The following is a 57,116-nucleotide window of genomic DNA, read 5'->3' as shown; positions in this document are numbered from 1 at the left end:
TCATCCAGTCTCGTATCAGCGAAGCCGGAGAGATAGAATTTCCGGAGAGTACGATTTCCAGAGAAATGATGTCCAAGGTAAATCGTATCATCATTCAAGCAGCCGGAACCAGCTACTATGCGGGAATGCTTGGAAAACATTATCTCGAAAATTTCGCAAAGATCCAAACGGATACGGAAACCTCTTCCGAGTTCCGTTACCGAAACCCTGTGGTGGAAGGTGATACGCTGATCGTAGGGATTTCTCAATCCGGAGAAACTGCGGATACTCTTGCTTCTTTACTGGAAGCTAAGGCAAAATTTATCAAAGTTCTTTCCTTGGTAAATAATGTGAACTCCACCATCGCAAGGGAATCCGATTCATTTATCAGAACGGATGCAGGACCGGAGATCGGCGTTGCGAGTACAAAGGCGTTTACTGCACAGGTAATCAACCTTCTTCTTTTTTCCTTATATGTAGCTCGTTTGAAATGGATCGTTTCCGACGAAGAACTCAGGACTTTAATTGAAGAGATCCGACTTCTCCCAGGCAAAATGGAAAGGATTTTAGCTCAGGCCCATATCTTGGAAACTTGGGCGGCGGATTTTACTAAAACCAAAGATTTTGTATTTTTAGGAAGGACCTATAATCATCCGGTTGCGTTAGAAGGTGCCTTGAAATTAAAAGAGGTCTCTTACATTCACGCTTCCGGTTACGCCGGCGGGGAATTCAAACACGGGCCGATCGCACTCATTACAAACGAAGTGCCGGTCGTATGTATCGCGACCAAATCCGAAATTTATAGCAAAATGCTTTCCAATATCCAGGAAATCAAGGCAAGAAACGGGATCATTATCTCCATCGTAACGGAAGGGGACAGGGAAGCAAAAGAGCTTTCCGACTACTGTTTTGAAGTTCCGGACTGTCCGGAAATTTTGAGTCCGATCCTGAATGTTCTTCCTCTCCAACTTCTGGCCTATTATTCTGCCGTTGCTAGGGGTTGTCCTCCGGACCAACCGAGAAACCTAGCGAAGTCCGTCACAGTGGAGTAGTGAACGCGTGGGCAGAATTCAGAGAATTTGGATCGATGAGAGGGAAACACCTCCCGGTTTGGGGGCTTTAACCAGAATTCGATCTTTCTCGGAGATTCGAGACGGGGTTTTAACTCCACTCCAACGTTTAAAAGAGCAGTATCCGGATTCTAAGATACTATATTCTAACTCGAACTCCGCTTTCGAGAAAACTTTCTTTGAAAGAAACCCAAAAATTTCGGAATACGATGGAAAGGACGTAGATTTGATCATTCGTCCTGAGGATTTTCTTCCTTGGAAATCCTTGGAGTCTGTCGGTAAAAACATAGACCAAGACTTGGAAAATCATAAGGACTTACGTAAATGGGCCCGAAAACTTAAGGTAAAGTCCGGGGATTTCCAAGTAGTAGGAAAATCCAAACACGTTCATATCCATCCTTCCGCTAAAATTTATCCAGGTGTGGTCATCGACGTAACCTCAGGACCTGTAATCATAGACAAGGATGCAAAAGTAACTTCTTTCAGTTTTTTAGAAGGTCCGTTGTACATAGGCCAAGGTACTCATGTGGACAACGCTCGTATCACCGGAAACACTTCCATAGGGAATGTGTGCAGGATAGGTGGCGAAGTCGGGGACAGTATTATATTAGATTTTACGAATAAACATCACGAAGGTTTCTTAGGACATTCCGTGGTGGGAAGCTGGGTCAACCTAGGCGCATTATCCACCACCTCCGATCTAAAAAATAACTACGGTGTAGTTAAGATTAGGGAAGAAAATACGGAGATCACAACAGGTTCCATCAAGTTCGGTTCCATCATCGGAGATTTTTCTAAAATAGGGATCGGAGTGATGTTGAATACCGGAACAGTGGTAGACTTCGGATGTAATGTGGTTTCTTCCAGGGTGAGTGGATATCTTCCTCCTTTTATTTGGGCGGACGGTCAGCCTTATATCTTGGATCTATTCTTACGTGATTCACGCAAGATCATGGCAAGAAGGAACAGAGAACTTTCTCATTCCGAATCGGAACTTATTAGAATTTTATACGAAACCAAGGTCCGGAAATAAAAAAGGACCGGAGGCTCCATGGAAGTTTTGGAATCGCGTATTAGTACGTCTTCCCCCGAATATAAAGAGAATTATAAGGACCTTTCAGAGAAGGTCGCGGATATACGTAAACTTCTCCAAAAAGCCGGACTAGGCGGAGGAGAAAAATCCATCCAGAAACATAAGAGTCGCGGGAAGCTTACCGCAAGAGAAAGGGTACAAGGACTAATAGATCCGAACACTCCTTTCTTAGAATTCTCCGCGTTGGCAGGGGAAAAGGTTTATGCGGATGATGTTCCTTCCGCAGGGATTGTAACCGGGATCGGAAAAATTTCCGGAACTCCATGTGTGATTGTTGCAAACGATGCTACCGTAAAAGGTGGGACTTATTATCCTCTCACTGTCAAAAAACATATCCGTGCTCAAGAGATCGCTTTAGAGAATCGTCTTCCTTGTATTTACCTTGTAGATTCCGGTGGGGCATTTCTTCCGATGCAAGACGAAGTGTTTCCTGATAAATGGCATTTCGGTCGGATCTTCTATAACCAAGCAAATCTTTCTAGACTGGGGATCCCTCAAATCTCCATCGTAATGGGAAGTTGTACCGCGGGTGGAGCATATATCCCTGCGATGTCCGACGAATCCGTGATCGTAAAAGGAAACGGAACCATCTTTTTGGGCGGGCCTCCTCTTGTAAAAGCTGCCACAGGAGAGATCGTCACTCCGGAAGAATTGGGCGGAGCTGACGTTCATTGTAGGATTTCAGGCGTGACTGATCATTATGCGGAGAATGATCCGCATGCACTCGAGATCGCAAGACATATAGTTTCCAGTTTAGGCGCTAGAGCGAAGAAGTTAGAAGAACATATCCATTACGAAGAACCTCTTTATCCTGCCGAGGAAATTTACGGGATCATCCAAAAGGACATTCGCAAACCGTACGATGTGCGAGAAGTGATCGCGAGAGTAGTCGACGGCTCTAGGTTCCAAGAATTCAAAAAATATTATGGAACCACCATAGTCACAGGATTCGCGAATATTTACGGAAAAACAGTCGGCATCATCGCAAATAACGGAGTTCTATTCTCCGAAAGTTCCTTGAAGGCCGCTCATTTCATCCAGCTTTGCAACCAAAGAGAGATCCCTTTACTCTTCCTGCAAAATATCACAGGTTTTATGGTAGGGAAGAAGTATGAGAACTCAGGAATAGCAAAAGACGGTGCAAAAATGGTAAATGCGGTCTCTACTTCCGTAGTTCCTAAATACACAGTAGTGATCGGGGGCTCTTACGGAGCTGGAAATTACGGAATGTGCGGCCGTGCATTCGGACCTAGATTCCTATGGATGTGGCCGAACGCTAGGATCTCAGTGATGGGAGGAGAACAGGCGGCGAATGTTCTACTTACAGTGAAGCAGGAACAATTGGAGAAGGAAGGAAAATCCCTCTCTGACGCTGAACAGGCCGAATTTAAGAGACCCATATTAGAAGATTATGATAATCGTTCTTCTTGTATCTATTCTACCGCAAGGCTTTGGGATGATGGGGTTCTGGATCCAGCGCGTACAAGAGAAGTTTTAGGTTTGGCCTTGTATTCCGATCTTTCTCCTAAGGGTATTGAACCTTCCTACGCAATCTTTCGGATGTGATTTTTCCTCCGAAGGAATGATACCTAAGTATAGTTTTCTCTGCTTAAATTTTATTTTCCCGACAGATCCTGAAAATCTGCCCAATAAGTACGCAAACTGCTAGGCTGTACCAGGAGACTTTCTCCCTAAACTAGGGAGAAATCTGCCTTTAATAAGAATTTAGGTGCATTTTTCTAGCGAAAACCTCATTTAAAGGCTCTTAGCTCCCTCTTCTTTTTTTTTAACCTTTTTTCATAAGAATTTTTAACGCAGGTACCCTTCTTGCATTAATTGGATAAAACATATTTCGAGATGAGATTTGAGAAAATGAAAATTGCCCAAAAACTTATCGCGCTCTTGATCTTAATCGCTCCAGTACTGATCTGGGGTCAAGACGCTACACCTACACCGGAAGCCGCGCCCGCTCCCCCTTTGGATAAAGGGGATACCGCATGGATGATCGTGGCTTCCACTTTCGTGTTCTTTATGATCCCGGGACTTGCATTGTTCTATGGCGGTATCGTACGATCAAAGAACGTTCTCTCTACAATGATGCACAGCTTTGTCGCAATCCTTGTGCTAACTATTCAATGGACAGTATTCGGATATAGCTTCGCATTCTCAGGCGATAATCCGTTTTACGGCAATTTTGATCTCTTTTTGTTGAACGGAATTACCGACGAAACTTTGGAGGGGACAATTCCAAAATATATCCACTTCCTGTTCCAAGGTATGTTTGCGCTGATCACTCCGGCATTGATTTCCGGTGCGATCGCAGAAAGAGTGAAACTTTCCGGATATATCGTATTCATTCTGGCGTGGTCTACCTTGGTTTACGACCCTGTTGCACACTGGGTATGGTCCGCTGACGGTTGGCTTTTCAAAAAGACTGCTCTTGACTTTGCCGGTGGAACAGTGGTTCACTTGATTTCCGGTATCGCAGGTTTGGCAGCAGCCATCGTATTAGGAAAACGTAAAGGAGAAGGCGCTGCCTTGATCGCTCCGAACAATTTGACTTACACTTTGATCGGTGCGGGATTCCTTTGGTTCGGATGGTTCGGATTTAACGCGGGCTCCGGTCTGGCGGCAAACGGACAGGCAGCAAGAGCTTTCGTTGTAACTTTAGTCGCTCCTGCAACTGCAGGTGCTATTTGGTTACTGATCGAGTATCTTCATACTAAAAAAGCTACCGCTTTGGGAGCAGCTTCGGGGATCGTTGCTGGTCTGGTTGTGATCACTCCTGCAGCAGGCTTTGTGGACGCTACCGGCGCATTGATCATGGGAGCGCTTGTTTCCCCGATTTGTTACGGAGCAATCCTATTAAAAGGAAAACTCGGCTATGATGATTCCCTGGACGCTTTCGGAATTCACGGCGTAGGTGGAGCTATCGGTGCGATCCTTACAGGTGTATTCGCACTTGCGCAATATATACCTGAAGGAGTTACTCGTGGAGACCAGATCATCGTTCAGGTTATCAGTGTAGTAGCAACCGGTGCTTACTCTATCGTAGTATCCTTGATCTTAGTGTTTATCATAGAGAAAACAATCGGATTCAGGATTTCCGAGGAGAAAGAGATAGCTGGACTCGATTCAGAGATTCACGGAGAAAAAGGTTATATTATATAACCTTTGAATTTATACATTAAGTAAAGGAGAGCATATGAAATTAATCGTAGCAATTATCCAGCCCCATAAACTGGAAGAGGTTAAAGCGGAGCTTACTAAGAATGAAATTTATAGACTTACCGTAAGCGACGTGCAAGGCTACGGGCAGCAAAAAGGTAAAACCGAAGTATTTCGTGGACATGAATACCAAGTAAACCTGCTAAGAAAAGTAAGATTGGAGATCGCGGTAAATGACGAGTTCGTTAAACCTACCGTTGATGCAATCTTGAAAGCTGCCAAAACCGGTGACGGAAAGATCGGAGACGGAAAGATCCTAATTCTTCCGCTCGAAGATGTGATCCGTATTCGCACCGGAGAAAGAGGAAGCTCAGCGATTTAATTCTTCCCCAATACGAGTCGAAACTAGCTTCGGGGTCGGTGATTTGATTTACCGGCCCCATTTTTATTAGAAGGCGACGAATCGCCTGTTTTTTGTTAGACGATCCGGTTTTAACAGGGTATACCTAAACTGTGGATCTTACGGTTAGGTGTCTAAAATACTTTGCTATTGTGTTTTACCTAACGGTTTTGTTAGGATGTTTTTCTAATTACCAATCCGCATACGTAAATAACGGAACCGGTCTTGGGATCCGTTCCGCGCCTAAACTTTCTTCCAAAAAGATGGGAATTATTCCTTATAAAGGAGAAGTGAAAATCTTAGATAAAGATCAGAGATTGGTACACATCGACGGGTTCGAAAATTATTGGTACAAGATCAAAAGTGAAGAAGGAGAAGGTTGGGTTTTCGGAGGATATTTGAGTTTTAAACATCCGGACCTTTTGCCTCCAGGTTCTAATTCTTATACAGGATTGGTCTATCGTCATCCCATTCAGTCGCTGAAACTAATTCGTAGCGATGTAATAAACGAAGATTTGTTCTTAAATTTATACGAAGCGGACTTAAAACATATATTCGCATTTTTAGAAAGAAAGAAGCAGTTATCTGAAGATCTAATCGAATGGAGGATTCTGCATGCGATCACTTTGGATATCCCGGAAAAAGACGAAGAAATATTGAATCGAGTTACTGCCCAATGTCGTACTCCAGGGTTAGATGGAAAAGAGATCATTCTTGCGATCTTAAAGATCCAAATCCGAAAGACCGGAGTAATCATCGGAAATCATTATGAGCTGGTCTTGGACAAGTTGAAAATCCGCATAGCCTGGACTTTAAGCGAAGACGAGTCCTTTTTACAACCAGTTCTGAAAACGAAAGGAATACAATGTACAATCTTCGATCCGGGCAATCGACTAAAGGGGATCTCGGAGTGAGCTTCGAATTTGTCAGTGCATTGGATCCTTCGAATGACTAGACTTTTCGACGCAAAAAAATGGAGGCTGAAATACCGACTAGGAATCCGATTGCGGAGCCTACGGAAAGCCATATCCATTTCATCCAGGGCTTTGTTTCCCACGATCTATGATCTTCCGATGCTGCCCTTTGAGCTTGCAAATCTGAGATATTTTTTTTCATCTCTTCCTTTAATTCTGCGGAAAGCTCTTGGAGTTCCGGATCAAACACAAAAACCGTTTTCTGATTGGTAGCGGTCTTTCCTGAAAAGTTGGTGCTTGAGTTTCGGTTCTGAGAATTTGGCATAGAATCTTTTAGCGGTTTTCCATGCAGTTCCCAATATCTATTACGGACTAAACTATGATTCGGCCAAACCTCGTAGGCTTTTTTAAAAAATTCGAATGCAGAAAGTTTCCTTCCTTCTTGGTAGTACGATTCCGCCTTACGTATCCATATTTCAGCCTGGTATAATGCCAAAGTAGGGTCGGAAGGTTTGGATTGAAGTAAAGGATCTAACATCTCCTGCGCTTGGGTAAAGTTCCCCGATTCGAGAACTTTTTTGATCTCAGGATAGTCTTCCGGCATTCCTTCTCCAAGTGCCCAAGAAATGGGAATAAATAAAATTATAAAAAATGTATATACTATTTTCATAATATTACCTGCTGATGATCACTGCAGAATGGGCATATCTTGCCCTCGGCATTGAGGCTAACCCGGAAGTTTCCCAAGGACCCCCTACTGCTCCGGATAGATTGACTTCGATAGCATAAACGTTCGTGCTTGGAACGTTTAAACTAACCGCTCCTCCCATGACGTAAGCCTTTCTATTTTCGTAAGAATATTCGGCGGATGGAAAATATCTTGCGATCGGGATGGAAGGTCCTGCGGTAAAGGAAGCGGCTGTCGGTTCGGTACTTAAATAATCGAATTGAAAACTCGGACTAATAATACCTGCAGGTTGGGTAATACTTCCCGTAGTGGAACCTCCTGCTGCAATCACTCCGCTTCGATCTGCCGGATAAGGATCTCCCGCTTGAGGACGAATGCAGGCAATCCCTGCACCATGTCTAGAGTCACCGGTTAAACTAGGTTCATTAAAAGAAGTAACCGCATTTGCAGAAGGAACATAAACATCGGAAGAAGGATCCGGATTTCCGCTATTGAAGAAGCGACCTCCGGTGAAAAATAATGTTCCCCCGATCGTACATCCCGACATATCGATCTTTTTGTATATATTTGTGGAAGAGGTATAGTTTACCCAAGTCCCTGCACTCCCTTCCGGAATATCTGGAAATAATTTGTAGACTTGATTTGTTAAAGTCCCCGTAGTCATATCCATTGTAGTGGTACCTGCAAGAACATAAATATTATTCTCTACCGAAGTTGCTACGGCTCCCTGGATATTTGTAGGTAAATCGGCGTAAGATCTCCAAGTGTTTGAAATCGGATCGTATGCTTCCACTTTATTACTAATGACGAAAGCACCGGAGACGTCGATAATACCTCCGATTACGAAGATAATTCCTTTATGGTTCACAACCGAAGCATAAGCTCTAGGAGTAGGCATACGAGAGACCGCTGGATACCATTTGTTTTCTACAGGATCGTATAAATCGATTTCGGCTACGGGCTTTCTATCTGCGCCTATCCCACCAACTATCCAAATTCCCCTGGTCTTAATCGGATCATCGCTGATCCATGTTTTGAATGGGACGGAAAAAATTTTTTCTTCGGACATTTCTCCACAGTAAGGATAAGCCATGTAATCGGTATTAGGTTCCAGATGGTCCATTTGGACTGAGTGGATTTTTTCGTTCATCATGGATGCCTTAAAGGAATCGGGAGTGTGTTTACCGTAAGCAAGCCAAGCTTTAGTAGAGGATGAGCAACTCCAATTTAATGTGGTTTGTTTCGCTCCTAAAGAAATGTGGAACCACTCAACTTTATTCGTGGTATTATTTGTTCCTTCCAAGAACGGAGAGTTTTCACATCGGATAAAGAAGACAGCCCAAAAACCTAAGACCGCAACATATACATTTTTCAATTTCATAATCTTTTACCTATAGAAATTTCTAGACCGGCCATGCAAAAGGATGCAGCCGTTTCAAAAAAACAAGTCCCTCTTATCCCTGTCCTAAGTTGGAAATCTCCCCAACGGAATCCTTGGTAGCCGAGCTCTACGGATGCGGAAGGATCTATCCCAGCCCTGGAAGTGTCGTCATGTTTGTATTGAACAGATGCTACACCTAATCCGAGCTTGGCGTAGAAATCTAAATTTTGATTTCCACCTATAAGCCAGTTTCGACCAAAATTCGTCCAGGCGTGCAGGACGCTGAAATTTCCCGATTCACTTTTAGAAGCGAGACCTTCTATCCTAAATCCCCATTGGTAAGTGTCTTTCATTCGCATGAAAGCAGGCTCTACAAAAAACCCGAAAGCACCCGTAGCTGGAAAAGTCGGACCAAGAGGTTGAAAATTTGGCATATATGCGGCGGTCAAACCGAAGACGGTTTCCGGCTGCGGTTGGTTGGCAGGTAGGTATTCGGAAGGAAGGTCCGGTTCTTTGATCCCGGAACTTTCCACATTAGAGACCCTGGACTTATCGATCTCCAAAAAACCTACTTCCGTACGGATTACATAAACGGAATCGTTCTCTTTGGCAAGAATTCCTTGGATCCTGCTTCCGTCCTTTAATTGGTACGTGGAGTAGCTATAGGATGATTGTTCTCCTTTTTTAGAATAATCTAATTTACGAATGTCCTTTTTAGGAATTGCATAGACTCTATTCTTCCATTGCACTCTTACGTATTTTTCGTCCTCTGAAATCACCTCCAGAATGAATGCGTCTCCATTATTCAATAGGAGCTCTGTAGCTTGGATTCCCGACGACGTTAGAATGGTTACTAAAAGCCAGGTAATTTTCAATTTTAATTTCAATTAGTATTCCTCATTATGAGACTTGAATTATGAAGATCGTTTAATCTATTTATGATATGATTTTTTCCTTCTTTTTCGGACATCTGGTTTCTAAAATTTGTATTTTATGTTTTAATAAATTTCTCATTTCGGATTTTGGACCTCAATGAGAACTTCGGGAGTTTCGCGCCTTCCTATACGCTGAGGAAATGGGAACCCACCTTGGAGCTGCCCGATAGTAAACCCACTCTCTACTAATGTATCTTTCTGGGCTCGTATGATAATTTTTGTTTTCTGGTCTTTCTTTACGATGATCTTTGCACAACGATGTTCAGTGTGTTTGGGGGTAATACAATCGGATGCATTAAAATTAGTTAAATAGATTTGATCTTCTTTTTTTGTTAAGTCATAGTCATAGCCAAATAATACCTTAAACTTAAAGAGAAGATCGTCTCGTTCACCCTTAATATAACCTCCTAGAGCCGATGCAAAATATTCGCCAGGCGCTACTTTAAATTCATAAGGTTCATTTACCAAAAGTACGCCCCTATGGTATTGGAAGTCTAACGGATGATCCTTGTATTTTTTAATAGAATCGCCTTCGTAAATATGCATAAAAAGCATAATATTGGTGGCTTCTACTTTTAGATTCTCTTCATTCTGTAGTAAGATTTCAACAGTACCTCTATCTGGGTTTGAATCAATAGGACGTTCTCTTTCTTTCCAAAGTGAAATCTTTGATGAACAATCTAAAAAGGAGAGAAAAGAGAACACACAAAGACTTGTATAGGCTAAGTGTTTAGAGACCACTTTCATTTTAGTAAACACCTTGATTCTTTCTTCATTTCGGATTTTGCACTTCTATGAGGACTTCAGGGGATTCTTGTATATAGACAGCACGAGGGTAGGGGATTGGGAGTTGGGTCGTATTCATAACTCCCATACCTAATTCAGTTTTAATCGGAACTTCTTTTTGGACTCGGATGATTATTTTTGTTATCGTATCTTTCTTGATTATGATTTTGCTACATTGATGCAGAAATTTCTTATCAATAGAGCAATTAGAGGTAGAATAATTTGATTCAATTGCTATCTTCTGCTCTTTTTTCAAATCAAGATAATAACCAAAAAGCGCACTGAACGGAAACGTTAAATCGTGGTCTTCTGCTGGAACGTCTAAAGCTTCAAGTCGAGCATAGTATTCACCAGTTGGGAGTTTTATTTCGTAAGGCAAACCTGTATAAAGGTTGCCTTCATGAGTTTGAATATTTTTTACTTTGTTTGCTGCGACTTCAACAATTTCCTTATCGAATAGGGCAAAATACCAAATGTAAATAGACTTTACTTTATTCCTTTCTTTATTTTCTAACGAAATTTCAAGTCTTCCGTGTTCCGAAGAGGAGTCCATTTTAGGGAGGCGATTGTATACAAGTGAAATTCTAGAAGAACAATCTGTAGTCCCGAGAAAGACTACCATAAATATATTAGCTAAAATTAAACTTTGTTTCGAATGAAATTTCATGTTAACTTCCAACTGTTTTACAAACCATAAAAGAATGAATTCAAAACTTCATTGAAACCGGTTCCGGCGTAAATTCCTGATCCAATTGCCCCCCAAGCATCCCCGCTTACTTTAAAAAAGCCGCTCGCCATAAATTCAGGTTCTGAGTTTCTACGATTCATGGATTCTTTTAAATTGTACCCACTAAAGTCCCAGTTGCTCCATGTAAAATTTACAAATCCTCCGAGAAGAGTTGTTGCCGCCCAATTTAATGCAGACTTGGTGGCAAATTCTCCGAACGTTCTTCCTAAAAACCTTCCAGCATTCATTCCACCGGAAATTGTTGCATCCATTCCGTAGCCGAATTTTCCTAACGATTGTTCAAAATATTCAAAATTGCTCGATTTGAATTCAGTGGAATTTGATAAACCTTTTGGCATAAACTCCAATCCGAGCTTCCCTGCTGCGAATGGTGTAATTGCAGATCCAATTCCTCCCCCAAGCTGTGCTCCTCGAATGGCTGTAGATTCATTCCAACGTCCTCCAGTTCCAGTATATCCCCCTACAATATATCCTGCAGAGGACCCAATAGCGTACCCAGCCGCAGACGCCCCTAGGTTGGCTGCAAAAGAAACGATTCCTGAAGTCCAACCTGAAGATAATCCAATCGAGGCGAGTCCATTTCCAAGCAATGAACCCCCTGTGACGACTCCTTCAGCTGTAACGACAGCAGGAGTTGCTGCTCCCCATGTCGCTACGATTAAAGCCACAGCCACAACCGCTGCAACTACCGTCTTAAAGATCTGCGTGTCTCTCATTCTGCGGATCATTCTTTTTTCTTCTACTTTTTGATAGAAACCTGCAAGGATCTTCAGAACAGGATCATTGGATTGTTGCACGTAGTATTGGAATGCAAGTTGAGCACCTTTTGTGCTTCCGAAAATGGCAGCACATAGATCATTGAATGCGGCTACTATTGCGTTATGCCCGCCTGGATCTCGGTAGGAGATTGGGTTCCCGTTCACATACATGTAACGGTTGAGTCCCATCGTTTCCGGATTCAGTTGACTATCCGCTTGTAAGAATCTTCCTGTTTCCGGATCGTAATATCTTGCGCCTGAGAAATAGAGACCCGTCTCTCGGTCCTCTAGTTGCCCCGCATATTTTCTAGCGGATATATCCGGTCCAGCCGAGTTCGCTCTATCAATTTCACCGTACGGTTTGTATTTAATATTACTTGTTCCAGGCATTTCCCCACCGCTCGCAGCAAGCCCTGCTCCGTCAGTGAGCAGCGTTAAACTTCCCAATTGGTCCGCATGATAGAAATACATGCCTGGTACAGGAACGTTTGTAAATCCTCCGGGTGCAGTCGGATTTGGCGAATTTACACTTGGTACATCAGCCGCAATTGCAGCGGCTCCCGCAACCCAAGGAGCTGTCCCTGATCCTCCGGTAGGTATAATTCCGCAACCGCTTTGGATGAGTATCGCAGTAACAAGGATTGGAGCGAATGGTAATGCCCAAGAGTTTTCCTCTCGTATGGATACTTTTTGGAAAATAGTAAATAAGGTCCAACCTAGGAGGATGATTCCTAGACTTCCCATACATACCTTTGTCCACATTTCAGGGGAGAATAAAACTGCAATGGTTTCCATCGTTCCAATCTTAAGTACAGCTCCTCCATTTTTCAAAAATGGGAGAATGGCGTATAACATGCCGGTGTCAGGTTCGCTTGCGGCTACAAGTACCGCATCCGTGCGAGTTAGCTGTGAAACAGTTTCTCCTTTCGCTCCATGTATATAAAGAGTATGTTTATCCGGTTGGCTTGGGACTCTCTGTAATTCATAGATCCCGAATACCGTATATATATCCACATTGTCGTTTTCGCTTCTTTTTTTAACACGAGCTCCCGTGAAGTCAGTATACATCTTATAATTCTGACCTCCATAGGTTTGTACCTCTTTTAAGGTTCCATACGCATCGTAGATAAGAGTATCCCCGTTTCTTGACACCATGTTTCCGTCCGTGTCGTAGGAGTACGTCATAGTTCCAAGTGAAGGGGAAGTGACCGAAGTGACTGCGTTTACATGGTTCGCATCGGAGTAAGATAATGTTTTATCCGCTTTTGCGGTCATGTTTCCGGAAGGATCGTAAGTATAATTTTCCGTTCCAAAACTTCCGGTAGCGGAAATAAGTCTGTGATTAGTATCGTATGTGAAATCTTGGGTTTCGGATGGGAAGGCCAAGTTTTCAATTTTTGTAATATTTCCGATATCGTCGTAGTTTACTTTAACGGATTGGCGAACTGTGCCGTTTTTTAGAGTAGTTTTATATCCCGAAGTTCTGAGATGGACAGGATCTACCGAAATTTCGGTGATTACTCCGTTTCCGGTCGTTCTTGTTACTACTAAATTTCCATCGGAACTGAACCCAGGTCCCACATAGGAAACTACCGGGTGATTTAAACTGCTCCAGTCCGGAACATCCATTGCCACTTGGGATAAATATCCACCGAGCTCATACTTATTCCGAACAATGGAACCATCCGGGTAACGAGTGGAAACAGGCCTGTGAAGATTATCATATTCTCTTTCTAATACGAAAGTAAGAGAGTCCACCGTCTTCGTGGTTCGTACGATATCACCCGATTCGGAATATTCGAATGCAGTACTTCCGGTAGGGTCGACTACATTGGAAAGTCTCCCGATTCCGTTTGTTCCTAAATCGTAAGTATAGCTGATATTTGTTCCGACTCCCCCGGTAACGGTTAAAAGTCGATTCAATGCATCGTAAGTACGATCTATATTTTTTCCAGAAGCTGTTCTAACTCTAGTAACATTTCCAACAGTATCATATTCATAATTCGTAGTGCCCGAATTTTGGTCCGTAAACGTTCTTCGTCTTCCGGAAGGATAGAAGGTAAGCGTGGATAGATTACCGGCCGGGTCCGTGATACGATTTTGTCTTCCTGCAGAATCGTAACCGTAACTTGTCAAAAGCCCGTTCGAATTCTTAGAAAGTATCCTCTTACTCGAATCAGTTACCACTGTAGCGGTGGAAACCTGCACTCCTGCGGCGGAGAACATAGTATTCGTAGTCGTTAGATTTCCATTACTCCCGTCAGGTACTGCGGTGATTTCGGAATAAGTACCGTCCGGATTCGTGATTTTGATCAAATTTCCGTTCGCGTCATACGTATATTCCGAGTAGATGGGACTAGTGAGACCTTGCAGATAGGGAGAAGATTTTCTTTTTACTGCACCATAAGCATCGTATTCCGTTAAACTTGCGAGAATTTTTCCTTGAGATAGAGTCGTCTCTTCGCGTATTACTCTTCCCATAGAATCGAAATATTGTTTGGTCTGTACTTCTCCGTTCACACTGTCTTTTACGACTCGGGTCAAAGTAGGGTTCAGTCCTCCGGTTCCTTCATATAAATATCTTTCTGTCCAATCTTCCGTCTCACCCGGTTGGATGATCTGAACCATCCTTCCAAAATCGTCGTATTCTCGGACTACTGATTGTCCATTCGGAGTTTTTTCCTCCAGAAGAAGTCCCTTCGGAATATCATAGACGTATTCGGTGACATGAAGAAGTGGATTTGTCGCTTTGATCAAATAACTATTGGAAGCAGTATCATACTCGTAAAAAGTACTTCGATTGAATCCGTCTCTGGTCTCTATTACATTTCCGTAAGTATCATAGAAATATGCGGCGTAGTTTGCTTCAGTAGTTCCCGGAAAGGTTTGGATTGAGCTTATATTCTTATTATCCACGTATGTGAGGGCCCGATCTTCCACTTTTACTCCGTTTACTCTTCTAGTGAAAACGATCTCCATTCCGAGATTCCAAAGAAGGTTATCGTTTAAGTATTGGATATCTTCTGTAAGAGTATAACCAGGCAATGTGGTAGTTCTTTGTCTTACGTTTCCATATGGATCGTATATAATGGATCCGGTAATAGTAAAATGAGGGCTTCCGTTTACGTACACGGTTGATACGGAATCCGTACATCTTCCGAAATTAGTAGAGAAGAAAGAAAGATTTGAAGTACAAGTATAAGTGGTATCTCTTACTGTTTGTCCTCTGGAAGATTCCACTGTTCTGGAAACAAGTCCATCCGTGTAAAAATCGACTCCTTGGAAATAAAAGTCTTCTTTTCCGTTGATAATTAGATTTCCAAGCTTATTTACTTGTTTTACGCTCGAATATCCAAGGTCACGTCTAACGTTTCTGGTTCCGTTGTAAAATCTGTGTTGGTTATAGGTAAACTCTGTACTGGATTGACTCGCATTAGGGAATGTCTGCAGCACTTTTGTTGTTACATATTTAGGTACGGGGAAGGCAATGGATGGGAAAACCGAACTAGCGATCTTCGTTTCCGGAAGTTTTGCTTCCCAATCGTATGTGATATCCACTCTAGTTCCCTTGGACGTGGAAATCGAAGCTAGGGTCCCCGCAGGAAGGGAGACGGGTGTATTTGTGAATGTAATATTTCCGGTTCCTGCGAACGGAACATTACTTCTGATATGTGTGAGGTTCGCCGGATATTCCAAGAGCGCTAAGGCAGATTCTATCGAGATCAAATCAGCTCTTGTGTCTCCGTTTAAATCCGCTGCTTGGTTTAGGAACGAAGAAGGAATTGGGGAAATATCTCCGTATTGTGCAAAGGAAAGTCCTCCCGTCCCATTCGGTTTAGAATAAGCTACACGAATATTAGAACCGTCGCACCAGATTGTGTCGTTTCTTCCGTCACCGTTATAATCAGCGAAGAAAATTCCCATTCTCCAAGAGTCGTAAGTAGACTGGCTAAGTGCCGGCCAATTCGCAGCGTTCGGATCCATAGAAGCATACGATTGTAATTTTCCCCAGTCTAGATCGTAAGCTACCGGCTCGGAAGGTCCTGTGGAATATTTGATCATTAGGGTAATATCCGTAATAGCGTCTCCATCTACGAATACTCGCACCCAAAGTGTATCATTCGCACCATCCTTATCTATATCTCTAAGGATCGACTCGGCATCATATTGACCCACTCCTTGCATCGGTATGGGATTCCCCTCCGCATCAGTGGGCGGATCCGGATTTTCAAGAGAAAGGAAAAGATCGATATCATAGGAAGAAGCATTATCATGAAATAATAATTCTAATCGACCTCCTGAAAGATACAGAACGTCTCCCGGACCCACATCCCTGCGTAAGTCCAATTCGTAAGGATCTGCAACTACTGCCGATTTAAATTTATTTGTATCTTCTTTGTATCTTAGATCATAGAGCGGAAAGACCTGCGGATTTCCGAATTCTTTACTATCAAAATAATAAGTTTTTAATGTTCCCTTTGTGGAGGTATTAATATCTCCCAGAGGAAGAACAACGGCTAAATCCTGGAGGCCGTCGGAATTCAGATCGGAGAAGTAGAAATTATCGAACTTACCTTCCGTTCCTAAGGTAAGGCTACCGTTATACAATACGGTTTGGTTTTCTCCGAATAATGTATATACCATCCTTCGTGCAGTATCGTTATCTATCCGATCATAGGTGATAAAATCAGGGATCCCGTTTCCGTCCAAATCTACAAACATCTGGTTAGTGACTCCGTAATCCGTAATCCCCGTAATTGCTCTTCCTCCGTCAAAACCGGTTCCAGTAGAATAATAAACATAAGTTTTTGAATCGGCAGGATTGTATTGGATAAAATCGGTACGACCATCCCCGTTCAGATCCGCAAGATGATTGTAGGTTCTTCTGTCCGGAGATAGATATTTAATAATCGCTCCTCCTCCTGCAGGTTTTGGATTGGTGGAGGTTACGTTTGTTTCTTGTACGCTAAATCCTGTACCTGTGGACAAATATACTTTTAGTTTAGATCCATAGTCTTCGATAAATACGATATCCGCCATTCCATTGCCGTCTACATCTGCTGGGAAGGCCTGGGTTCCATCCGTAAATCGGAATGGATTGGTTTTTAAAGTCAAATTTTCTGCGGTTTCTAAACTAGTAACGCCAGCATTATCTTTTTTTCCGAACTGGACCCAAATTTTCGCAGTGCGGTATTCTAACATTGTATTGTCTATTGCAATTCCACCTATCCCAATATAAGGCCTCTCGAAATCATATTCAACAATTCGAATGTAATCTAAAATTTTATCCCCATTCACATCTCCGAAAAATCCTATATTAGAGGAAATTCCATCTGCACAATCGTTTCCAAGCTGTATATGCCCTAACGCACACATGATTGCGGCGACAGGATTAGCTCCAAACATTGTCATTGCGCAGGTGGTAAAATGTGAAAGGCAGGCACCTAAATCGGAATATTTTAATTTTGCATTGATTGGGATAGCGCTTGATCTTTGTACAACGGCAGGGGTTTGGGAGAGATCCAGAGTTCCCATATTATACGTCAATGTAAGTGGGGCGAATTTATCTCTTTCTATACTAGTTAAAATCCTACGATTGCTCGCATCCGTTCCATAACTAAACTCCCAAGAATCCGTTTCCGAACTTTGGAATCTTGTTATTATCTCATCTAAAAGCCTTGTTTGGGTTACACTAGATCCTCCAATCCAGGATCGTACCCAATCTGCACGAGCTATCCATACAAATTCGATTTCGGAAGCGCCTCCATTATACCTTATATATTGAGGATAAAGTACTCCGTCCGTTTGGGATTGGGGATGATATAAGATTTCGATCGTATTTCCATTTTTATCTACGATCCTGTTGAGGCCCCATACATTTGCTTGGTTGGACGCGTTCACAACTCTAGAATTATAGGCGGAAGTTCCGTTAAGTTCTCCGTAATAACTGGTAGTACCGTTCCCTTCTTTGACGGACCAAGAGCATACATCACCACATCCTGCAATGGGCGTGTATTTTCTAAATGTTTCTCTTTTAGCGTGATAGCCCCCGCCTTGTGATACGGTTAATGCCTCTAATTCTCCATCTTCTGTGGAAATAAAATGATCCGCAGAGGTATAGGTAAAGGATCCAAAGGTAGAATCCCTTTTGATCTGCCCGAATCCGCCTAAACTCCAACCCATTCCTAAAAATCCATTGCCCATTTGAGAATCATAAGAGAGTGAAATAGAAGGTACAAATTTTGCCGGTCCGGGTGGAACAGGGATCCCGATAGAAGTCACCGCCCTTCCATCCGGGGCAACCTGGACTTCCGGCAAAGGAAATGGAACCCCGGATTCTTTCGGAGCACTCCAAAAAGCGCCTAACGCGAGCATACAAGCTAGAACTAATCCGAAATAGGATTTACCTTTTGAATGAATGAAAGGAAAATATCCCTTTTTTTTAAAAGAGAACAAAGATTTTGGCATAGCTAGAGCTGAGATGATTCGCATATTAGTACCTCGATTCGTATTTTAGGTAGGTTTAGTCTTCAATGAGGAGGCCGAAAGACCCCCCATTTCCCGGAGGTCGGTAAATGATAAAGCAGCGATAATCGCCGACCTCCATACTTGCATAAAAACTGTCCTGATTAACCCCAGAGATGGGAAACCCTTGGTTCTCAAAAAATTCTTTCTGGAACAAGAGCTCAAAGGTAGTTACCGGTCGAGATATATAGGCTATATACAAATCAATAGGCGCCGCGTAAGTCTGGATGGTAAGGCTGTATCCTCCCCCAATTTGGTTTGGAATTTCGTTTCCTTGTACAATGAAAAAGTAATAGGTTCCAGGGACAGGATTATCCACTCGGGTTTCCACATTTGGGACAAGTGTGGGAGTATTGTTCGGATCGCTACAGCCGGTAGCTGGAACGGAAGGATAAGAAGCCGCTGCAATTCTTGGAAGAATAGCTCCCAGAAATGTAGGATCGATGGGAGTATCTTCCTTTTCACCAGGACAGGCGATAAAGAAGAATGATATCAGGGTGATACTTAGGGTTATCTTTTTCATATCTTACCTTATTTAAATTAGCTTTATTTTATGCTTATATTCGACTAACACAGTGGTAAAGACAAAAAAAAGTCAAAAAATTATAATAAGGCAATATAAATTTATAAATTATGTTCTTTTTTATTTTTTGCGGAAAATTCATTCCGTAAGATGTTGGAATGAAACAATATCCCAATTGAGATAAATTTGAAAATTTATCTGAAATCTCTCGTTGTAACGGCCGTTATACTGTTATTTTGGAAATGAAAGTTTGCCGGAATCCTATTATCTTGTTAATGAATAGGACAGATAGTATATTCTAAATCTTTAATCTAACAAAACTATCTCTACCGGAAAGATCCTTTTTGAGATCTGCCTCGGAGTAGCCGAGAGATAATGCAGTATCTTTCAGCCAGTTTGAATAGCGCGGATGTGTTTCCAGATACAATCTGCCTTGCGGTTTAAGTTTGGACTTTGCTTCCGTTAAAATTTTTGTATGGAATCCTTGGAAATCGGATACGAATAGAGCAAGGTGCGGCTCATACTCTGCGACATCCGGCATGATGTTGGGTTTATCAGCTTCAGGGATATAAGGCGGGTTGGAAACGACCAGATCGAATTTGGTCTCGTTTGGGATAGGGGAGAGCAGATCTCCATGATAAAGTTCGAAACTTCTGTCCGTATTTAATATTTCTTGAATATTCTTTTTGTTGATCTCTAATGCGGATTCGGAAGAGTCCGTGAAAGATACGTTCCATTCTTTTCTGGCCTTGGCTAGGCTGATCCCGATACATCCGCTACCCGAACAAAGGTCCAGTACATCTAAACTGTCTTCCTTATTCGGATATTCTTCTAATACCCAGGCGACTAATTCTTCCGTTTCAGGCCTTGGGATCAAAACAGACTCGTTTACATGGAATTCTGAATCGAAGAATGCCTTCCTTCCTATGATATAAGCCGTGGGTTTGAATTTGGATCTTTGGACAATCCTTTCTCTATATTCGTCTTTTTCGGATAAGGAAAGCGGTCTTTCGAAATCCACATAAAGTTTGACCCTTTGGATCTTAAGCAGGTCGGCGAGCAATATTTCCGCGTCCAATCTTGCGGAAGGTATGTTTTTCTTTTTTAAGAATTCTTCCGATTTCTTGAGTAGATTCAAAACGTTGTCTTGGGATTCTGCCATGATTTGATGGTGGCCCCGAGAGGATTCGAACCTCCGACCAAAAGTTTAGGAAACTTCTGCTCTGTCCACCTGAGCTACGGGACCTTTATCTTTAGAACGCGGGTATTCGGTTAAGAAGGTTTGCGCTTCTGGGAGACTATTCTCTGGAAGTCGTTAATATTGTGAATTACGATTTTGTCGGAGTAGATCTCGATTTTGCCGCTTTTCGCGAATTGGTTCACTACTTTTTGGACTTCTCCCACCGGTTGGGCGCACCAATCTGCCACGTCCTCTACCGTAACATTGAGAACGACTTCTTTGAATTCAGTATGTGTATGCATCTTTTCATACAACATCAAGAAAACGTCGGCAACTTTTCCGATGATATCGTCCAGCAATAGGATAAGCAATCTTCGTTTTGCGTCGTAAATTCTCACGGAAAAGATTGTGAGGATCTTGAGCGCAAGAGTTGGGTTCTTAGTCATCAATAATTCGAAGTTCGCTCTATTGAAGTTAAGAACTCTCACTTCGGAAATCGCTATTGCAGTCGCACTTCTGGGTTGTTCTTCTAAGATCGCCATCTCTCCGAAGATATCTCCTTGTTCCAAGATATCTAAGGTTTTGATGGAATTTCCAACAGTTTTAGTGATCTTTACTTTCCCAGCTTGGATCAGAAAAAAATCGTTTCCCGGTTCGTTTTCGCAGAATATGATCTGGTTCGGTTCGAAAGTTTTTCCGAACTTTGAGAACATCGACTCGAGCATTAAATCCATTTAGGCGCTCAGCTCCTTAGCTTTTTGGCGAGCCTTCTGCGAAAGACTATCTCTTTCCGGAGGAAGTAATGCTACCTTGCCGAATAACATTCCTGCTCTCTGGCGGTCCCCCTGTTGTTCAGCGATCTCTGCCAAATGAAATAAAGACTCTTTTACCGATTCCCCGGATGGATGTTTTTTGATATAAGCGGAGAAAGTATTGCTAGCAGTATCCAAACTATTCAGCTTTAAGAAACAAACCCCCATTTGGAAAAGTGCATTGTCTACGAGTTTCTTTTCGCTATCGTACTTAAAATCCGTGCGAACCATTAGGTCCTTGAATATACCGGCTGCCTCTTCGAATTTTCCTACGTTTAGGAAAGTATGAGCCCGGTTATAAAGAGAAGTGATCGTATTATCCGTGCCGGCACCCAGATTCGTTTTTTCCGCTGCAGGCTTCATGATATTTTGCAGATTTTCTTGGGACATCGGCGCCCTGGTGGAAGCAGCATCGTAAACTAACGGAGGCATATTGATAGGGTAGGGTGTTCCCTTTCTTGCCAGATCTTGCAGCTCTGTGGCTCTTCCCGCATACGGCCCACTCGGGTAATGTTCTAGATATTTTGCGAATCCATAAGCAGCGTGTTCGAAGTTATTATTTTTATAAAATACTTCGGCTACGTTCATAAGCTCGAATGCAGGATTTCTTGCTTCTGCCTGACCTAAGATCTCTCTTAATTTTTTGTGAACCAGTCGCAATTGGCTGGAGAAAACCTTCATCATCTTTAGGATCAGATGGGTTTTTTCGGCTACGAATGTTTCAAAGTCTGAAAGTTTGAAAACTAGGACAGTGGCTCCGCCCACTACCTGAGCGGTTTCTTCCCTGGGGTATTTTCCAAGTGCGGATTTAACTCCGAAAAACTCTCCCAGTCGTACGTCTTCTTTGACCTCGTAACCGGAATCGATTGCGGTGTACGTGAGAACGACACGACCTTGTCTGAGGACGTAAATATCCTCCGATCGATCTTTCTCGAAGTAAATAATGGAGCCGCCTTTATAAGTTCGGATTATGGGCCCAGCCAAGACCGTTACCTTCTTCTCTAAATCTTACCCGACAGGAAAAAATGCCAAATCCTTTTTGTAACCAAGGGCCCGGGTGACCGATTCTAGCAACCCTAGGGGGTCTCCTGCAAGGTATTTATCGGTTCCGGCGATCTTAATTTCGCGCCCTGTCACGCCAGTTTCTTCAAAAAAATCTTTCAAAGAAAGGTCGCCATAGGAAGGTTTCCCATCTTTCACTACCAAACGTACGGTATTAAGATCCGCTGTGCAAAGAGTTTGGTATGCGTCTTCTTTTTCGGAAGAAAGGACTAAAAGATCCGCTTTTTTTCCGACTTCCAATTTCCCCAGATCGTTCTCTACTCGAAGAGCCTTTGCCGGATTTTCAGTGACCATCTTAAAAACAATTTTAGGATCCAATTCTTTTCCGGATTCTTTGGCAAAAAATTCCCTTGCGGATCTGATTTCTTGGAAAATATTTATGGACCCGGACATTGGAGAATCCGTGCCTAAACTTACATTGATCCCGGCCTCCAGGATTTCCCGGATAGGTGCGGTTTTTCCGAACATAAATAAATTGGATTCAGGGCACCAAACCAAGTTTGCCTTAGTTTTGGAAACTAATTTGATATCTTCCGGATCGAATGCGATCCCATGAACAAGTACAGTATTTTCTCCCAAACAGCCGAGAGAGTTCAATTCTTTCAGAGCGTTTTTGGATTCTTCGTCGAATCCTTCCGAGATATGGGTTACAAAGGGAAGATTCCCTTCCTTTGCCCTTGCGTATTCTATCTGAGGACCGTCCCCCCAGCCGAGAGAATAAGAACAAATACTATGAGCCAGAGTAAATCTTTCTAAAATACGGACCGGAGATTTTTCCAAAAAAGGTTTTTGGACAAAATGGGGAATATGATCCAAAACGGAAGTCACCCCGCTGATCAGATTTTTATAAGAACCTAATAGATAAAGTTGTTCAGGTTCTAATTGTTGCCTCTCCGCGTAAACAACGGAAGATTTCAGATCGTTGTCCCAGGGAAGCCAATTCAAATAAGGGCGGTTGGTCCCGACTTTAGGAAGATAAGTGCCAAGAAGATGATCGTGAGCATTGATCAGTCCGGGATAAACAAAATTGCCTCTTAAGTTGATGCGGATGGGTAAAATGTCTTTCGGTACTCCGGCGGAGATAGAAGAGATCCGTCCGTCATTAATGCGGATGGTAGCATTCTCGAGCACTCCTTGTGGAGTAACGGCTTTAGAATTTACGATTTCCCATTCCATTTAATTGCAAAAACCTAATATACTTAATTGCCGAAGATCAGTGATTTAAAAGTGGGATTGGATCCACAGCCTTGGTTCCTTGGTTGATCTGAAAGTAAAGTCCTTTACCTTCCTCCAATTCTCCTAAGGAATCTCCGAGTTTTACCGTTTCCCCTTCTTTGACTGAAACGGATCTCAGATTTGCATATACGCTGGAATATCCGCCTTTATGCTCTAAAATAATATATTTCCTATAACCGTCCATTTGGTCCAGTACAACTACCTTACCGGACCGGATCGGATGTACATCCTTATGTCTGCTTGCCTTAAATAGAACTCCTTTGTTCGGATAATAAGTTAGATTGGAATAAGGAAGTGAAACAGGGGGAAGCACTTTTAGAGGGGCATGGAACTTAGGGGTTCCGGAAGAAGGTACGTTCTCCGGTAGTTGTTTTTCGACCCGAGAAGAATAAGATAGGTTTTGAGGGATTTTCAATTTTTCTCCCGCTTTCAGACCTTCGTTCTCTTTTTTACCGTTCCATTCTAATAACATTCTCCAATCCAATTTATACTTTTGGGAAATGGAAAATGCTGTTTCCTTCGGTTGGACAGTATGGACCTTTATGGGAGTTCCTGCGGGATCGATTTGGAAAGGAAAAGAAATGAGTATCATTCCGAAACATATCAGACGAATGAAATATGGCTCCCGCATACTCTAAATTATCGGCAATTCTTTCACCTCCAAAAAGAAAAGGGAGCCGGATCGGCTCCCTTTTTTCCAAAAAGAAGGATGTTCTAAGAAGATCAATCTTCGTCTTTGGAGTTCGGTTTGTACTTTTTCATCAATTCTTCCGCTACGTTTCTTGGAACAGGAGCATAACGAGAGAATTCCATAGAGAACTCCGCCTTTCCTTGGGTGGAAGAACGGATCACAGTAGAATACCCGAACATGTCGGAAAGAGGAACTTCCGCTTCCACTTTGCAGTATCCGTCTTGCTCGGTGGTGTTTAGGATCATTCCTCGTCTTTGGTTCAAGGAAGCCAGGATTGGACCTTGGAATTCCGCAGGACCGTCTACTTCTACTCTCATGATCGGTTCCAGAATTTGAGGATTTGCTTTGCTGAATCCTTGGCGGAATGCATAACGCCCTGCGATCTGGAATGCCATATCGGAAGAGTCCACGTCATGGTAAGAACCGTCGTTGATGGTCAGTTTTACCCCGATGATAGGGAATCCGATCAGACTTCCGCGATCCAAACAACTTCTGAATCCTTTATCTACGGAAGAGATAAATTCGCGAGGAATTGCTCCTCCCACGACACTGTTTACGAATTCGTAATTTTTATCTTCTTCCAATGGGATAGGCTCGATAAATCCGGCAACACGACCGAACTGACCTTGACCACCCGTTTGTTTTTTGTGAGTATAATCGAAGTCTGCGCGGCTTGTGATCGTTTCACGATACGCAACCTGAGGAGCGCCTGTGATCAGTTCTACTCCGTACTCCCTTTTCATCCTTTCAATATACACTTCGAGGTGAAGTTCTCCCATCCCTTTGATGATGGTTTGTCCGGATTCTTGGTCTACGTGAGTTTGGAACGTAGGATCTTCCTTGGTAAAGCGGTTCAAAGCTTTTGCCAGGTTGTTCAAGTGTTTAGATTCTTTAGCCTCGATTGTAAGAGAGATTACCGGAGCTGGAACGAACATGGATTCCATAGAAACGTTCATCTTTCCGTCGGTAAAAGTATCCCCGGAAGCACAATCGATACCGAATAATGCGATGATATCTCCCGCTTCTGCATAGTCGATATCTTCCATCTCGTCGGAGTGCATACGGCATAGACGACCAACGTTATGCTTTTTGTTGTTGGACATATTATAGATGGTCATACCTTTTTGGATCTTTCCTTGGTAGACACGAACATAGGTCAACTGGCCGTAACGTCCGTCCTCGAGTTTGAATGCGAGGCAAACGAGTGGTTTGTCTTTGTCAGACGGTAGAACTACTTTTTCAGATTCGTTTTTAACGTCCAAAGCGGAGTTAACAACGTCCACAGGTGAAGCTAGGTAATCCAAAACACCATCCAGAAGTTTTTGAACTCCTTTGTTCTTGAAAGCCGAACCCATGAAAACTGGGGTCAGTTTTAAAGAAATTGCACCGTTGCGGATCGCAGTTTTGATTTGCTCTACTGTAGGCTCTCCTTCCAGCATAGCTTCGGTCAATTCGTCGGAGAACATAGAAGCCGCGTCCAAGAGTTCTTCTCTTTTTTTCTGAGCAAGTTCTTGTAATTCGGCAGGAATTTCCTTTTCGATGATTTCCATTCCGTCTTTTCCTTCGAAATAAACGGCTTTCATGGTAACGAGGTCAACGATACCTGCTAAGTCTCCTTCGAGACCGATAGGAATTTGGACTGGAACTGCGTTATGTTTTAATTTTTCACGTAATTGGTCGATCACACGGAAAGGGTTTGCACCTGTACGGTCCAGCTTATTGATAAAAGCTACACGAGGAACATTATAACGGCGCATCTGTCTGTCCACAGTGATGGACTGGGATTGAACACCGGAAACTCCGCAAAGAACTAGAATAGCGGAATCTAGAACCCGTAGGGAACGCTCTACCTCAACGGTAAAGTCCACGTGGCCCGGAGTATCGATGATATTGATCGTATGGCCTTTCCACTGGCAGTAGGTAGCAGCGGATTGGATAGTAATCCCTCTCTCGCGCTCCAATTCCATACTGTCCATTTTCGCACCGACTCCATCTTTACCACGAACTTCGTGGATGGCATGGATACGGTTAGTATAGAATAGAATCCTCTCGGTCAGAGTGGTTTTCCCTGAATCGATATGGGCGGAAATACCGATATTCCTAGTTTTTAGGAGTTTTTCGGTGGGTTTGAAGTCCGCAACTGCAGTGCTCATTAGAGTCCTCTTTAAAAGTTCACACGTAGGTTTCCTTTACACCCTCTTTGTAGGGCAGAATATAAACTTTCCGTGGATACTAATCTGACTGGGTTCCCTAGGTAAAGGAACCCTAATTCTTACCAATTTTCTGAAAGGGGGGCGTTTGTAAAGATCGTTTCCATTAACAGATTTTCGATACCGGCTTGTATAAGCTTTTCTTAGATCAAATATAAATTACAATTTTATCCCGATTTCAGAACCGATCCGGGTTCTCTTCAAAGATCAGGAAATTCATTGCCCGGGTTTGCCAGGGTCAAAATAGTTTCTGGAAGGGGAGTTTTTCCCTTTTACATGGGCTCATTTAAGTTCCTAAAACGAAACGTAAACCGAATCGCCAGAGCGTTTTTGCTATTATCCGTAGCAAGGATCCTATGTCTCGCGTTTGCAGGAGCGATCTTGGTTGGGTCCTTTATGATCTATGCTTCGGAAGAAGGTAGGATCTCCTACGCTGATTCATTCTACATGGCTGCGTCGGCAATATGTGTGACCGGATTGACCACCGTCGCCATTAGCGAGTTAGCATTCTCAACTCAAGTTATCATCATGTTCTTATTCCAGATCGGCGGATTGGGGATTATCACCTTTACGGTCCTTGTCGGTATCTTAGTAGTTCGAGGACTTTCCAGAAGTACTCGGATCGCATCATTCGTTTTCGAAGCGATAGATTCCCACGAATCTGCAGATGGAAAAAGTAAAAATGCTCCTTATGTCCGCAGGATCTTATTATCAATTTTGAATATATCCGTTTCTATCGAATTGATGGGTGCGTTCTTATTGTATTGGGTTATGCCGGAAGATCTAAGCGGATTACCCGGCGAACCGAACCGCATTTTTTTAAGTTTATTCACTTCCGTTTCCGCTTTCAATAACGCTGGATTTTCCATAGTAGACGATCTCACCTTCTTATCCAAAGAGCCAATTTCTCTTTTGGTCGTGGAAAGTTTGGTGGTTATGGGAGGGATCGGCTTTCCTGTAATTTTATTCTTGGAAAAAACGTTACTCGAAGCATTCCGGAACGTAATGCATAGGATAGAAGTGGTCATGGAAACCTATCTTATGTCCAAGGCGTTGGAAGAAGGGAAAGAACCTTCCTGGATCTATCTTGTCTTGATTCGTATGTCATTCTGGGCGGAGGAAAGATTAGCTCTTTATAGAAAAGCACTCAAAGGAGAAGCTAACAGGATCCAGATGAAACTTTTACTTTATGGAACTATAATATTAGTCCATGTAGGGGGCATCGGGATACTTATGGGAGAATGGGATAATCCCGAGACGATAGGAAAATTTAACTTCGTAGATAAACTATTCAACTCGTTCTTCCTTTCCGTATCATCCAGGACGGCAGGATTTAACACATTCGATATTTCGGAGATGAGAAGTCCGACTTATGTTCTTCTTTGTTCTTTAATGTTTGTGGGAGGTGGTCCTCAAGGAGCAGCTGGAGGTATCAAGATCACAACCTTTGTTATTCTCTTGATGTATTTGAGAAATGTGATCAATCCTCAAGCAAGAGTGACAATTATGGGAGAAGAAGTTTCTAAAAATTCGATCGCAATCTCTACGCGGATCTATTTTTTAGCAACGATATCCATCGTATTCTTTATGTTGGTGATCACTATCGCAAACGGACATAGACATGGAATAGAAGATATATTTTTCGAGGTCATGTCCGCTTTCGGTACTGTTGGATTAACAAAAGGATTAACACCTTATATCACCGGAGTGGAAAAGTTTTTGTATCCTTGCATTATGTATGTGGGAAGAGTCGGGGTATTTACTCTTCTTATTGCGTTTACCGGGCATTCCGGATTGGGGACATTGGGTGCCCAAGACGATGGAGTCAAGATCCAAGTAGGATAAAAATCTTACTTAAGAAAGTTGGTGAGCTTCCGCCAGTTTAAAATAATAGATATAACGATCCATTTTTAGATCATGAACCACCGAAATGAGTTCGAAACCAATTGCTCCTAACGGATCGAACGCATCTTGTGTCAAAGGATCTTTACTTTCCACGATCTTGTATGTGATTTTCCTGTGCTGCATAGTGGAAATTTAATAAGCTAACAATGAATAATCGTAAAGCTTAAAATTAAAAAGTGAGTTTCCGATTTTAGTCCTTTTAGACTAGTTTTTTGTTTTTGTCTCTTGTGGATCCTCCGCCCAAAACCTGAGAAATCTCCTCCTATTTTGGAGCCAAAATTCCCTTGCAAGCCTTCTATTTAGGATCAATCTGGCCTCTAAAGCGAACTGATTTCTGGAGAGAGAATGTTATTTTCCTATATAAAACTTTTAAGACCCCACCAATGGATTAAAAATATCATCCTATTTGCTGGGATCATATTCGGGAAAAAATTAGGAGACCTGGAATCGGTAGAAAGGGCGATTTTTGCGTTTTTTCTCTTTTCGCTTACCGCAAGTTGCCAATACGTTCTCAATGATTTTCTGGATCGAAAGGAAGACGCACTTCATCCCGAAAAAAAACATAGACCCTTGGCCTCGGGAGCTATCTCTCCTACTATAGCACTTTTACTGACAGCGGTTTTACTTTCTGTCACTCTAGTCCTATCTTTCAAATTACAGACGGAGTTCTTCTATTGGGTAGCCGGTTACCTGATCTTTAATATAGTTTATAGCCGTTTCTTAAAACATATGGTTATTCTAGATGTAATGAGTATCTCTTTCGGGTTCGTAGTGAGAGCGATCGCAGGCTCCATCGTCGTAGGAGTGAGTTTCTCTTCTTGGCTTCTTCTCTGCACGTTCATGTTGGCCCTGTATTGGGGATTCGGAAAAAGAAGGGGGGAACTTATCATCCTAGAAGAAGGAGCCAAAGGCCACAGAAAAATCCTGGAGGAATACTCGGTTAATTTTTTGGATTTGATGATGGGAATCGTTGCCACAATGACTTTGGTAACCTACGTTATGTATGTTACAAGCCCTCATACGATTGAAAATCTCGGTACGGATAAAATGGTGTATACGATCCCGATCGTAGTTTATGCGATCTTTAGATCCTTATACATTATCTACATTAAGAACATGGGCCATAATCCTACTAAGGCCATTTTGACCGACTGGGGTGTCCTTGTGGCGGGATTTTTTTGGCTTTTGCTCGTCGTTTGGATCATGTATTCGGGTTCCGGACAAACTCTGCCTTTTCACTTATAGTCTAGGTCTAACTAAGGCATGAACAAAAAAGTAAAAGCAGGATTTCAGTACGGAGGAGCGTTGGCCCTTCTACTTTCCGCGACTTTTTTTCTGGCCTGGTTTAGAGCCTTGGATACGGAACCTGTTGTGAGTCTGGATGGAAAAGAATTCCGGACTCCGATCGGAGAAAAAGCGAATATAAAAGGAAAGACCACAGTTGTATATTTTTGGGCGACCTGGTGCGGAGTTTGTAATACGAATCTTCCTCTGGTCAAGTGGTATGCCTCCACACTTAAAGACCAAAATAATTTTGCATTCATCAGTGTGGAAGAAGGGGAAAATTCCTCGGCACTCAAAGACTATCTAGAAAAACACGCCGTGAATTTTCCGGTAATCGTAGGAAACCCGATGTTACTCAGAGATTGGGGGATCAGAGGATATCCTAGCTTTTATATTTTGGATGGAGAAGGAAAGGTCAGATTCGCGGAATCCGGAATTATGAGCCCGTTGGGTATGTTCCTAAGGCTGATCTGGGCAAGAATTTTCTGGCCTTAGTGTCTTAAAACCGAAAGTCTTTCTCCTCAACTTTGAATTTCAGACTTCTCATTTCCGATAATCAATCCGATGGACTCGTACAAACCGAAACCACTCTTAAACAAATCGGAACTAAAGCAGATAAAACGTTCCAGGACTCGGGTTCGGGGTCAGAAAGTAATTACAGACGACGTAAAAAAGTTAAAATCACTTAGCGTCACGCCGGATCTACCGGAAGAAGAATTAGTAAATTATTATAAAGAACCAATCTGGATCGAATATTATATTCCGAGAGAATCCAGATTTGCATACGAGATCAAATATCTTTATGTTTACCTGGTCAACTCGGAGCCGAGACCTGCTCCGATGGATTCTATTCTAAGGGAAGCAGTCAATAAGGATCAATTTGTGGATCTTGTGGAAGTTGCAAGACTTCATCCTGAAAAAGAAAAACTGATCCGAACATCTTATACGAATTCTTGGCCATTTTTCGAATCCATTTCCAACGGATACAAACAATACCAACAAACCAAGGATCCGTATTATTTAAGAGTTCCTCTCTACCACACCGAAAATCTAATGAAAAGAGAACCTTCTCTTTCTACCCTGGAGTTTACGGGAAACTTTTTTATCCATAATCTGAATTGGTTGATTCGTAGAATGAACAAAGGTGGAAAAGAATTCTCTTTAGAAGATGAGACGATCTCCATTCTGATCAAAAGAAGGAACGAATATTGGGAGAAAAAAAATCTCCCTACAGACGAGGACTTCGATCTATTTGCGGCGCTATTCTACGAGCAGGCATTCCCGAATAGAGGTCTGGAAGAAATAGAAGCAGCGGAACTTCTGGACGAAGATTAATTTCGCCATCTCTGCGCCCAAAAAAAGGATGCAGTTTTTAGGCCTCTTGTATGTCTAAGAGTTACAGGAGAAGGCATTGGAAACCAGTATCTCAATTTATTCGGACGTAGTTTGTCCTTGGTGTTATATCGGTAAAAAAAGATTAGAGAAAGCGATCGAGTCTTGGGAAGTCGATCATCCTGGAGATAAAATCGTCGTAGAGTGGAAACCATTCCAATTAAATCCTGATCTTCCTGAAAAGGGCGAGGATCGAGAAGCTCATATGGTCAAAAAATTCGGTTCTTTAGACCGGGTAAAGATGATGACCCAAAGAGTCTCGGATATTGCCAAAGAAGATGGATTGCAGTTTTCTAATATTCTACAAGGACACCAGCCGAATACCTTACTTCTTCATGCTCTCATTCGAAAAGCCCGAACTTACGGAAAAGAATCGGAACTTGCCGAAGTATTTTTCCAAAAGTTTTTTTCGGAAGAAAAAAATCTCTCGGACGATTTAATTATTAGAGAAAGCCTAACTCAAGTTGGAGTTCCTGCATCGGAATTGGATGAAGTCCGTAATGATCCTTCTCTTTTCAGCCGGATTGAAACGGAAGAAAACGAAGGCAAAATGTTGGGAGTGACCGGAGTTCCATTCTATATCTTTAACGAAAAATACGCGGTTTCAGGAGCTCAACCTGTGGACCTGTTCTTGCAGGTGTTCGAAAGATTGCAGTCGGAGTCGGGAACTTAAGTGGAGATCTCGGTTCCTCGATTGGCTCCTTCCCCCATCCATAAAAATAAACGACGGATCCTGTATAAATAGGCAGCTTCCGCTCTTTCTAACATTCCATCCGGAACGTTAGGGAACTCGTATTCTCTGATATTTCTGGGACTGCCGGACCAATCGATCGCCTGGAAAAAGGAATCCTTAGGAGGAGAGGCGAGCGCCAGTCTATCTCTTAAAAAAAGAAGAAGGTCCTTTGGTTCAAAAAACGCCTTTGCGATATCCTTCAAACCGGTAGCCAAATTTTGGTACACGTTTTCCCTATTAAAATCTATCAGACAAAAGCTGAGAGGAAAATAAGGAGTTCCTAAAAGACCTTTCATCTTAGGGACAAGTTCTCTAATGGAAAAAGATTCGGAATCCAAAACCAGGACCCCAGGCTTGGTCTCTTTTAGAATATTAGGAAGTCCTAATATATCTTTACACCAATGTGCGTTGGAGCCGCAGGCCCTGAGAAGAGATCTGAATTTGGAAAAAAGATCGGCATTTTGGGTAAGTACAACCATTTCAGGATGTAAAGGTTTTGAAAATTTAAAGAAAGGGAATTCTTCCAGTGCAAAAGAATTCAGATCATAAATGCGGGTCGCTCCCGCTCTTATAAAAGAGTTTTTTTCTTCCGTATCAAATCTTCCGAGCAGGCAAACTTCTCTGGACCAATCATAAGCGGAGCGGATATCCTCTGGACTCGCATCCTTCTTCCAAACTAAAACGTCTTTCGTGGAGGAGGGGAATCCGGAACTTCTTACCCATTCTAAATGATCTATTCCTTTCCACTTTAATAATGCGATTAGGAAATCATGTTCATCCGAGCTAAGTCGGCGCAGAAGTATGGCATCCGATAGTAAGTTCATCTCTTTGTAAAGGACGGGTTTTTTCCTTGACCTTGGGGATTTTCGTCCGATCCTAGAATTGGTGCATTGCGGAAAACCCGCAACTAGAAAGGGGAATCGGAAAGAAAAACAAGTTTGCCTTTCGGGCGAACTGCTTTTGTGGGCTTATCCTAAAAGCGTTGATTACGAGCAAAACTAAGAATGAAAGTTCTGAAAAGATACGCAAACAGAAGGTTGTACGACCCCGAGACCAGTAAAACGATTACTCTAGAAGATGTCGCCGAGATGATCATCGCGGGCGAAGAGATCAAAGTGATCGATAATATGAGCGGTCAGGACATCACTCCTAAAATCCTAGGCCAAACCTTTCTCAAGGTAAGTTTGGGCCAGAGAAACGAAGAATTTTCCAATTATATGCTTTCCGCCTTAATCCGAGAAACGGGCAAAAATATCAGCGCATTATTCGGCCGTTTGGTCTTGGGAGGGATCGGTCTTGCCTATCTTACCAAGGAAAAAATGGACAGGATCTTGCAGAGTATGGTGGCTTTGGGCGAACTTCGTCTGGAAGAGGTGAAAAGTTACCGCGAAGACCTACTCACCCATTTAGCTCAGAGAGCCAGTGAGAACAGCGAACAGATCCAGGAAGACCTTAAAAAAGTGGGTCGAGAATTGGAAGAAGGCGGAGAAAAGGAATTGGCTGTCGAGGATCTATCGGAGAAAATTCGCAAGATTGCGGAAAGAGTCAAGGAAACCGAGTCCTTATGACCGGATTAGTGGCTTCCTAAGGTTAAGATCCGACTTACTGATTCCGATAAACAACATAGGGGGAACCCATGTCTAGCTTAAGAATCCTAATCCTTGGAATTATTTTATCACTCACTTCTCAAATTTCCGCAAAGGAAATGATCCATGAGAAATTGGACCAATTATTCTACGACCAAGTCGATAAATTACAAAGCGGCAACCTAGAAGAAAGGATCCAAGCTGCGGACTATCTGAAATTCGTAAGTAGCAAACTGGCGGTTCGCCCGCTTCTTAAAGCTTTAAAGGGAAATCCGAATGTTCCTAAATCGGATGAGAATTCCCCCACTTTAAAATTCACAATAGCACAAGCTTTGGGAGCCATGGAGTCGGATATTTCCGGACCGGGAATGGTGGAAGAATTTAAAAAAATTTCCGCAACTGTTCAAGAAAACGATTATCCTGCATTCAGTTCCCCTGAAGGGTATAATACTGTGATCGCCGCGGGGGAGATTATCCGAAATGTAGGGCTTCTTCCTTATTCCAAAGAAAACCAAGAAGCGATCCTAAACGCTTTGAACCACCCGAATTTTTATGTAAGAGCTTCCGCAGCGGACGGACTGAAAAACCTAAACCGAAAAGATGCACTTTCACAATTGAACTCTGCGATCGATAAGGAAAAAAATCCTTTTGCGAAAGTTGCGATCTTAAATGCGATCGTATACATCAATCGGATCGCCAATCAAAAGTTCTATGATTTATGCGCATTCCTAAAAGACGAATCCCCGATGGTGCGTTATAGGGCTTCCATTGCAGTGGGAGAAGTGGACCTGAAAGCGGGAGAATATTCTCTGAGAGAAGCGTTACTCGTCGAGCATGATAAAATGGTAAGAGAGCAGATCAAGAAGGACCTGGCAAATGTGACAGGATTCAAGATGCCTGCGAATCTCCCGCTTTTTTTGAAAGACTGATCATTTCTGAAGCGCTTAAGATGTAAAAAGCCTCCGAAATCGGAGGCTTTTTTATTTTCTACGGTTCAAAGAAGAAGGGTGTAAATACCCTGGGAGATACTGGGATCGAACCAGTGACCTCTACCATGTCAAGGTAGCGCTCTAACCAGCTGAGCTAATCCCCCGGTAATAGTCAATATTTAGGTCTTTAACTAGCCGTAAAGCCTTTGTTGTTTCCAAAGCCTCCAAGAAGAAGTTTCCATCTTCTCGAATCGAAAGCCCTTCCTCATATTTTTGATAAAAGATACAGGTATAGTGACCTCCGAAATTCCCTTTTTACATGTGTACTTTTTGTAAAACATACGTTATAAAAAAGGTTTTCTATAAGAAATTTCCTAGTTTTTCTGGCCGATTTCGAAATCAGCCAGGGTTTTCCGGGATCGGCGGGCGAATCGATTTGGAAAGGTTTATAGTAAGCTTCACGAAACCCGAAAAAAACAGGGGGGATAGAAATGTCAGCAAAGGCAGAAAAAAAAGAACGGACTATTAAACCGATCAACGGCGATTCTCCGAGCGTTCGTAAGATGGACTTCGAAGGGTTGGACCGATTATCCGATTATTATGTGGCAGGAAATTCTTTCCTAACCCATACGGTAAACGCATATCATGTGATCTTTCCGGAAGGAGAAAGATTTTTTATTAAAAGTGTAAAAGCTTTTGCGGATCAAGTGAAGGATCCCGCATTACAAAATAGTATTAAAGGTTTTATCGGTCAGGAAGTACAACACGGAAAAGAGCATGAAAAAGCTCTGGATATGCTGGCAAAACAAGGACGCCCCGTTTCCAGGATCCTGAATTTTTATGTAAAGACCGCTTACGGATTTTTCTGGCCTGTTCTGGAATTTATCTTCGGTAAAAAACTGAAACTTGCAGTGACTGCCGGTTTAGAACATTATACCGCCTCCTTGGGAGAAGTTACTCTAAGATTCGGTCTTCATGAACAAGCGGAAGGAGAGATGAGAAATCTACTTCTTTGGCATGCTTGCGAAGAAATAGAGCATAAGTCCGTTGCGTATGACGTTCTGCAAACCGTTTCCAAAAGTTATATCTTAAGAACTTTGGGATTTATCGTAGCCTCGATCATGTTCTGGGGATACGCGTTTACTCTTCAGCATATGTTTATCTTTGCGGACCCTAAGATCGGATTTAAAAGATATTTCTCCGATCTTGCCTCCGCAAGTTCTTATGCCCGTTTGATCGTGATAGAAGTCGGAAAACTTGCCTTTCTTTATTTCAAACCTAGTTTCCATCCGAACCAAACCGGCGGTTATGATCTGGCCAACGCCGCGTTAGCTACAATTTAATAGGAGAATACGATGAATCCCCAAACTAAGAATAAAAATCTAAAATCGATCGATGCGAATTCTCCTACCGTTCGTAAGATGAATTTCGAAGGCCTGGAAAATTTGCCGGACCATTATATCGCAAATAACTCGTTCATGACCCATACGGTGAATGCTTATCATATCCTTTTCCCGGAAGGAGAAAGATTCTTTATTAAGAGTGTAAAAGCTTTTGCGGACCAAGTAAAAGATCCCGGCCTTTCTTCCAGAGTGAAATCTTTTATCGGACAGGAAGTCCAACACGGAAAAGAACACGAAAAAATCCTGGAGATCTTAAAAGGACAAGGAAGACCTATCACTCTTATGGAGAAGGTCTATAAATGGACCGCCTTTAGTTTCTTTTTGCCCGTGTTCGAATTTTTCTTCGGTAAAAAACTGAAACTATCGGTGACTGCAGGTCTGGAACATTATACGGCTAGTATGGCTGAAATTTCGATCCGTAATAATTTCCATGACGATGCATACGGAGAAATGAGAAGTCTTCTTCTTTGGCATGCTTGTGAAGAGATAGAGCATAAATCAGTTGCGTATGACGTTCTTCAAACCGTTTCTAAAAGTCATTTCTTAAGGATCATGGGATTTATCGTAGCATCGTTCATGTTTTGGGGATACGCTTTAAGCCTGCAACATTGGTTCTTACTCACCGATAAGAAAGTAGGATTCCGTAAATACTTCCAAGATATGAAATCTGCACGCAGGATCGGAAGGATCTTATATCCTCAACTTTTCAGCGCTGCACTCCTGTATTTCAAAAAAGATTTTCATCCGGACCAAACAGGCGGATACGAGCTGGCGAACGCGGCTCTGGTAACTATCTAGCACCCATCCAATCACTTTGCTCCCCGCTTCCCGTGCTCCGAAAGGAGCCGGGAGGCGGTTTTTTTCTTCAAGATTCCAACCAACTTTTTAGGAATGTCTGGTGTTTTACCGGATGGAACTCTGTGTATTTATAATTTGCGTAACCTAATTTTGCGAAAGGATCTTCTTTCATTGTTTCGCTGATTTTCTCTAAAGAGATAGATTTTGCGATGATCATTCCGCCGTTCCTTGGTTCTTTCGGTCCGGAAAGAAGAAGGGTCCCAATATCATATAAGGTTTGTAAAAACTCTCTATGAGCAGGGACCGCTTGGTCTAATTTTTCGAGTGGGACTAAATATTCTAATTCGATTAGGAAAAATTTCATTCTGAAAATCAGACTTATCGAATTCCTTTAAAAATCAATTCCCAATCGTTTTAGAGTGAAATTTTTAAGTAGCTACAGTCTCTAATTCCGGCTCCGACTCATCCTCGTCGTTGAACGCTTCCGAGTAGGTCATCCATTTTCCGGTATCCGGATCCATAAGTTTACACTTGGATGTGGATTCGAGATAATCTTTCCAAATGGATTTTCTTTCCACAACATAAGCTCCGTAATGCGCTTTGATCTCTTCCAAGGCTTGGCCCAATTTGTAGAAAGGGATTTTCATGTGAACATGATGAGGAGAATGAATGAAAATATTATGCATGAAAAAGTTTAATAACTTAGGAACATGATAGTTTACCGTACCTCTCATTTGTCCGTAAAAAGGAGTCCATTCTTCCGCATCTTTCCAGGGAACTTCCGGACGGATATGGTGTACATAAACCGTGATTCCGATGAAATAGTTCCAAGAGATAAAAGGAAGAAGCCACACTTTTAGAAAAAACCAAGCCCCTAATCCTAAATCTAAACCGTTAGGAGTGTTCCCACCGAAATAGAATACTGCGGCCGCAGAACCGAATGCAAAGGTAAGCATGAGTAATTTATCTCTAAGAGCTTCCTTCATTGGAGCAGTAAAAAGGACCATTCCTTTTAACCAGATCTCTACTAAATAATAGATCCCTCCTCCGAATGCGGACCAGGAAAGTCTATGGAAAACCTTTCTGAATATTCCGAAATTTTTATATTGTTCAGGGGTCACAGGATGCCATACGAAATCGCCTTTTAATTTGATCGTGTGCCCGTGGTGGACCCGATTATGACCGTATCCCCATTGGTTATACGCATGTAAGGACGGCAACATTGCGATTTGTCCGATCCAATACGCAAGTCTCTCGTTTTTGAATAAGGCGCCGTGACATGCATCGTGGCCTATAATAAAAAGAGAAGCGATGCTTAGGCCAGCAAATACCCAAAGAAACGGAAGATAATACCAAGTTTCCGTATTCCATATCAGAAACATGGTAACCGAGAAGAAGAATAGATCCCGGATAAAATAAGCGATCCCAAGATAAGCCGGATTGTCGAAGCTACTATCGGAGATGATCTCCCTTACGCTTCCAAGAGTTTCTTTCAGTTCTGTATTCTTTTTCATTTTTTATCCTATGATTCCCGAAATAGGAGTTTTTATTTACGGATCGTTAAATGAGAGCGGATCAGATTCGCTTTGTTGCAGAAAAAGATCGGGATCTAAAATAATTCTTTAATTCAGGGTTTTAAGATGGGAAGTTCTCTTTTAAAATAAGAGAAAAATAAGTCTTCTGCAGTTTCTCTACCGGATCCCGTCCTTTTACCTAAAATGATCAGACAATCTTTCGCCCTAGAAAGTGCAACGTATAGAACTCTATGTTCTTCTTCTCTGAGCTGTTCCGGAGAATCTTTTCGAAGATTCCAACCATCCGCCAAATCCACGATCACCGTGTGAAATTCCAAACCTTTGGCGGAATGAATCGTGAGTAATAATTCGGACGGAACTCCTGCACGAAAATATTCCCGTATTCTATGATTAGAACGGCATAATATTCTTAATTCTCCTCCACTTCGCTTATACAATTCTCCTAAATAAGGAAATAGTTCCGAGATCTTATCCATTTTAAGTCTGGCAACGAACGCTTTCCCTTTTCGGTAAGCGATTACCTTCTTATCGATTTTGTTCTTATTTTTGGAAATAGGTATGGAAGAAGTATCCACGATTTTCGGTAACGATCTGTAATTTGTGTTTAGGAATTTCCGGGTACATGGCCGAAACATTTCCGGAAAATTCAAAAAATTGAATATATCGGCCTTCCTGAACGAGTAAATTCCCTGGCTATCGTCTCCTACTACCAAAATTTTCGATTGTTCCGACAGTAATTTTAAGAATCTAAGTTGTTCCGGGTCGGTATCTTGGAATTCGTCTACTAAGATCCTTTTTAAACTTTGTTTCGGGATTTCCGTCCAAGATTCCCCGCTTTCGAGAGAATCCAAAAAAATAGAGACCAAATCATCCAGGTCCAGTTTTCCCTCCTTTCGTTTGAAGTTCTTATAATCTTCTAATAACGGGCTTTTCCAGGTTTGGGGGAAATTAGAAGGTAATTCGGATCCTCCGACCAAAAGTGTATAAGGGATCCCACCGATAATATCCGATTCTTTGCGGAACCATTCCCTAAAGAACTGGTTCTTTTCGGATGAGGTCAGGATAGAAGGTCTTCTGTTCCGAAAATCAGGATGCCACGTAATCAATGCTCTCAAACAGAACGCATGAAACGTATGTACTCTTACGGAGTTATCGTTCGTTTTCTTTTTGATCCTTTCTTTGATCTCGCCTGCCGCTTTTCTAGTAAAACTCAAGACCAGGATTTCTTCTCCCCTTGTGCCTTGGGAGAGCTCGTTTTGTACAACTCCAACTAATGTGCTGGTCTTTCCGGAACCTGCAGCGGCTATAACCTGTAAAAATCTAGAGCGATCTTCTATGATCTCTTGTTGGGCTGCGCTGAATTGGGAAAGGTCCATGCAGAACCGTTTCCCGGATCTGATTCAGCGCGTGTGAATTTTGTAATGAAAGATCTTCTTTTTTATTTATCTCCCGAGGGAAGATCCACAGGTTTCGGACTATCTGTCGGCGTATTTATGATCATTGGAAGAGAGTCTTTTCCGGTCGGAACGAATAGAAGTTTTGTATTCGGATTCTCGAATGCTTTTAGTTGGAGATATTGTTTTGTCAATTGAGCTGCGATCATTTTCTGGGCTTTCGCTTTTGCTTGCGCTTCGATCACGGTAGCTTGAGCGGCTCCTTCCGCTTCTATTACTGTGGATTTTGCCTTTGCCTCCGCGTGAATGACCGTTATCTCCGCATCCTTTTTAGCTATATTGATCTCGAACTTCATTTGTTCCTGCTCTTGCTCTTTGGTAAGTTTACCTTCAATCGCAGTCAGTATCGGACGACTGTATTCTATATCGTCTATGATCACATCATCTATTTCGATATGTTTCCCTCTTAACTTTTCTCCTAAAGCTTGGCGAATATCCTGAGAAACTTTAGGAGTTTCTTTCGAGATCCGTATCATACTATAGGATGATAGTGCATTACGAACGGATGTCCTGAATTGAGGACGAACCACTTTTTCGTAATAATCCGGGCCAATCTCTATCTGAAGATTATAGATCTCCGAATTTACCGGTCTTAGGATGACTGCGGCCACAACGTTGATGGTCAAATCATCCCTGGTAAGAACGTCCACTTTTTCCTTATACGAGGTCCATTGGGTTTGGTACAATACCACGTCATTCCATGGAGCATAGAAATAAATAGCATTCGTTAATAGGTCCTTTTGGAGACCGCTGGTTAAGGGGTGATATCTGAGTCCTGCCTCTCCCGGGCGAATATTCGTATAACAACCCGTTCCCGTGAGTAAGCTCAAAGAAACAAGGGCAAACAAACTCAAACTTTTACCGAAAAATTGAAACCTGGTCATATAAATCTCCTAGGCCTGTCTATAGTAGGACCAAGTTCTGATTCGGAACGTTTCCCGATCTTGCGAAATCGGAATGGGCGACAATGAAAAACGAATGTACGAAAGTATTCTTTTGATTTGAACTGGTCTAACGATGGATGGTATGGAAGACAATCTCCAAAACCTGCCTAAAATCAGGACCAGATTCAGAGGGATTGTGGAATCTATCTCAATCGATCCCAATCCGGAAAAAGCGAGGATCTTGATCAAAGACATAAAACTGCTGGTTTCCGGTAGAAAGGTGATATACGCTCAGGATTTTTATTATTCTTACCGTTTTAGAAAGCAGAATCTGAAACAGGGAGATCCTGTTGAATTCGACGCCAGAATACGACCCGATAAAAGAGGAGTTTCCTCCGGAAAAATCCGTTTAAATTATCCTACAAAAATTTATAAACAAGGCCCGGACCAGGCAGGTCTGTTCCCCGAAGTACGCTCTAACATTTGACTTCCCTGGCTAACCCTTGAATCTGACTTTCGGAGCTGAAATTGGAAACTATCAAATATCTTTTGGACTTCTTTTTGCATCTGGAACATCATTTGGATGCTTTAATCATAGCTTATGGCACATGGATCTACCTGATCTTATTCTTGATCATCTTCTGCGAAACCGGTCTTGTTGTAACTCCTATACTTCCGGGAGATAGCTTGCTCTTTGCTTTGGGCGCATTTGCCGCGAGAGGCAGTTTGGATCTTGGGACATTACTCATCCTTCTGATCGTTGCTGCGATCTTAGGCGACACAGTCAATTATGCGATCGGTCATTTGGCGGGAGAACAGATCCTTGCAAAAGAGAAAGTCCCTTTCTTAAATAAAAAACATCTAGAAAAGGCCCACCGTTTTTACGAGATGTACGGCGGAAAGACGATCATTATCGCAAGATTTATTCCGATTGTAAGGACTTTTGCTCCTTTTGTAGCCGGGATCGGAAGTATGACCTATACTAAATTCATTTTGTATAATATAGTGGGAGGAATAGTTTGGATCGCTATCTTCCTTTTTGGCGGTTATAAGTTCGGAAACCTGGAATTCGTTCAAAGGAACTTCAAGATCGTCATTCTTGCGATTATAATCATTTCGATAATGCCGGCAGTGATCGAGTTCATTAGAGAAAGAAGAAAGGCACTCGCCCGCGATAAGTAAACTTTCTTATTGGCTACAATCCTTGGTCTGACGTAAACTTTTGACCAAGGGTCTATCCTTAAAACGTTTGTATAGAGGAGGCTCCATATCCCTGGCGATATTCGAGTCTCCTCCTCTTCCTCCGGGGCTAATCCCCACAGGGCCGAAACTAGACGCAGGATAGAAACAAACCGGAAATTCTTTTGCCTCGTCTAATTTTCTGGTTTTTTCGTTCGTTCTAAAAACATGGTCCTTAATCCGAACATAAAGAAGATTCGAATTCTCCGACCAACGGATCTTGAATTCGGGAGTTTCTTCCCATTTTGTTAATGGAAACTCGAAATACGACCTATCATAGGAGGAAGATTGTCCGTTCACATCCGCTATGATCAAGATCGGGGACTCTATCTCCAGATCTGCTTTCAACTTTCCTAATATAATTGCCGCCTTTCCTCCGTCCGGAGAAGGTACGAATTGAAAGATAGTCTGGTCCTCTCTTTGGAAATTTTTAGGTTCAAAAGAATGAAATCCTTTCGGGGACCAAACCGCAGGAAAACGGAAAGCTCCTCCATATTCATCGTTTGTGCCTTGGATCCAAAATAAACGATTGGTTGCAGAATGAAAATATACCGATCCAGGCAGTGTCCAAGAGCCTACTTCGTAAGAATAGATTGGTGGATCTCCGGAATCGCTCCCGGGTCCTGATATTTCATAAATCCTGAATTTAGTTCTGTAATTCTTTTTGTGAGTGGTCCCGCTCAAAGGATTCCATGCGTCCTTCTCCTCGTAGATCACTTCCGTTTGGACTATGTTTTTACCGGTCTCTGACCAGCCTCTTTCAACCGCAAGACTAGCGGGTCTCCATTGGATTTGAGAGCAGTGGAATATAAATAAGGGGAGTAAAATAATTAAGGTTTTCATAAACGATAGCGCGCCGGTTTTTCGACGCGCTATTCTGGATTGGATTATCTCCAGCCTTCGTTTTTCAATTCACTGTGGTTCAAGTATAATCCCGAAGATCCTACGGAAGGAGCTCTCGTATGACCTTGGAACTGAGTATAGGTTACGTTCGAGTTGAACGGCCAAATACCTTCGCTCTGAGTCAACGAAGACTGGCATTTGCTTACTCCACCCGCCTTGTTATAAGCACAGGAAGAATGATAAGCGACTGCGTAATCGTCCTCGCCAGGAAGAATCAGGGAAGCACCAGCCATACCTTTATAACCTGGTACTTGGTATACCGTGATACCTGCAGTGTTGTTGTGGTTGTAAGCGCCGCGTGCGGTCCCTACGATCAGGGATTTATCCATTGCGTTGCCGCCGAATCCGAATGTAACACCATTCAGTGCAGAAGCAAGCTCGGATCCACCGGAAGCAGAAGCTAAAGCAGTAACTTTTGTTAAGTTATAACCTTTGCTAGATGCTGTGGCTCCCAGATTAGATAACCAATACTCAATCGCATAACAACCCGCGCTATGACATACGATCTTGCAGGAGTTGGAACCCTTACAATATGTATTCAAGCCCGTAGTGATATTGGTCTGAGCTCTAGACGATCCATACGTTCTTGGGTCGGTAGTTCCGTCGTAACCGACGAAAATTTTAGCTCCGGACACAGAGTTCGGTGCACTTCCCCAATAGTTATTCACGTCAGTAGTTCCCACTCCGTTGTGGTTGCTGCCAGACTTTCCGTGAACGAAAACCGTATAGGTTTGCGCAGAAAGCGAACCAGCAAAGAACGATGCGAAAACACATCCCAATACCATACTTTTCCAATTTTTCATCTTCTCTATTCTCCGATCTTTTGGGAAAACCCAAAGTTTAAGCTTTCGATTTTCCCGGTCTACAAGTATGAGCTAAGTGCCTTTTTGAGTCAAGTGATTGGACTTTTTTTAACATAACAGGTCGAATGTAAAAAAAGAACAGATGCAGACATCTATATTAGTAAATTATAATATATAGCGGACGCTACAGTAGCGTGCAGTGTTAGTTACAATTTATTTCCAAACTATTCTTACGAACATTTGTAAGTAAGATATAAGAAGATTGCCAAACCTTATAATAGTACCGAAAAGAATCTGTTCTAATTAAATTAGTCCAAAGGGATTAGTTGATTTCTCTTTTAGAAATCTTTAAAATAAAGGTTGAGAAAGGCCTCCCTATTTCATATACAGGTGAGCCTGTACTGGGCATTGAAAAACTAGAGATGAGTCAAAAAAAAATTTTTATCTACCTTGGCCTTGCGATCGCCGCAGGCTTGGTTTTCTATCTATTAAGGGATGAGGCTGAAGAGAACGGTTGGTTCTTATCGGAAGAGGAAAAAAAAACGAAAGCGGAATGGATGGCGAAAGGAAGTCCTCCTGGCGGGAGTTCCACAGCGGACAATTCTAACTTTTTAGAAAGTTTGGACGAATCTATTCCTCCGGAAAAAATTCTAAAAGATTATTTGGAATGGTCCGAGTATCCACCTAACTCCAGGCCATTAACTAAATATAACGAAGACTTAACAAATCCTTATTTTATCCAAATTTCGCCGATTGCGATGGTGGATAATCCGGAAGATAAAAAACCGAACGGTTACTCCTGTAAATTACAACCATTACAATGGGCTGCGATAGGTGTGAAGGAACCTCTTCATATCACCTTAGAATGTTTTAATACGAATAATTTCGAAAAAGTTCCATTAAATATTCGTAATGTAAAGCTTTGGAAAGAATTTGACGGTAATAAGTTTGTCGCTTTGCCTCCCGATGGGAACGACAAGGGGATAGACGGGGATGCTCAGGCCAAGGACAATATTTTTACATTCGAATGGAGACCTACTTATAAAGATTGGGGGGACATGTTCCTAGAAGTGGAGTTCGAGTATGGTAAGGAGAAGAAACAGGGTAAAGCTTTATCTTCCTTCTTCTCTTCACCCTATCAACCTGCGGAATGGAGCGGTTATTTTTTGGATATTCCAAGAGACGGTTCTTTGAGTATAAAGGCCGGGGTAAATGTGTTCAAGGCGGGGAATTATCATTTAGAAGCAAATCTTGTAAATGCGGGAAATGGAGATCCAATCGCTTGGGCAAGTTTTGATGGAAAATTGAACGCCGGAAGGCAAGAGGTGGAATTTTTATTTTTCGGAAAGTTGATTCGAGAAAGCGGATATGAGGGACCTTATGCTTTGACCCAATTGAGAGGTCATAGGGTCAATCTTGCTGTGGATCCGGATTGGTTCGGACAAGGGGAAGAGGGGATGAGGAAGATCCTGGCCGCAAAGACGACGGAGCCGGATAAAGAGTTAGTCGGTCCGTACAAGGAAAACTATGCTACTAAGGAATATAATCTGAATACATTCTCTTTAAAAGCGTACGAGTCTCCGGAGAAGGATCAGAAGGTGAAACAATTACAGGACCTCTCCCGTTAGTCGCAAACGTCTGGACTTATTTGAAATAAAAATTGTTGTTCCGGGAACAATAGGGGATGGAAAGAAGGCGGATTCGGAATGAAAAAAGTAAATGACTTACGTTATGCAATACAAGAATGGTTTCAGGGTAAAAAAATTACTAGCGGTCTGACCGAATCCGAATCAAGGCCGGTCCGAACTACTTTTTATACTCAAATAAGTATGTTTGCGATTCCGACACTGCTAACTGTTTCGATATATTATAACGAACCTCCCGAAACCCATCTTTTCTCTTTTGTTCATTATTTCCTGCTTGTTATTCCCTTACTGTTTGCATTTTATTTATTAAGATTACGTTATTATAATTTATCGGCGGTAATTACATTAGTCGCTGTTAATTATCACCTTTTCGCGCTGACAATGGCCCAAGCGGATGATCCTGCTCCCTTAGGGTTTCTACTTACTTCCATTTTGTCATTTCTTATGATATCTAAGAAGTTTAATGTTGTTAGGATCATAATTTCTATTTTGCCTTTAGGGCTTTTTCTTTTTAGCCAGTATTATTATAAAGTTTTAGGTGCGAATGCGATATTTGGCCAACCGAAATGGGTAGTGCCGGCGGAGTATCTTATGCCCCCTCTAACCCTTCTATGTATTCTTTTGGTTCTTATTGTTTACCAATTTGTGAAAGCGGTAGATTTCGCGGAAGCAAAGTTGACGGAAGAGCATGAAAAGTCGGAACAATTACTTCTTAACATATTGCCGGAAGAAATCGCTCAAGAGTTGAAAGAGAAGGGAGTTTCAGAACCTCGCTTGCATCGCAATGCAACGGTTTGTTTTACCGACTTTAAGGGATTTACTCAGATTGCGGAGACTTTATCGCCGACAGAGCTTGTCACCGAGCTCGACCGCTGCTTTTCATATTTTGATAGTGTAATGGACAGGCATAATTTAGAGAAACTTAAGACGATTGGGGACAGCTACATGTTTGCAGGTAGTATCCCGGAATCGAATAGGACACACGCGGTGGACTGCGTGATGGCAGCCCTGGAGATCCAGGCATTCATGAATCAAATGAAAGAAATCAAAGCAAACCAGGGCCTACCATACTGGGAGCTTCGGCTCGGCATCCATTCAGGCGATTTGATTGCAGGTGTAATTGGCGAAAAGAAGTTTGCATACGACGTTTGGAGCGATACGGTCAATACTGCAAGCAGATGTGAATCATCCGGTATTCCCGGTCGCATCAATATCTCCAGCACTACTTATGAATTGGTAAAAAATTTCTTCGATTGTGAATACAGGGGAGCTGTACCTGCTAAAAACAAAGGAGAGATCGAAATGTATTTTGTGAATGGACTCTTGGCGGATCTCCAACGAGCTGGGGAAGAACGGATCCCGAACGAAGAGTTTCGCAGACGATACAAACTTCTGTAAGGAAAAAAAGGGGCTAAAAAAGGTTTGACATTTCGTCTTTATATAACTATATGATTATATAATAACGTAGATATGCAAACTCTCGATTCTACCTTTGCTGCACTTGCCGATCCGACTCGCCGCGCGATACTTATGCGTCTCGCCAAAGGTGACTCAACTGTCATGGAACTCGCTAAACCATTCAAAATGAGCCAGCCGGCAATATCACGTCATCTCAAGGTTTTGGAGGACGCAGGTCTTATCTCGACTACGATCCGTGCACAAGAGCGACCGCGCCGATTGGAGACTGCTCCTCTCAAAAAAGCCACGGATTGGATTGAGAAATACCGCCAGATGTGGGAGAAACGCTATCATTCGCTGGATGGGCTTCTCGAAGAATTGAAGACGATGCAAACAATAGGAGACGAATAGAAATGAAAGCAGATCTAAAAGAACTGAAGGTAGAGCTTCGAGGAGAAAGAGAAGTTGTCGCTACACGGTATTTTGCCGCGCCTCGACAATTGGTATTCGATTGTTTCACTAAACCCGAGCTGATGCGTCGTTGGTTGACCGGACCGGAAGGTTGGACACTTGCAACTATTGAGAATGATCTTAGGGTTGGAGGCAAATACCTATACGTCTTTGTGGATCAAAAAGGAACCAAAATGGGTGTTTATGGAAAGTTCTTGGAAGTAATCGTGCCCGAGAAAGTAGCGAATGACGAGAATTATGCGACAGACATGTCCACGTTTAATCCGGATGGTCCGCAAAATCCGGATGCTACTGTAGAGTCGCGCACCTTTACAACCGAGGGCAATCTAACTCTTATGACTCACGTGGTCAAATTTGCTTCTGCCGAAGTACGCGAAATGGAAATCGGTGCAGTTGAAGCTTGGAAGGAACTTTGTATAGTATTGGATAAACTATTGGCAGAGCTCTTAGGGTAAATCTAAATCGACAGTATTTCGTGTTAGTAAGGGAGCGAATGAGACTGTTTGTAACGCGCATGGGCGAAGTTCGCCTATGCGCTAATGAGGTCGGTTTCTTTTTGCCGCTGAGGATGATTGCATAATCATCCTTACTTTGCGGGAGTTTCCGATAGCTCGAATGCAGAAGGATATTTGCCATTTTGCAAAAAATGATTCACTGGGCAGATCCGCGTAATATTTTTTCCATCGCCTTTCCTTTTGCTAATTCGTCGATCAGCTTATCTAGGTAACGGATTTTTTGCATAAGTTTGTCTTCGATCTCTTCTACCCGATAGCCGCAGATAACACCCTTAATCAGGGAAACATTATCATTGATATGCGGCGCCTGATCGAAAAATTCTTTGAAACTGACCTCATTCTTCAATTGATTTTGAAAACTTTTCGAATCGTATCCGGTAAGCCAAAAGATGATCTTATCAACTTCCGCTTTTGTTCGTCCTTTCCTTTCTGCCTTTTGGATGTACATTGGATAAACTTTGGCAAAAGACATGGCAAATATTTTCGAATTTTCCATTTGATCTATCCTTATTTGTTTATTAATACTATTTTAAGTAGTTTAAGTCTTATTTAAGTTCTTCGGCAAGCGCTATAATAAAACCTTCGGGGGTGCGCAAATAACAAAGTAAATAGCTATCCTCATACCGTTCCAGTTTGCCTACGAGTTTGACTCCGTGAGTTTCAAGCCGAGTAATCGTGTCCTTAATATCGTCCACAGCAAACATAACACGAAGATACCCTAAAGTGTTTGCGGGAGCATTCTTGGGTTCCGGATGTATGACCTTTGGCCTGATGAATCTTGATAATTCCAAGCGGCTATGTCCGTCTGGTGTTTTCATCATTGCCATCTCAACTTGCATTCCTTCAAGTCCTACGACATGATCCGCCCAAGAGCCTTCTACTCGCATCTGTCCTTCTAACTCTAAACCGAGTTCGGTAAATAAAGCGATCGTAGCCTCGAGATCTTCGACAACGATGCCGACATTATCCATTCGTTTTACTGCCATTTTTAAATATTCTCCATTTGGCCCCTATTGCCTCGCTATTGTCCATACGAGCGATCCATTTATCAATCGAATGGTCGGTTATTTTTCGAGTATTTTGCTTGACATGCAGGTATTTGCCTGCATATTATTATAACCGCAACGAATGGATGCTGATAATGTATTTAAGGCTTTAGGAGATCCAACACGCAGAAAGCTTCTCGACCTTCTCTATGAGAAGAACGGCCAGACTCTGAACCAACTCTGCGAGCATCTTGATATGGCCAGACAATCGACCAGCCAGCATCTTGGGATACTCGAGGAGGCCAATTTGGTCAGCACTGTTTGGCGTGGTCGTGAAAAATTGCATTTTATTAATCCGGTACCGTTGCATGAGGTCTATGAGCGATGGGTGAGAAAGTTCGAACGCCAACGGCTTAACCTTCTGCATGATTTGAAGAAGGAACTTGAAGGAGAGAAAGAATGAGTAAAGAAAAGACAAGCTTTGTTTACGTGACCTATATCCGTTCGACACCGGAGAAGGTTTTCGAAGCAATCACTAAGCCTGAGATAACGAAACGTTATTGGGGCCATGAGAATATCTCCGATTGGAAGCCAGGTTCAACATGGGAGCATGTGCGTAATAATGAGGAGCACACGGTTAATATAGTTGGTAAGGTAATCGAAGTTGTACCGCCGACACGTTTGGTCATCAGCTGGGCAAGTCCTTCCCAAACATCTGATCCGAACAGCTATAGTCGTGTGACCTTCAATGTTGAGGAATATGAGGATATGGTACGATTAACTGTCACTCACGATGAACTCGAAGCCGGAAGCGGAATGGCAAAAGGAATCCAGCAAGGTTGGCCGATCGTTCTTTCTAGTCTGAAGTCCTTGCTTGAAACGGGACAGGGTATCGACGTATTTGCGAAGCCGAAGTCAGCTTCGAGCGGGAGTCTTTCATGACCAAGGCTTACACAGGCGGATGCGCTTGCGGTGCGATCCGATATTCGACTAAGCAAGAACCGATCTTTCAGAACCATTGTCAGTGCCGTGACTGCCAAAAGAGAAGCGGTACTGGACATGGATCCTATCTGACTTTTCCAGGGCGGGCTGAGATGACGATTACCGGTGAAGCTAGTCATTGGGAAGTAAAGGGAGACAGCGGCAATGTGAAGGTTCACTCCTTCTGTCCTGTCTGTGGGACTCCGGTTTATTTGCGCTTTGTCGCAATGCCGGACCTGATCGCAGTACATGCGGGAAGCCTAGATGAACCGGATCGATTTGCTCCTCATGCGCTTACTTATAATGTTCGCGGTTTTGTATGGGATACAATCGATCCTTCCTTAAAAACATTTGATAAAATGCCGTCGGGTTGAAACACATTGGTGAAGGTTCGTCCATGTGTCGTTGGGTTTAGCCGGGCCAGGTTTTAAGCTGAATCGAGTTCATTTCATATACGTTTTTTGTAATGAAGAGCAATGGCGCCGGACTGAAAAGTTTTAGAACCGAGAAAATCAAACCTAAGAGTCTCTTGTAGTTTAACAGTATCAAATAACCGGGGGTCGTTTTCATCGGTTTATATTGTTTAAATAATCCATACCGAAGCGGTTAGTTGCTGTTAAACCCGGTTGTTATTTAATTAAAAATAACTTTTTGCAAATCGCAATTAAACTTAAATTTAATTACAGTATCATCTAATGCGGATTTGAATCTATATACATTATCTCCACAGAGATTTAACCAATTAAAGTCAGATAGATAATGGTCGTTTATAGATTTAATCATTTTATATTGATTAGGTAAGTCTTCGGACAGAAATATTTCAGTTTTATAGGAAGATCCGCAACAAAATTCAGTGATTATTAAATCGGGGATTGTGTCATTATTTATTAAAATTAAAGAAATATTTTTGCTATTGGGGCTATCATTGATTTTTTCAGAATAGCCTGAATTGGTATTACTTTTAAAAGGATTCCAAGACTTCCCATCGAAAATCCAAAGACTATCAATCCAGGACATCATTCCCGGTTCGAGTCCAGTTCCCGGATATGTTATGACGGCTAAATTATTAAAAACAGATTTAATTTTTAGATATTTAATAGAAAAATTCATGGATGAATCTGAATAAATTTTTTTATTCTTTTTATTAATTTTGGTAAAGGCAAAGTTTAAAAGTTTGGTTGGATCATCCGGAATCAGATAGCCGCTGAACACCCATCCATTTATATTATTATAAGAAATATAAGTCCATTGTCCAATTTTATCATCAATAGCTATAAAATTGGAATTTGTAGTGATGATTTTTACTCTACTTGAATAAGGAATAATGACAATAGTGTCTGCTTTAAGATCAGGGTTAGATCTTAGTTTTAATCCGTTTTTTGCATACACATAGGAATAAATTTCAGGTCCCTTTATATCGTTTGGATTTAGATTAAATCCGGATGCTAATATAAGGTTTAAAATAAATATTTTTTTTAATTTATTTATCATAATTGCTAACCCAAGAATGAACTATTACAATTGCGCAGTACGACCAAGCTTGACCGACGTTCGCAACGGCACGAGTTCGCTCTGCAGCCAAAATTCACTAACCTAGTGCTGTTTTCCCAAAAGGAACAACAAAGATTTGTATGGGAAAAGTGATAATATCAAACAAAATCGATGCTGGATAAAGTAAATATAGTAAGACGTTTGGATTTTCGATCTTCTTGCCTTCAATGTTTTCTATTATGATCCATAGCGTAGTTTTATAGTTAGCTGCAATAAAGCGTACTTTTTTTCTATCAAAATACCCATCTTCAATTATGTTCAAGTAAATCGCTTTTTGTAATTTAACTTTTTGCATTGGATGGAATTTTATTTTATTACTTACTTTTACGCAATCTTCTTTGAATTCAAATCTATCGGAGTTCGAATTATATTGTTCATGATAGCAAACGTCATTTAAGTCAATTCTAGGTTTATGATATGTTATTAATCTAGATAATCCGTCATTTGAAATAGCGACTGCTTTAGGGAATCCAAATTGTCCTCTGCTATCGTCATAAAAATTTCGTTTTAGATTAGAATGTATGAAAGCGTAATCTTTATCGAAATAGATAAAACCTTTTTTGCTCAAAATATAAAAGTCGGCATCACTTACGACTGGAATTAAAGTAACGGTCTCAGATTTGTTCAAATCACAATAATGAAAACGTTTTGAGGAAACAGAGAAACAATTTTCATATTCATACTCTGTATCTAGATTTGGGAATTCAAATTTAAAGGTATGTTTATCTAATTCTTCTATCTTATTAACTGATTTTATAATGAAATTTTTTTGAATCGTTTTTGGTCGAACCTTATAATTCAATTCCATTGTCATACAAGAGGAGAATAATGGTAGTATTAGAATAAATATTCTTCTAAGTTTCATAATTTTGCCAATAGCGCAGCATAACGACCAAGGTGGCGATTTCCCCAATCCGCTCGAAAAACAGTGAATGGTCTTACGTTCACCCATCAAACAAAATCCAGAAGTATGGCCGCCTTTCGACCATACTCAGCTCAGGGCAAGTCAGAAGCCAAACATCTAAAATAAACTACTCTTGTTAGCAGCAAAAGGAGAATCTTCTCGTTTCATCAATGTGTCTGCAGCCAGTTCACTAAATCACTCAAAACTTTTGCTTTGTCTTCCGGAAGTTCATTCATGGTCTCGTGATACAGACCGTCATAAATTTTCATGGTCTTGTCCGAGGATGGAATGACTTTAAATGCTTCTTCTGTTCCGACGGAGAGTGCAATTGAATCTTCTTTTCCGTGGAATAGATAGACTGGGAAGTTGATCCGAGCCGCTTTCTCCAAAGCTTTTTCTTTCGAGTTCAAAAGAAAGTCTCCCAAGTAAGCTCCGACAGAACCATGAACTAAAGGATCTTTTTTGTAAGCCTCGACAACGGATTTGTCCCTGGATAATGCGTTTACATCTAATCCGGTTGGAACAGTTAGAGTGGGGAATGCTCCTGCGAGTAAACTTCCTGCACCTTTTTTAATATTCATAACCAAGTCCGTTTTTACCGCGATAGGTAATCCGCTGAGTACGAGCCTATCTAAGTTTGCCTGGTGAGAAGGTTCTCCCGCGTAGAATAAAGAGATCAATGCTCCCATGGAATGTCCCATCAGAGTGACTTGTTTGACCCCTTCTTTTTGTTTTGCGATGCCGATTAGTCTATCCAGGTCCGCTAAAAATTGGTTAAAATGAGTGACTACTCCTCTGCTTCCTCCGGATTTTCCGTGACCTCTTGCATCAATTAGATAAACATTATATCCTTTTCCGGAAAGCGCTTCGAGTAAATTGTCGTATCTTTTTCCGTGTTCTCCAATCCCGTGATGGACCACTAAGGTCTTAGGATTGGCTGCTTCTTTTGCTCGGTAGGCTCTATAATAGATGGATACGTCGCCTGCTCCTACAAAGGTTCCGTCTTCCAGATGGTAGTTTTGTTCCCAATTCATTCGGTAAATATCCGATCTGTCTGAAAAATGGGGAAGGAAATTTCTATCCGATCGATCCTTTCTTTCTACTATTTCGAACGAACGTAATGGCTGAAATATACATTTTGGTCCTTATTCCGGGAAGAGTCCAGGTAGGAATTCCTCGTGTTTTTTCTTTTTCATAAGATAACGAGAAGGTACCGCAAACACGTCGGTCCTTAATTCTCTTCTTTTTGTAAGCCCGAATCTTTTAATAGAGATCGAAAATCGTTTTTGGAGAAGCTCCGCATAATTTCCCTTCCCTCTCATTCTTTCTCCCCAGGTTGCTTTGTATAAATTTCCTCCTCTGGCTTCTGAGATTACTTTTAGGACTTTTTCTTTTTTAAGAGGAAAATGTCTAGTAAGCCATTCTTCGAATAGAGGTGCTACTTCGAGCGGCAATCGGACAAATACCATTCCTGCGGATTCCGCACCCGATAAAGATGCCTGTTCCAATAAATTTTCCATTTCAAAATCATTGATAAAAGGGATCACAGGGGCGAATAATACTCCTGTTGGAATTCCAGCATCAGTCAATTTACGCAGAGTTTCAATTCTTCTTGCGGGAGCCGGGGCTCTAGGTTCTAACTTGGACCAAAGCTCCTTATCCAAAGTAGTGATCGAAAGAAACACTTTCAATATTCCTAATTTTCCCATTTCGGTAAGAATGTCCGTATCCCTTTGTATGAGGGATGACTTGGTGATGATAGCAGCCGGCTGTTTGAATTCCAACAACACCTCTAACAAAGATCTGGTGTTCTTATAGATCCTTTCCCCCGGTTGGTAAGGATCCGTGGCAGTCCCAATTGTGATAGGTGCGAGAGCTTGCCTTTTCTTTCTTAATTCTTCCGCTAGAAGTTTGGCGGGCTCTTTTTTCACGAATATTTTCGTTTCAAAGTCCAGCCCAGGTGAAAGATCCACATAAGAATGATTCGGTCTTGCGAAACAATAAATACATCCATGCTCGCAACCTCTGTATGGATTGATACTCGAATCGAATGGAATATCCGGAGATTTGTTGTGAGTGAGAACTGATTTGGAGTTTTCCCAAAAGAATTGGGTAGAAGGGGATGACTCCTCCTCCAGATCTATCCTATCTTCTCGCCAGACTTCTCTTTGGATCTTATCGAATCTGCTGGGAGGTAATTCTTCCGTACCTCTTTTTTTAGAATTCATAACTTGGAATTCTAAAAAATACTAATCAAAAAACAAGCAAAAATATGATTGTATTTATTCAAGGTCCCACAAGGACCTTAGGCGATCTCTAGTTTAGCACCTTCTCCCCAGGATTTGTAGGAAGGTAAATTGGAAATAGTTTGTACATACTCACTAGCTTTAGGACTCAGCTTTACTCCGTAGGTTATGAATCTGGAAACTACCGGGGCGTAGAACGCATCCGCTATGCAAAAGTTTTTACCGAATAGAAATGGCCCGCCGTAGGAGCTCAAACATTCTTCCCAGAGAGATTGGATCCTATCTATATCCTTCTTTGCATCTTCCGGAGGGGAAAAGTCCGACTTTCTTCCATGAAAATTCATGCTTAGATTGGATCTTAGTCCAGTGAATCCGGAATGCATTTCTGCCGTTACGGATCTTGCCATGGCTCTTGCGATCTTATCTTGGGGCCAGAGTTGTTTATCCGCATATTTTTCTGCCAAATATTCCGCAATGCTGAGACTGTCCCAAACTCTTAGGTTTCCGTCGTTGAGCACAGGCACTTTTTTAGAAGGAGAGTACTTATCGATTATGGCCGCATATTCGGGTGTAAATAGTTTTAAGGAGATCTCTTCGAATGGAATTTCGAATTGAGTGAGTAGGATCCAGGGGCGGAAAGACCAGGAGGAGATGTTTTTATTTCCAATTACAAGTTTCAGATCGCTCATAACTTTATAATTCGTACTAAAGCTTTAGTCATCAATCAGTATTTAGTTTCGGGTTTCAAGAGTCCGGAACCCTTTAGGATAGGCAGTTTAGACCCGGCCATAATGGCTCTGTAAAAAAATAATCCTTTGGAATTAGGAGCCTTGTAGAGATCGATACACAGGCTTAGGATGAGTTTGCCTTTCTTTTGCAACAATTAACTTGGGGAATTTTTATGATCAAGTGTACATAATCCCGCGAAGCTGTGAGGAGCTTCAGTTAACAGTTAAGCTTCTTCTTAGTATTCTAGGAATGCTTTGTAGGATTTTTTTAAAAATACATGTCTTAAGTTATTGAATAAAAGAGAAATCTTTTCGAAGAGAATCGAGCGGTTTCTTTAGATACAAAACGAATCGGATGGACCTAAGTTTGGAAAACGTTAAAGAAATTGTTCAAAGACAAGAAAGTATGCCCGATATTTTGTTAATTTGTGATTCGAGCGGAAGGATCCTTCATATTAATGAGAATGGAAGGAAGATCCTTAGCATCGCTACCCTAGAGTCCGCTATAAGTATGAGCCTTACGGATTTTCTTTCCGAAACGGATCGAAAATATCTCGAAACAGTTATATTACCTAATGTAAGCAAGTCGGGAGAGTTTGAGGGAAGAGGTCTTCATTTAATGAAGAAAGACGGAAGTTTTCTCCAAACGAAACAACACGCTTACCTAATGCCGGAGATGTCTTATCTGTTCGTATTCACGGAAGATAAAGAATCGGAAGCGGAGAAGAAGGAAGCTTTATACAAAGCGTTCCAACAATCCCAAAATGGAATGTTCTTAACCGATAAAGAAGGTGTGATCCTTGCGGTGAACAAACAGTTCGAAAAAATTTCCGGCTTAAAAGAGAATGAACTCATAGGAAAAACTCCTAAAGCATTCCAATCAGGAATGGGAGCTTCTAAAACTTTTTACGATGAGTTTTGGGAGTCGGTCCTGCAAGGATCTGTTTCCATCGCTAACTCGAATCTTAAAAACGGTTTCGTAAAAGACTGGAAACAAAACGTTATTCCTATTAGAGATCGTAACGGAGAGGTCTCCAGCTTCTTAAGCACTATCCTCGCGAATCCCGAGCTTCCAGAGTCGGGAGAAGTAAGGAACAATTCTGATTTTGCAAAATCTCCTTCCGATACTTTCAGAAAATACGAAGGTTTGGATAGGGAAGCCCTGATCGGAATTTTAAGAGATAAAACGAAACTCACTAAAAAAGAAACAGAGATCTGTGCGGGAATCGCTTCCGGTAAGGATAAGAGTCGGATTAGCGAAGACTTAGGGATCCATCCGGGGACGATGAAAAACCATCTCAAATCGATCTACAGAAAAACGATCGATCTGGAAAAGGAAATCCCAGGTCCGGAAAGAGACAAACTACAAAGACTAACAATTTACCTTTTCCGTTTACTCGGGGAATAAAGACACAGAGTTTTTTCACACAGAGACGCGAAGACGCAGAGAAATGTTTTGAAAGAATTCATCTTAAATACTCGAACTCCCTCCGCGGCTCTGTGCCTCTTGTGAATAAACTTAGTGCCTCTTTTATCTCTGCGTCTCTCCGCCCCAGACTTCTTTAACGTAATCCTCTCTCCCGGAGCCCTTTCTGTATTGTTTATAATGTGCGGGGTTCTTTTTATAATAATCCTGATGGTATTCTTCCGCCGGATAAAATTCCGAAGCGGGTAATATTTCCACAACGATAGGAGAGGAGAATTTTCCGGAAGCTCCTATCTTATCCTTAAATTCTTGGGCTAGTTTTTTTTGCGCTTCGTTCTTGTAATAAATAGCAGTTTTATATTGGTTACCTCTATCCGCAAATTGTCCACCCGGATCTGTCGGATCTATCTGTCTCCAATATGTGTCTAAAAGTTTTGAGTATTCGATCTTTTTCGGATCGTACGTGATAAGTACGGATTCTCTATGTCCCGTTCTTCCATAACCTACATCCTCGTATGTGGGATTTTTTTCTTTTCCGCCGGTATAACCTGAAATTACGGATATTACACCGGGCAGTTTTTCAAACGGACCCTCCATACACCAGAAACATCCTCCTGCAAAAATGGCTGTTTCTAATTTTGGAATTTCTTTAGTATAAACAATATTCGAAAAACCATATATTATGAAAGTTATAACTATGGATTCTAATCTTATAAGTTTGAACAAATTTATTCCCATCGGGTTCCTCTATGTTTCATTTTTTTTACGTATTTTTATTATAGCTATTCTCGCCGATCAATTGTTCATATTTTGATTTTTTTCAAAAAAGTCTGGTAAAGACAAGCTGCTTCAATTTCACTAGCCAATGGATACTTTCGACTGACGTCGGAAAAAGTTACGGAATTTTTTTCTGTTTCCGATTCTCGGTTTTTATTCTAAATAGAATGGATCCTACCATGCGAGTATCAATGAATTTAAAAACGAAACAATTTCTTTCCAACCTTCCTTACGATCTTTCCTCGAGTATCGCAGTTTTTTTAGTAGCAATCCCTCTTTGTTTGGGGATCGCTCATGCGTCCGGGGCTCCTTTATTTTCCGGAATTATTTCCGGTTTTATAGGTGGGATCGTAGTAGGAACTTTCAGTAAATCCGCCTTAAGTGTATCGGGACCGACGGCCAGTTTGACAGCGATCGTTCTTTCCGGTATCAAAGACTTAGGGAGTTTCGACGCATTCCTTCTTGCGTTGTTTCTTGCGG

The 57,116-nt window shown here is 41.9% G+C and carries 55 protein-coding genes, 2 tRNA genes and 1 pseudogene (2 of these 58 cut by a window edge); 26 read left to right on the top strand and 32 right to left on the bottom strand.

Annotated elements, in window-relative coordinates; all coding sequences use genetic code 11:
• The 6 genes from glmS to AB3N61_RS14810 form a co-directional block, all read left to right on the top strand.
• Positions 1–1,031: the 3' portion of a glutamine--fructose-6-phosphate transaminase (isomerizing) gene (gene glmS, locus AB3N61_RS14835; RefSeq protein WP_020769025.1), read on the top strand. It extends 802 nt beyond the left edge of the window; only the last 1,031 of its 1,833 coding nucleotides appear in the window; its start codon lies off the left edge, out of view; it ends in the stop codon at positions 1,029–1,031.
• 7 nt (positions 1,032–1,038) lie between these two features.
• Complete coding sequence (locus AB3N61_RS14830; RefSeq protein ID WP_020769261.1) at positions 1,039–2,082, top strand: GlmU family protein; 1,044 nt, start codon at positions 1,039–1,041, stop codon at positions 2,080–2,082.
• A gap of 18 nt (positions 2,083–2,100) precedes the next feature.
• The gene (locus AB3N61_RS14825; protein WP_367897955.1) at positions 2,101–3,708 is read left to right on the top strand and encodes a carboxyl transferase domain-containing protein; all 1,608 of its coding nucleotides are present in this window, start codon (positions 2,101–2,103) and stop codon (positions 3,706–3,708) included.
• 306 nt (positions 3,709–4,014) lie between these two features.
• Positions 4,015–5,313: an ammonium transporter gene (locus AB3N61_RS14820; protein ID WP_036089191.1), complete on the top strand. Its 1,299-nt coding sequence runs from the start codon at positions 4,015–4,017 to the stop codon at positions 5,311–5,313.
• Positions 5,314–5,347: 34 nt separating this feature from the next.
• Positions 5,348–5,692 carry a P-II family nitrogen regulator gene (locus tag AB3N61_RS14815; protein WP_008595143.1) on the top strand — a complete coding sequence of 115 codons (345 nt, stop codon included), beginning with the start codon at positions 5,348–5,350 and terminating at the stop codon, positions 5,690–5,692.
• Positions 5,693–5,862: 170 nt separating this feature from the next.
• On the top strand, positions 5,863–6,624 hold the full coding sequence (locus AB3N61_RS14810) for an SH3 domain-containing protein (RefSeq protein WP_367897954.1): 762 nt from the start codon (positions 5,863–5,865) through the stop codon (positions 6,622–6,624).
• Positions 6,625–6,661: 37 nt separating this feature from the next.
• On the opposite strand, the gene AB3N61_RS14805 is transcribed toward AB3N61_RS14810, so the two are convergent.
• From AB3N61_RS14805 to fusA, 14 genes are all read right to left on the bottom strand, one after another.
• Complete coding sequence (locus AB3N61_RS14805; RefSeq protein WP_020769048.1) at positions 6,662–7,294, bottom strand: tetratricopeptide repeat protein; 633 nt, start codon at positions 7,292–7,294, stop codon at positions 6,662–6,664.
• Positions 7,295–7,298: 4 nt separating this feature from the next.
• The gene (locus AB3N61_RS14800) at positions 7,299–8,693 is read right to left on the bottom strand and encodes a kelch repeat-containing protein (RefSeq protein WP_367897953.1); all 1,395 of its coding nucleotides are present in this window, start codon (positions 8,691–8,693) and stop codon (positions 7,299–7,301) included.
• On the bottom strand, positions 8,690–9,580 hold the full coding sequence (locus AB3N61_RS14795) for an LA_3334 family protein (RefSeq protein ID WP_367897952.1): 891 nt from the start codon (positions 9,578–9,580) through the stop codon (positions 8,690–8,692). The genes AB3N61_RS14800 and AB3N61_RS14795 overlap by 4 nt, the downstream gene beginning before the upstream one ends.
• 123 nt (positions 9,581–9,703) lie before the next feature.
• On the bottom strand, positions 9,704–10,375 hold the full coding sequence (locus AB3N61_RS14790; protein WP_367897951.1) for a hypothetical protein: 672 nt from the start codon (positions 10,373–10,375) through the stop codon (positions 9,704–9,706).
• Positions 10,376–10,400: 25 nt separating this feature from the next.
• Positions 10,401–11,081: a hypothetical protein gene (locus AB3N61_RS14785; protein ID WP_020770325.1), complete on the bottom strand. Its 681-nt coding sequence runs from the start codon at positions 11,079–11,081 to the stop codon at positions 10,401–10,403.
• A 17-nt stretch (positions 11,082–11,098) separates the two neighbouring features.
• Entirely contained in the window at positions 11,099–18,412 is a 7,314-nt protein-coding gene (locus AB3N61_RS14780; protein WP_367897950.1) for an RHS repeat-associated core domain-containing protein, read from the bottom strand.
• A 31-nt stretch (positions 18,413–18,443) separates the two neighbouring features.
• On the bottom strand, positions 18,444–18,968 hold the full coding sequence (locus AB3N61_RS14775) for a hypothetical protein (RefSeq protein ID WP_367897949.1): 525 nt from the start codon (positions 18,966–18,968) through the stop codon (positions 18,444–18,446).
• Positions 18,969–19,266: 298 nt separating this feature from the next.
• Entirely contained in the window at positions 19,267–20,130 is an 864-nt protein-coding gene (gene prmC / locus AB3N61_RS14770) for a peptide chain release factor N(5)-glutamine methyltransferase (protein WP_367897948.1), read from the bottom strand.
• A gap of 7 nt (positions 20,131–20,137) precedes the next feature.
• Positions 20,138–20,214: transfer RNA gene (locus AB3N61_RS14765), tRNA-Arg, on the bottom strand.
• Positions 20,215–20,240: 26 nt separating this feature from the next.
• The gene (locus AB3N61_RS14760) at positions 20,241–20,882 is read right to left on the bottom strand and encodes a Crp/Fnr family transcriptional regulator (protein WP_020770317.1); all 642 of its coding nucleotides are present in this window, start codon (positions 20,880–20,882) and stop codon (positions 20,241–20,243) included.
• Complete coding sequence (locus AB3N61_RS14755; protein ID WP_020770381.1) at positions 20,883–21,944, bottom strand: cyclic nucleotide-binding domain-containing protein; 1,062 nt, start codon at positions 21,942–21,944, stop codon at positions 20,883–20,885.
• Between the two features lie 24 nt (positions 21,945–21,968).
• Positions 21,969–23,198: an amidohydrolase family protein gene (locus AB3N61_RS14750; RefSeq protein WP_020770524.1), complete on the bottom strand. Its 1,230-nt coding sequence runs from the start codon at positions 23,196–23,198 to the stop codon at positions 21,969–21,971.
• A gap of 37 nt (positions 23,199–23,235) precedes the next feature.
• Positions 23,236–23,889 carry an LIC_10271 family cell wall hydrolase gene (locus tag AB3N61_RS14745; protein WP_020770356.1) on the bottom strand — a complete coding sequence of 218 codons (654 nt, stop codon included), beginning with the start codon at positions 23,887–23,889 and terminating at the stop codon, positions 23,236–23,238.
• A gap of 92 nt (positions 23,890–23,981) precedes the next feature.
• Complete coding sequence (gene fusA, locus AB3N61_RS14740) at positions 23,982–26,102, bottom strand: elongation factor G (protein WP_020770327.1); 2,121 nt, start codon at positions 26,100–26,102, stop codon at positions 23,982–23,984.
• Positions 26,103–26,435: 333 nt separating this feature from the next.
• Between fusA and AB3N61_RS14735 the strand changes: the two genes are divergently transcribed.
• Positions 26,436–28,004 (top strand): TrkH family potassium uptake protein, encoded by a 1,569-nt coding sequence (locus AB3N61_RS14735; protein WP_036090172.1) that lies wholly within the window; start codon positions 26,436–26,438, stop codon positions 28,002–28,004.
• A gap of 9 nt (positions 28,005–28,013) precedes the next feature.
• Here the strand turns inward: AB3N61_RS14735 and AB3N61_RS14730 are convergent, their stop codons facing one another.
• Positions 28,014–28,187, bottom strand: a complete 174-nt coding sequence (locus tag AB3N61_RS14730; RefSeq protein ID WP_157186907.1) for a hypothetical protein — start codon at positions 28,185–28,187, stop codon at positions 28,014–28,016.
• A 222-nt stretch (positions 28,188–28,409) separates the two neighbouring features.
• On the opposite strand from AB3N61_RS14730, the gene AB3N61_RS14725 reads away from it, so the two are divergent.
• The 4 genes from AB3N61_RS14725 (at position 28,410) to AB3N61_RS14710 (ending at position 31,413) form a co-directional block, all read left to right on the top strand.
• Positions 28,410–29,309 carry a decaprenyl-phosphate phosphoribosyltransferase gene (locus AB3N61_RS14725; protein WP_020770334.1) on the top strand — a complete coding sequence of 300 codons (900 nt, stop codon included), beginning with the start codon at positions 28,410–28,412 and terminating at the stop codon, positions 29,307–29,309.
• Positions 29,310–29,327: 18 nt separating this feature from the next.
• Positions 29,328–29,843, top strand: coding sequence for a TlpA family protein disulfide reductase (locus AB3N61_RS14720; protein WP_020770336.1), 516 nt, complete (start codon positions 29,328–29,330; stop codon positions 29,841–29,843).
• A 69-nt stretch (positions 29,844–29,912) separates the two neighbouring features.
• Entirely contained in the window at positions 29,913–30,683 is a 771-nt protein-coding gene (locus AB3N61_RS14715; protein ID WP_020770387.1) for a hypothetical protein, read from the top strand.
• Positions 30,684–30,759: 76 nt separating this feature from the next.
• On the top strand, positions 30,760–31,413 hold the full coding sequence (locus tag AB3N61_RS14710; protein WP_367897947.1) for a DsbA family oxidoreductase: 654 nt from the start codon (positions 30,760–30,762) through the stop codon (positions 31,411–31,413).
• Here the strand turns inward: AB3N61_RS14710 and AB3N61_RS14705 are convergent.
• A complete protein-coding gene (locus AB3N61_RS14705; RefSeq protein WP_367897946.1) occupies positions 31,410–32,297 on the bottom strand; it encodes a hypothetical protein in 888 nt (295 codons plus the stop codon). The genes AB3N61_RS14710 and AB3N61_RS14705 overlap by 4 nt on opposite strands.
• 180 nt (positions 32,298–32,477) lie before the next feature.
• Between AB3N61_RS14705 and AB3N61_RS14700 the strand changes: the two genes are divergently transcribed.
• On the top strand, positions 32,478–33,041 hold the full coding sequence (locus AB3N61_RS14700; RefSeq protein ID WP_020770450.1) for a polyhydroxyalkanoate synthesis regulator DNA-binding domain-containing protein: 564 nt from the start codon (positions 32,478–32,480) through the stop codon (positions 33,039–33,041).
• A 68-nt stretch (positions 33,042–33,109) separates the two neighbouring features.
• On the top strand, positions 33,110–33,988 hold the full coding sequence (locus AB3N61_RS14695) for a HEAT repeat domain-containing protein (RefSeq protein ID WP_020770405.1): 879 nt from the start codon (positions 33,110–33,112) through the stop codon (positions 33,986–33,988).
• 90 nt (positions 33,989–34,078) lie between these two features.
• Here AB3N61_RS14695 and AB3N61_RS14690 read toward each other — a convergent pair.
• Positions 34,079–34,152: transfer RNA gene (locus AB3N61_RS14690), tRNA-Val, on the bottom strand.
• A gap of 327 nt (positions 34,153–34,479) precedes the next feature.
• Here AB3N61_RS14690 and AB3N61_RS14685 point away from each other — a divergent pair.
• Both AB3N61_RS14685 and AB3N61_RS14680 read left to right on the top strand, forming a co-directional pair.
• Complete coding sequence (locus AB3N61_RS14685; protein ID WP_367897945.1) at positions 34,480–35,331, top strand: metal-dependent hydrolase; 852 nt, start codon at positions 34,480–34,482, stop codon at positions 35,329–35,331.
• 12 nt (positions 35,332–35,343) lie between these two features.
• Positions 35,344–36,189 (top strand): metal-dependent hydrolase, encoded by an 846-nt coding sequence (locus tag AB3N61_RS14680; RefSeq protein WP_020770492.1) that lies wholly within the window; start codon positions 35,344–35,346, stop codon positions 36,187–36,189.
• A 67-nt stretch (positions 36,190–36,256) separates the two neighbouring features.
• Here the strand turns inward: AB3N61_RS14680 and AB3N61_RS14675 are convergent, their stop codons facing one another.
• From AB3N61_RS14675 to AB3N61_RS14660, 4 genes are all read right to left on the bottom strand, one after another.
• Positions 36,257–36,553, bottom strand: coding sequence for a YciI family protein (locus AB3N61_RS14675; protein WP_020770313.1), 297 nt, complete (start codon positions 36,551–36,553; stop codon positions 36,257–36,259).
• A 64-nt stretch (positions 36,554–36,617) separates the two neighbouring features.
• Positions 36,618–37,703, bottom strand: a complete 1,086-nt coding sequence (locus tag AB3N61_RS14670) for a fatty acid desaturase (protein WP_020770330.1) — start codon at positions 37,701–37,703, stop codon at positions 36,618–36,620.
• A 113-nt stretch (positions 37,704–37,816) separates the two neighbouring features.
• A complete protein-coding gene (locus tag AB3N61_RS14665; RefSeq protein ID WP_367897944.1) occupies positions 37,817–39,100 on the bottom strand; it encodes a UvrD-helicase domain-containing protein in 1,284 nt (427 codons plus the stop codon).
• Between the two features lie 62 nt (positions 39,101–39,162).
• Positions 39,163–40,062 (bottom strand): prohibitin family protein, encoded by a 900-nt coding sequence (locus AB3N61_RS14660; RefSeq protein ID WP_367897943.1) that lies wholly within the window; start codon positions 40,060–40,062, stop codon positions 39,163–39,165.
• A gap of 142 nt (positions 40,063–40,204) precedes the next feature.
• On the opposite strand from AB3N61_RS14660, the gene AB3N61_RS14655 reads away from it, so the two are divergent.
• Both AB3N61_RS14655 and AB3N61_RS14650 read left to right on the top strand, forming a co-directional pair.
• Positions 40,205–40,549 carry a hypothetical protein gene (locus AB3N61_RS14655; protein WP_020770506.1) on the top strand — a complete coding sequence of 115 codons (345 nt, stop codon included), beginning with the start codon at positions 40,205–40,207 and terminating at the stop codon, positions 40,547–40,549.
• A gap of 41 nt (positions 40,550–40,590) precedes the next feature.
• Positions 40,591–41,244 (top strand): DedA family protein, encoded by a 654-nt coding sequence (locus AB3N61_RS14650; protein WP_020770382.1) that lies wholly within the window; start codon positions 40,591–40,593, stop codon positions 41,242–41,244.
• Between the two features lie 6 nt (positions 41,245–41,250).
• Here the strand turns inward: AB3N61_RS14650 and AB3N61_RS14645 are convergent, their stop codons facing one another.
• Together AB3N61_RS14645 and AB3N61_RS14640 are read right to left on the bottom strand one after the other, a co-directional pair.
• Positions 41,251–42,144 carry a hypothetical protein gene (locus AB3N61_RS14645; protein ID WP_367897942.1) on the bottom strand — a complete coding sequence of 298 codons (894 nt, stop codon included), beginning with the start codon at positions 42,142–42,144 and terminating at the stop codon, positions 41,251–41,253.
• A 44-nt stretch (positions 42,145–42,188) separates the two neighbouring features.
• On the bottom strand, positions 42,189–43,007 hold the full coding sequence (locus tag AB3N61_RS14640; protein WP_020770419.1) for a hypothetical protein: 819 nt from the start codon (positions 43,005–43,007) through the stop codon (positions 42,189–42,191).
• A 422-nt stretch (positions 43,008–43,429) separates the two neighbouring features.
• On the opposite strand from AB3N61_RS14640, the gene AB3N61_RS14635 reads away from it, so the two are divergent.
• The 4 genes from AB3N61_RS14635 to AB3N61_RS14620 all read left to right on the top strand — a co-directional run bounded on the left by AB3N61_RS14635 (position 43,430) and on the right by AB3N61_RS14620 (position 46,977).
• The gene (locus AB3N61_RS14635) at positions 43,430–44,635 is read left to right on the top strand and encodes a hypothetical protein (protein ID WP_036090168.1); all 1,206 of its coding nucleotides are present in this window, start codon (positions 43,430–43,432) and stop codon (positions 44,633–44,635) included.
• Between the two features lie 78 nt (positions 44,636–44,713).
• Positions 44,714–46,051, top strand: coding sequence for an adenylate/guanylate cyclase domain-containing protein (locus AB3N61_RS14630; protein WP_367897941.1), 1,338 nt, complete (start codon positions 44,714–44,716; stop codon positions 46,049–46,051).
• Between the two features lie 72 nt (positions 46,052–46,123).
• The gene (locus AB3N61_RS14625; protein WP_036090112.1) at positions 46,124–46,462 is read left to right on the top strand and encodes an ArsR/SmtB family transcription factor; all 339 of its coding nucleotides are present in this window, start codon (positions 46,124–46,126) and stop codon (positions 46,460–46,462) included.
• 2 nt (positions 46,463–46,464) lie between these two features.
• The gene (locus AB3N61_RS14620) at positions 46,465–46,977 is read left to right on the top strand and encodes an SRPBCC domain-containing protein (protein ID WP_020770394.1); all 513 of its coding nucleotides are present in this window, start codon (positions 46,465–46,467) and stop codon (positions 46,975–46,977) included.
• 196 nt (positions 46,978–47,173) lie between these two features.
• Here the strand turns inward: AB3N61_RS14620 and AB3N61_RS14615 are convergent, their stop codons facing one another.
• The gene (locus AB3N61_RS14615; RefSeq protein ID WP_020770344.1) at positions 47,174–47,533 is read right to left on the bottom strand and encodes a DUF2200 domain-containing protein; all 360 of its coding nucleotides are present in this window, start codon (positions 47,531–47,533) and stop codon (positions 47,174–47,176) included.
• A gap of 49 nt (positions 47,534–47,582) precedes the next feature.
• Entirely contained in the window at positions 47,583–48,023 is a 441-nt protein-coding gene (locus tag AB3N61_RS14610; RefSeq protein WP_367897940.1) for a VOC family protein, read from the bottom strand.
• Between the two features lie 142 nt (positions 48,024–48,165).
• On the opposite strand from AB3N61_RS14610, the gene AB3N61_RS14605 reads away from it, so the two are divergent.
• Genes AB3N61_RS14605 through AB3N61_RS14595 form a run of 3 tightly spaced genes read left to right on the top strand, consistent with a single transcriptional unit; the run spans position 48,166 to position 49,378 of the window.
• Positions 48,166–48,486, top strand: coding sequence for an ArsR/SmtB family transcription factor (locus AB3N61_RS14605; RefSeq protein WP_036090111.1), 321 nt, complete (start codon positions 48,166–48,168; stop codon positions 48,484–48,486).
• Positions 48,483–48,965, top strand: a complete 483-nt coding sequence (locus AB3N61_RS14600; protein WP_367897939.1) for an SRPBCC family protein — start codon at positions 48,483–48,485, stop codon at positions 48,963–48,965. The genes AB3N61_RS14605 and AB3N61_RS14600 overlap by 4 nt, the downstream gene beginning before the upstream one ends.
• Positions 48,962–49,378 (top strand): GFA family protein, encoded by a 417-nt coding sequence (locus tag AB3N61_RS14595; RefSeq protein WP_367897938.1) that lies wholly within the window; start codon positions 48,962–48,964, stop codon positions 49,376–49,378. Before AB3N61_RS14600 ends, AB3N61_RS14595 begins: the two co-directional genes overlap by 4 nt.
• Positions 49,379–49,452: 74 nt before the next feature.
• Here the strand turns inward: AB3N61_RS14595 and AB3N61_RS14590 are convergent.
• From AB3N61_RS14590 to AB3N61_RS14565, 6 genes and pseudogenes are all read right to left on the bottom strand, one after another.
• Positions 49,453–49,563: pseudogene (locus AB3N61_RS14590) on the bottom strand (dihydrofolate reductase); the annotation flags it as partial.
• A gap of 74 nt (positions 49,564–49,637) precedes the next feature.
• On the bottom strand, positions 49,638–50,495 hold the full coding sequence (locus AB3N61_RS14585) for an SH3 domain-containing protein (RefSeq protein WP_367897937.1): 858 nt from the start codon (positions 50,493–50,495) through the stop codon (positions 49,638–49,640).
• A 97-nt stretch (positions 50,496–50,592) separates the two neighbouring features.
• Entirely contained in the window at positions 50,593–51,507 is a 915-nt protein-coding gene (locus tag AB3N61_RS14580; RefSeq protein ID WP_367897936.1) for a hypothetical protein, read from the bottom strand.
• 119 nt (positions 51,508–51,626) lie between these two features.
• Complete coding sequence (locus AB3N61_RS14575) at positions 51,627–52,493, bottom strand: alpha/beta hydrolase (protein WP_367897935.1); 867 nt, start codon at positions 52,491–52,493, stop codon at positions 51,627–51,629.
• A 111-nt stretch (positions 52,494–52,604) separates the two neighbouring features.
• A complete protein-coding gene (locus AB3N61_RS14570) occupies positions 52,605–53,687 on the bottom strand; it encodes a PA0069 family radical SAM protein (protein WP_367897934.1) in 1,083 nt (360 codons plus the stop codon).
• Positions 53,688–53,764: 77 nt separating this feature from the next.
• Positions 53,765–54,394, bottom strand: a complete 630-nt coding sequence (locus AB3N61_RS14565; protein WP_367897933.1) for a glutathione S-transferase family protein — start codon at positions 54,392–54,394, stop codon at positions 53,765–53,767.
• Between the two features lie 406 nt (positions 54,395–54,800).
• Between AB3N61_RS14565 and AB3N61_RS14560 the strand changes: the two genes are divergently transcribed.
• A complete protein-coding gene (locus AB3N61_RS14560; RefSeq protein WP_367897932.1) occupies positions 54,801–55,841 on the top strand; it encodes a PAS domain-containing protein in 1,041 nt (346 codons plus the stop codon).
• A 123-nt stretch (positions 55,842–55,964) separates the two neighbouring features.
• Here the strand turns inward: AB3N61_RS14560 and msrA are convergent, their stop codons facing one another.
• On the bottom strand, positions 55,965–56,597 hold the full coding sequence (msrA, locus tag AB3N61_RS14555; RefSeq protein ID WP_367897931.1) for a peptide-methionine (S)-S-oxide reductase MsrA: 633 nt from the start codon (positions 56,595–56,597) through the stop codon (positions 55,965–55,967).
• A gap of 230 nt (positions 56,598–56,827) precedes the next feature.
• Between msrA and AB3N61_RS14550 the strand changes: the two genes are divergently transcribed.
• Positions 56,828–57,116 carry the start of a SulP family inorganic anion transporter gene (locus AB3N61_RS14550; protein ID WP_367897930.1) on the top strand. Its footprint extends 1,943 nt past the window's final position, so the window shows 289 of its 2,232 coding nt (coding positions 1–289); its start codon is at positions 56,828–56,830; its stop codon lies off the right edge, out of view.

This window comes from Leptospira sp. WS58.C1 (assembly GCF_040833995.1).
In the GTDB taxonomy this organism is placed as follows: domain Bacteria; phylum Spirochaetota; class Leptospiria; order Leptospirales; family Leptospiraceae; genus Leptospira_B; species Leptospira_B cinconiae.
Note: the sequence above shows the minus strand (reverse complement) of the source record. Positions and strands in the feature narration are given on the sequence as shown.

What these genes read in the sequence shown, in the direction of transcription:
- AB3N61_RS14685 (WP_367897945.1), top strand. Translation starts at nt 34,480, where the DNA reads ATGTCAGCAAAGGCAGAAAAAAAAGAACGGACTATTAAACCGATCAAC.
- AB3N61_RS14670 (WP_020770330.1), bottom strand. Translation starts at nt 37,703, where the DNA reads ATGAAAAAGAATACAGAACTGAAAGAAACTCTTGGAAGCGTAAGGGAG.
- AB3N61_RS14620 (WP_020770394.1), top strand. Translation starts at nt 46,465, where the DNA reads ATGAAAGCAGATCTAAAAGAACTGAAGGTAGAGCTTCGAGGAGAAAGA.
- prmC (WP_367897948.1), bottom strand. Translation starts at nt 20,130, where the DNA reads ATGGCAGAATCCCAAGACAACGTTTTGAATCTACTCAAGAAATCGGAA.
- AB3N61_RS14780 (WP_367897950.1), bottom strand. Translation starts at nt 18,412, where the DNA reads ATGCGAATCATCTCAGCTCTAGCTATGCCAAAATCTTTGTTCTCTTTT.
- msrA (WP_367897931.1), bottom strand. Translation starts at nt 56,597, where the DNA reads ATGGGAATAAATTTGTTCAAACTTATAAGATTAGAATCCATAGTTATA.
- AB3N61_RS14775 (WP_367897949.1), bottom strand. Translation starts at nt 18,968, where the DNA reads ATGAAAAAGATAACCCTAAGTATCACCCTGATATCATTCTTCTTTATC.
- AB3N61_RS14630 (WP_367897941.1), top strand. Translation starts at nt 44,714, where the DNA reads ATGAAAAAAGTAAATGACTTACGTTATGCAATACAAGAATGGTTTCAG.
- AB3N61_RS14635 (WP_036090168.1), top strand. Translation starts at nt 43,430, where the DNA reads ATGAGTCAAAAAAAAATTTTTATCTACCTTGGCCTTGCGATCGCCGCA.
- AB3N61_RS14665 (WP_367897944.1), bottom strand. Translation starts at nt 39,100, where the DNA reads ATGGACCTTTCCCAATTCAGCGCAGCCCAACAAGAGATCATAGAAGAT.
- AB3N61_RS14825 (WP_367897955.1), top strand. Translation starts at nt 2,101, where the DNA reads ATGGAAGTTTTGGAATCGCGTATTAGTACGTCTTCCCCCGAATATAAA.
- AB3N61_RS14660 (WP_367897943.1), bottom strand. Translation starts at nt 40,062, where the DNA reads ATGACCAGGTTTCAATTTTTCGGTAAAAGTTTGAGTTTGTTTGCCCTT.
- fusA (WP_020770327.1), bottom strand. Translation starts at nt 26,102, where the DNA reads ATGAGCACTGCAGTTGCGGACTTCAAACCCACCGAAAAACTCCTAAAA.
- AB3N61_RS14600 (WP_367897939.1), top strand. Translation starts at nt 48,483, where the DNA reads ATGAGTAAAGAAAAGACAAGCTTTGTTTACGTGACCTATATCCGTTCG.
- AB3N61_RS14820 (WP_036089191.1), top strand. Translation starts at nt 4,015, where the DNA reads ATGAAAATTGCCCAAAAACTTATCGCGCTCTTGATCTTAATCGCTCCA.
- AB3N61_RS14640 (WP_020770419.1), bottom strand. Translation starts at nt 43,007, where the DNA reads ATGAAAAATTGGAAAAGTATGGTATTGGGATGTGTTTTCGCATCGTTC.
- AB3N61_RS14645 (WP_367897942.1), bottom strand. Translation starts at nt 42,144, where the DNA reads ATGAAAACCTTAATTATTTTACTCCCCTTATTTATATTCCACTGCTCT.
- AB3N61_RS14805 (WP_020769048.1), bottom strand. Translation starts at nt 7,294, where the DNA reads ATGAAAATAGTATATACATTTTTTATAATTTTATTTATTCCCATTTCT.
- AB3N61_RS14625 (WP_036090112.1), top strand. Translation starts at nt 46,124, where the DNA reads ATGCAAACTCTCGATTCTACCTTTGCTGCACTTGCCGATCCGACTCGC.
- AB3N61_RS14750 (WP_020770524.1), bottom strand. Translation starts at nt 23,198, where the DNA reads ATGGAATGGGAAATCGTAAATTCTAAAGCCGTTACTCCACAAGGAGTG.
- AB3N61_RS14715 (WP_020770387.1), top strand. Translation starts at nt 29,913, where the DNA reads ATGGACTCGTACAAACCGAAACCACTCTTAAACAAATCGGAACTAAAG.
- AB3N61_RS14790 (WP_367897951.1), bottom strand. Translation starts at nt 10,375, where the DNA reads ATGAAAGTGGTCTCTAAACACTTAGCCTATACAAGTCTTTGTGTGTTC.
- AB3N61_RS14675 (WP_020770313.1), bottom strand. Translation starts at nt 36,553, where the DNA reads ATGAAATTTTTCCTAATCGAATTAGAATATTTAGTCCCACTCGAAAAA.
- AB3N61_RS14580 (WP_367897936.1), bottom strand. Translation starts at nt 51,507, where the DNA reads ATGGGTGAACGTAAGACCATTCACTGTTTTTCGAGCGGATTGGGGAAA.
- AB3N61_RS14730 (WP_157186907.1), bottom strand. Translation starts at nt 28,187, where the DNA reads ATGCAGCACAGGAAAATCACATACAAGATCGTGGAAAGTAAAGATCCT.
- AB3N61_RS14695 (WP_020770405.1), top strand. Translation starts at nt 33,110, where the DNA reads ATGTCTAGCTTAAGAATCCTAATCCTTGGAATTATTTTATCACTCACT.
- AB3N61_RS14735 (WP_036090172.1), top strand. Translation starts at nt 26,436, where the DNA reads ATGGGCTCATTTAAGTTCCTAAAACGAAACGTAAACCGAATCGCCAGA.
- AB3N61_RS14725 (WP_020770334.1), top strand. Translation starts at nt 28,410, where the DNA reads ATGTTATTTTCCTATATAAAACTTTTAAGACCCCACCAATGGATTAAA.
- AB3N61_RS14575 (WP_367897935.1), bottom strand. Translation starts at nt 52,493, where the DNA reads ATGAATTGGGAACAAAACTACCATCTGGAAGACGGAACCTTTGTAGGA.
- AB3N61_RS14705 (WP_367897946.1), bottom strand. Translation starts at nt 32,297, where the DNA reads ATGAACTTACTATCGGATGCCATACTTCTGCGCCGACTTAGCTCGGAT.
- AB3N61_RS14800 (WP_367897953.1), bottom strand. Translation starts at nt 8,693, where the DNA reads ATGAAATTGAAAAATGTATATGTTGCGGTCTTAGGTTTTTGGGCTGTC.
- AB3N61_RS14615 (WP_020770344.1), bottom strand. Translation starts at nt 47,533, where the DNA reads ATGGAAAATTCGAAAATATTTGCCATGTCTTTTGCCAAAGTTTATCCA.
- AB3N61_RS14595 (WP_367897938.1), top strand. Translation starts at nt 48,962, where the DNA reads ATGACCAAGGCTTACACAGGCGGATGCGCTTGCGGTGCGATCCGATAT.
- AB3N61_RS14760 (WP_020770317.1), bottom strand. Translation starts at nt 20,882, where the DNA reads ATGGATTTAATGCTCGAGTCGATGTTCTCAAAGTTCGGAAAAACTTTC.
- AB3N61_RS14585 (WP_367897937.1), bottom strand. Translation starts at nt 50,495, where the DNA reads ATGATAAATAAATTAAAAAAAATATTTATTTTAAACCTTATATTAGCA.
- AB3N61_RS14700 (WP_020770450.1), top strand. Translation starts at nt 32,478, where the DNA reads ATGAAAGTTCTGAAAAGATACGCAAACAGAAGGTTGTACGACCCCGAG.
- AB3N61_RS14565 (WP_367897933.1), bottom strand. Translation starts at nt 54,394, where the DNA reads ATGAGCGATCTGAAACTTGTAATTGGAAATAAAAACATCTCCTCCTGG.
- AB3N61_RS14745 (WP_020770356.1), bottom strand. Translation starts at nt 23,889, where the DNA reads ATGCGGGAGCCATATTTCATTCGTCTGATATGTTTCGGAATGATACTC.
- AB3N61_RS14680 (WP_020770492.1), top strand. Translation starts at nt 35,344, where the DNA reads ATGAATCCCCAAACTAAGAATAAAAATCTAAAATCGATCGATGCGAAT.
- AB3N61_RS14570 (WP_367897934.1), bottom strand. Translation starts at nt 53,687, where the DNA reads ATGAATTCTAAAAAAAGAGGTACGGAAGAATTACCTCCCAGCAGATTC.
- AB3N61_RS14720 (WP_020770336.1), top strand. Translation starts at nt 29,328, where the DNA reads ATGAACAAAAAAGTAAAAGCAGGATTTCAGTACGGAGGAGCGTTGGCC.
- AB3N61_RS14785 (WP_020770325.1), bottom strand. Translation starts at nt 11,081, where the DNA reads ATGAAATTTCATTCGAAACAAAGTTTAATTTTAGCTAATATATTTATG.
- AB3N61_RS14655 (WP_020770506.1), top strand. Translation starts at nt 40,205, where the DNA reads ATGGAAGACAATCTCCAAAACCTGCCTAAAATCAGGACCAGATTCAGA.
- AB3N61_RS14610 (WP_367897940.1), bottom strand. Translation starts at nt 48,023, where the DNA reads ATGGCAGTAAAACGAATGGATAATGTCGGCATCGTTGTCGAAGATCTC.
- AB3N61_RS14815 (WP_008595143.1), top strand. Translation starts at nt 5,348, where the DNA reads ATGAAATTAATCGTAGCAATTATCCAGCCCCATAAACTGGAAGAGGTT.
- AB3N61_RS14605 (WP_036090111.1), top strand. Translation starts at nt 48,166, where the DNA reads ATGGATGCTGATAATGTATTTAAGGCTTTAGGAGATCCAACACGCAGA.